At 50.8% G+C, this 42,184-nt stretch carries 41 protein-coding genes and 1 riboswitch; of the genes, 21 read left to right on the top strand and 20 right to left on the bottom strand.

The genetic code is table 11. The features are described 5' to 3' along the window. Window positions 1–35: 35 nt before the first annotated feature. Complete coding sequence (locus OCV81_RS12990; RefSeq protein ID WP_148330362.1) at window positions 36–548, bottom strand: competence protein CoiA family protein; 513 nt, start codon at window positions 546–548, stop codon at window positions 36–38. Beyond that, the gene (locus tag OCV81_RS12985; RefSeq protein ID WP_022353121.1) at window positions 541–957 is read right to left on the bottom strand and encodes a hypothetical protein; all 417 of its coding nucleotides are present in this window, start codon (window positions 955–957) and stop codon (window positions 541–543) included. The genes OCV81_RS12990 and OCV81_RS12985 overlap by 8 nt, the downstream gene beginning before the upstream one ends. 127 nt (window positions 958–1,084) lie before the next feature. Here OCV81_RS12985 and OCV81_RS12980 point away from each other — a divergent pair, with 127 nt between their 5' ends. The 3 genes from OCV81_RS12980 (at window position 1,085) to OCV81_RS12970 (ending at window position 2,343) form a co-directional block, all read left to right on the top strand. Next, window positions 1,085–1,696, top strand: coding sequence for a CocE/NonD family hydrolase (locus OCV81_RS12980; RefSeq protein ID WP_148330360.1), 612 nt, complete (start codon window positions 1,085–1,087; stop codon window positions 1,694–1,696). Continuing rightward, window positions 1,666–1,953 (top strand): hypothetical protein, encoded by a 288-nt coding sequence (locus OCV81_RS12975; RefSeq protein WP_148330358.1) that lies wholly within the window; start codon window positions 1,666–1,668, stop codon window positions 1,951–1,953. Before OCV81_RS12980 ends, OCV81_RS12975 begins: the two co-directional genes overlap by 31 nt. Window positions 1,954–2,103: 150 nt before the next feature. Next, window positions 2,104–2,343 (top strand): Fic family protein, encoded by a 240-nt coding sequence (locus tag OCV81_RS12970; RefSeq protein ID WP_148330356.1) that lies wholly within the window; start codon window positions 2,104–2,106, stop codon window positions 2,341–2,343. Between the two features lie 43 nt (window positions 2,344–2,386). Here the strand turns inward: OCV81_RS12970 and OCV81_RS12965 are convergent, their stop codons facing one another. Then, entirely contained in the window at window positions 2,387–3,475 is a 1,089-nt protein-coding gene (locus tag OCV81_RS12965) for a glycerate kinase family protein (protein WP_148330354.1), read from the bottom strand. A 259-nt stretch (window positions 3,476–3,734) separates the two neighbouring features. Here OCV81_RS12965 and OCV81_RS12960 point away from each other — a divergent pair, with 259 nt between their 5' ends. Continuing rightward, window positions 3,735–4,343, top strand: coding sequence for a hypothetical protein (locus OCV81_RS12960; protein ID WP_022353430.1), 609 nt, complete (start codon window positions 3,735–3,737; stop codon window positions 4,341–4,343). 86 nt (window positions 4,344–4,429) lie between these two features. Here OCV81_RS12960 and OCV81_RS12955 read toward each other — a convergent pair whose 3' ends face one another. Genes OCV81_RS12955 through OCV81_RS12945 form a run of 3 tightly spaced genes read right to left on the bottom strand, consistent with a single transcriptional unit; the run spans window position 4,430 to window position 5,781 of the window. Next, window positions 4,430–5,041 (bottom strand): YqiA/YcfP family alpha/beta fold hydrolase, encoded by a 612-nt coding sequence (locus OCV81_RS12955; RefSeq protein ID WP_148330352.1) that lies wholly within the window; start codon window positions 5,039–5,041, stop codon window positions 4,430–4,432. 1 nt (window position 5,042) lies between these two features. Then, entirely contained in the window at window positions 5,043–5,342 is a 300-nt protein-coding gene (locus tag OCV81_RS12950) for a glutaredoxin-related protein (protein WP_148330350.1), read from the bottom strand. A gap of 13 nt (window positions 5,343–5,355) precedes the next feature. Next, window positions 5,356–5,781: a DUF4186 domain-containing protein gene (locus OCV81_RS12945; RefSeq protein ID WP_148330348.1), complete on the bottom strand. Its 426-nt coding sequence runs from the start codon at window positions 5,779–5,781 to the stop codon at window positions 5,356–5,358. Between the two features lie 137 nt (window positions 5,782–5,918). On the opposite strand from OCV81_RS12945, the gene OCV81_RS12940 reads away from it, so the two are divergent. Both OCV81_RS12940 and OCV81_RS12935 read left to right on the top strand, forming a co-directional pair. Beyond that, the gene (locus OCV81_RS12940) at window positions 5,919–6,827 is read left to right on the top strand and encodes an AEC family transporter (RefSeq protein ID WP_148330346.1); all 909 of its coding nucleotides are present in this window, start codon (window positions 5,919–5,921) and stop codon (window positions 6,825–6,827) included. 93 nt (window positions 6,828–6,920) lie between these two features. After that, the gene (locus tag OCV81_RS12935) at window positions 6,921–10,574 is read left to right on the top strand and encodes an SIR2 family protein (protein WP_148330344.1); all 3,654 of its coding nucleotides are present in this window, start codon (window positions 6,921–6,923) and stop codon (window positions 10,572–10,574) included. Window positions 10,575–10,628: 54 nt separating this feature from the next. Here the strand turns inward: OCV81_RS12935 and OCV81_RS12930 are convergent, their stop codons facing one another. The 4 genes from OCV81_RS12930 to OCV81_RS12915 are packed head-to-tail and all read right to left on the bottom strand — an operon-like array spanning window position 10,629 to window position 13,170. Next, window positions 10,629–11,297: an AlkZ-related protein gene (locus OCV81_RS12930; protein WP_148330343.1), complete on the bottom strand. Its 669-nt coding sequence runs from the start codon at window positions 11,295–11,297 to the stop codon at window positions 10,629–10,631. 29 nt (window positions 11,298–11,326) lie between these two features. Then, entirely contained in the window at window positions 11,327–12,310 is a 984-nt protein-coding gene (locus tag OCV81_RS12925) for a DUF4407 domain-containing protein (RefSeq protein WP_148330342.1), read from the bottom strand. 4 nt (window positions 12,311–12,314) lie between these two features. Beyond that, window positions 12,315–12,896 carry a hypothetical protein gene (locus OCV81_RS12920; protein WP_148330341.1) on the bottom strand — a complete coding sequence of 194 codons (582 nt, stop codon included), beginning with the start codon at window positions 12,894–12,896 and terminating at the stop codon, window positions 12,315–12,317. A gap of 4 nt (window positions 12,897–12,900) precedes the next feature. Then, window positions 12,901–13,170, bottom strand: a complete 270-nt coding sequence (locus OCV81_RS12915; protein ID WP_148330340.1) for an HNH endonuclease — start codon at window positions 13,168–13,170, stop codon at window positions 12,901–12,903. Window positions 13,171–13,766: 596 nt separating this feature from the next. On the opposite strand from OCV81_RS12915, the gene OCV81_RS12910 reads away from it, so the two are divergent. The 4 genes from OCV81_RS12910 to OCV81_RS12895 all read left to right on the top strand — a co-directional run bounded on the left by OCV81_RS12910 (window position 13,767) and on the right by OCV81_RS12895 (window position 16,633). Next, the gene (locus tag OCV81_RS12910) at window positions 13,767–13,973 is read left to right on the top strand and encodes a hypothetical protein (protein WP_072542497.1); all 207 of its coding nucleotides are present in this window, start codon (window positions 13,767–13,769) and stop codon (window positions 13,971–13,973) included. A gap of 127 nt (window positions 13,974–14,100) precedes the next feature. Continuing rightward, window positions 14,101–14,601 (top strand): hypothetical protein, encoded by a 501-nt coding sequence (locus OCV81_RS12905; protein ID WP_148330339.1) that lies wholly within the window; start codon window positions 14,101–14,103, stop codon window positions 14,599–14,601. A gap of 10 nt (window positions 14,602–14,611) precedes the next feature. Next, a complete protein-coding gene (locus OCV81_RS12900) occupies window positions 14,612–15,892 on the top strand; it encodes a hypothetical protein (RefSeq protein WP_262640359.1) in 1,281 nt (426 codons plus the stop codon). Window positions 15,893–15,916: 24 nt separating this feature from the next. Next, complete coding sequence (locus OCV81_RS12895) at window positions 15,917–16,633, top strand: restriction endonuclease (protein WP_148330337.1); 717 nt, start codon at window positions 15,917–15,919, stop codon at window positions 16,631–16,633. Window positions 16,634–16,764: 131 nt separating this feature from the next. Here OCV81_RS12895 and OCV81_RS12890 read toward each other — a convergent pair whose 3' ends face one another. From OCV81_RS12890 to trxA, 3 genes are all read right to left on the bottom strand, one after another. Further along, window positions 16,765–17,655 carry an EamA family transporter gene (locus tag OCV81_RS12890; protein WP_148330336.1) on the bottom strand — a complete coding sequence of 297 codons (891 nt, stop codon included), beginning with the start codon at window positions 17,653–17,655 and terminating at the stop codon, window positions 16,765–16,767. A gap of 98 nt (window positions 17,656–17,753) precedes the next feature. Beyond that, complete coding sequence (locus OCV81_RS12885) at window positions 17,754–18,500, bottom strand: YczE/YyaS/YitT family protein (RefSeq protein WP_262640358.1); 747 nt, start codon at window positions 18,498–18,500, stop codon at window positions 17,754–17,756. 12 nt (window positions 18,501–18,512) lie between these two features. Continuing rightward, complete coding sequence (gene trxA / locus OCV81_RS12880; protein ID WP_148330335.1) at window positions 18,513–18,812, bottom strand: thioredoxin; 300 nt, start codon at window positions 18,810–18,812, stop codon at window positions 18,513–18,515. 178 nt (window positions 18,813–18,990) lie between these two features. Here trxA and OCV81_RS12875 point away from each other — a divergent pair, with 178 nt between their 5' ends. Then, a complete protein-coding gene (locus tag OCV81_RS12875) occupies window positions 18,991–20,637 on the top strand; it encodes a dipeptidyl-peptidase 3 family protein (protein WP_148330334.1) in 1,647 nt (548 codons plus the stop codon). A 135-nt stretch (window positions 20,638–20,772) separates the two neighbouring features. Here the strand turns inward: OCV81_RS12875 and OCV81_RS12870 are convergent, their stop codons facing one another. Both OCV81_RS12870 and OCV81_RS12865 read right to left on the bottom strand, forming a co-directional pair. Then, window positions 20,773–21,726: a bile acid:sodium symporter family protein gene (locus OCV81_RS12870; protein WP_148330333.1), complete on the bottom strand. Its 954-nt coding sequence runs from the start codon at window positions 21,724–21,726 to the stop codon at window positions 20,773–20,775. Continuing rightward, window positions 21,716–23,209: a PD-(D/E)XK nuclease family protein gene (locus OCV81_RS12865; RefSeq protein ID WP_148330332.1), complete on the bottom strand. Its 1,494-nt coding sequence runs from the start codon at window positions 23,207–23,209 to the stop codon at window positions 21,716–21,718. Before OCV81_RS12865 ends, OCV81_RS12870 begins: the two co-directional genes overlap by 11 nt. 36 nt (window positions 23,210–23,245) lie before the next feature. On the opposite strand from OCV81_RS12865, the gene OCV81_RS12860 reads away from it, so the two are divergent. Next, window positions 23,246–23,860 carry a flavodoxin family protein gene (locus OCV81_RS12860; RefSeq protein WP_148330331.1) on the top strand — a complete coding sequence of 205 codons (615 nt, stop codon included), beginning with the start codon at window positions 23,246–23,248 and terminating at the stop codon, window positions 23,858–23,860. Here the strand turns inward: OCV81_RS12860 and OCV81_RS12855 are convergent. Next, window positions 23,850–24,572 (bottom strand): precorrin-2 C(20)-methyltransferase, encoded by a 723-nt coding sequence (locus tag OCV81_RS12855; RefSeq protein WP_148330330.1) that lies wholly within the window; start codon window positions 24,570–24,572, stop codon window positions 23,850–23,852. The genes OCV81_RS12860 and OCV81_RS12855 overlap by 11 nt on opposite strands. Window positions 24,573–24,676: 104 nt before the next feature. Further along, a riboswitch (cobalamin riboswitch) is annotated at window positions 24,677–24,866 on the top strand. Between the two features lie 140 nt (window positions 24,867–25,006). Here OCV81_RS12855 and OCV81_RS12850 point away from each other — a divergent pair. From OCV81_RS12850 to cbiD, 6 genes are all read left to right on the top strand, one after another. Next, window positions 25,007–27,370: a TonB-dependent receptor gene (locus OCV81_RS12850; RefSeq protein WP_148330329.1), complete on the top strand. Its 2,364-nt coding sequence runs from the start codon at window positions 25,007–25,009 to the stop codon at window positions 27,368–27,370. 61 nt (window positions 27,371–27,431) lie between these two features. Further along, complete coding sequence (locus tag OCV81_RS12845) at window positions 27,432–28,703, top strand: hypothetical protein (RefSeq protein ID WP_148330328.1); 1,272 nt, start codon at window positions 27,432–27,434, stop codon at window positions 28,701–28,703. A 48-nt stretch (window positions 28,704–28,751) separates the two neighbouring features. After that, on the top strand, window positions 28,752–30,158 hold the full coding sequence (gene cobJ, locus OCV81_RS12840) for a precorrin-3B C(17)-methyltransferase (protein ID WP_148330327.1): 1,407 nt from the start codon (window positions 28,752–28,754) through the stop codon (window positions 30,156–30,158). Continuing rightward, a complete protein-coding gene (cbiE, locus tag OCV81_RS12835; RefSeq protein ID WP_148330326.1) occupies window positions 30,151–31,338 on the top strand; it encodes a precorrin-6y C5,15-methyltransferase (decarboxylating) subunit CbiE in 1,188 nt (395 codons plus the stop codon). Before cobJ ends, cbiE begins: the two co-directional genes overlap by 8 nt. Then, window positions 31,335–33,155, top strand: a complete 1,821-nt coding sequence (gene cobM, locus OCV81_RS12830) for a precorrin-4 C(11)-methyltransferase (RefSeq protein WP_148330325.1) — start codon at window positions 31,335–31,337, stop codon at window positions 33,153–33,155. Before cbiE ends, cobM begins: the two co-directional genes overlap by 4 nt. Continuing rightward, window positions 33,152–34,978, top strand: a complete 1,827-nt coding sequence (gene cbiD, locus OCV81_RS12825) for a cobalt-precorrin-5B (C(1))-methyltransferase CbiD (RefSeq protein WP_148330324.1) — start codon at window positions 33,152–33,154, stop codon at window positions 34,976–34,978. Before cobM ends, cbiD begins: the two co-directional genes overlap by 4 nt. On the opposite strand, the gene OCV81_RS12820 is transcribed toward cbiD, so the two are convergent. Genes OCV81_RS12820 through OCV81_RS12810 form a run of 3 tightly spaced genes read right to left on the bottom strand, consistent with a single transcriptional unit; the run spans window position 34,955 to window position 38,188 of the window. Next, window positions 34,955–35,974 (bottom strand): ABC transporter ATP-binding protein, encoded by a 1,020-nt coding sequence (locus OCV81_RS12820; protein ID WP_394802543.1) that lies wholly within the window; start codon window positions 35,972–35,974, stop codon window positions 34,955–34,957. The genes cbiD and OCV81_RS12820 overlap by 24 nt on opposite strands. Beyond that, entirely contained in the window at window positions 35,971–37,008 is a 1,038-nt protein-coding gene (locus OCV81_RS12815) for a FecCD family ABC transporter permease (protein ID WP_148330323.1), read from the bottom strand. The genes OCV81_RS12820 and OCV81_RS12815 overlap by 4 nt, the downstream gene beginning before the upstream one ends. Before the next feature lie 13 nt (window positions 37,009–37,021). Then, the gene (locus OCV81_RS12810; RefSeq protein ID WP_148330322.1) at window positions 37,022–38,188 is read right to left on the bottom strand and encodes an ABC transporter substrate-binding protein; all 1,167 of its coding nucleotides are present in this window, start codon (window positions 38,186–38,188) and stop codon (window positions 37,022–37,024) included. Between the two features lie 246 nt (window positions 38,189–38,434). Here OCV81_RS12810 and OCV81_RS12805 point away from each other — a divergent pair, with 246 nt between their 5' ends. From OCV81_RS12805 to OCV81_RS12795, 3 genes are read left to right on the top strand one after another with little or no spacing between them, the layout of a single operon-like run. Continuing rightward, a complete protein-coding gene (locus OCV81_RS12805) occupies window positions 38,435–39,367 on the top strand; it encodes a sirohydrochlorin cobaltochelatase (RefSeq protein WP_148330321.1) in 933 nt (310 codons plus the stop codon). Between the two features lie 17 nt (window positions 39,368–39,384). Next, complete coding sequence (locus OCV81_RS12800) at window positions 39,385–40,701, top strand: cobyrinate a,c-diamide synthase (RefSeq protein ID WP_148330320.1); 1,317 nt, start codon at window positions 39,385–39,387, stop codon at window positions 40,699–40,701. A gap of 10 nt (window positions 40,702–40,711) precedes the next feature. Next, the gene (locus tag OCV81_RS12795; protein WP_148330319.1) at window positions 40,712–41,293 is read left to right on the top strand and encodes a cob(I)yrinic acid a,c-diamide adenosyltransferase; all 582 of its coding nucleotides are present in this window, start codon (window positions 40,712–40,714) and stop codon (window positions 41,291–41,293) included. Between the two features lie 35 nt (window positions 41,294–41,328). Here OCV81_RS12795 and OCV81_RS12790 read toward each other — a convergent pair whose 3' ends face one another. After that, the gene (locus OCV81_RS12790) at window positions 41,329–41,889 is read right to left on the bottom strand and encodes an NAD(P)H-dependent oxidoreductase (RefSeq protein ID WP_022352683.1); all 561 of its coding nucleotides are present in this window, start codon (window positions 41,887–41,889) and stop codon (window positions 41,329–41,331) included. Between the last annotated feature and the right edge of the window lie 295 nt (window positions 41,890–42,184).

Genomic DNA, 42,184 nt, shown 5'->3' with positions numbered 1-42,184 from the left:
TATAAAATTGTGCTTTTAAAGGCTATTTTTATGCTTTATAGGCTACCGGAATGTGAACGGGTATGCTCCGGAATATGCAGGAGAGGTTTAATGGGCCTGGTACTGTTTTCTAAAAGTATATCGGCCTTGAAATTTCCTATTTGTTTCTCGATAGTGCATGTGTCGTAATATGATTTTAGATTTACAATTTTTTCTTGTTGCTCACAACAGGTCTTTGCTCCCTGGGAAAATTCACATGTCTTTACAGAGGAACATATAATGTTTTTATGGAGTTTGATGATAAAAGTATCACTGCGATCAAATATCTCCTTAATCTTGATTTTAGCCAGTTCGTGCAGATAGGTTTCATTTTTACATGAAATAGTATCATCACTGCTTTTATGGGCAAAGTGGTGTTGATTTTTATCTCCCAGTCTGGGAATAAGTTCTTTGCCACATGAGATACAATAATATTGGGTATTGTTTCTGAGCTGTTTGTTTACAGTGGAAATCTCAACTATATGGCGGTCGTTATCCCAAGCATATTTGTATTTGATGGGGTTATTCATTGATTTGATTTTTCTGCAATTTCTTATAATTTTTCTTCGTCATTATTCCTTTTCCTGCCTCTTCCTGTGAATCAGCCTCTTTATAGAAAATCCAGTGCTGTATCACATTGTCAGCATACACGGAAGTATATGCCTGTTGGAAGTTCCAGCCTTTTTCGGACATGTAGTTTGCCGCGTCGACCATACTGTTAAACTTGATTTCCTCGCCATTTTCATCTACCAGTTTTTGTTTGCTTTTTAATCCGGTCCAAGCAGAATAGACTGAACTTTCTCCGAAGTCAAAGACAATTTTTAATCCATTGGAAAGAACTTTTTCAGTTCCTTTAATCTCGCAGAAATATTTTCGTGCCTGAATTTGCATGGGAAGGAAACAGAGAATCCCGACGCAGAAAAGAATCAATCGTTTCATAGTTTTTGAGAATTAGCTTTCATTTTGTGAAGATACTCAGATTTCCCGAGAAAACAAAACTCCCCCAAAAGAGCCTTGTCCGATTTACACTTTTGTTATAACTTTACCTCTCGAAAACAGAATTACTATGACTGGAAAATGGATTTATGCAGGAGCCATCGCACTCATGGCCCTCTGTACGGAGCAGGCAGCCGCTCAGCAGGAAATAGTGCTGCACGATGTCAATGGAAAGGAAATGAAGGCCGCGCTTCGGAAAGCGTTGCCGGTGGAAGCGCCGCGGGTGCGTTATCCGGGATTCAAGCAGGAGACGCTGGTGCTGAAGAAAGGAAGCATACGGCGTGAGGGTACCCGCCCGCTGCCCTGCGACATTCTGATGGAGAGAGACGTACCCGTGAAGTTGCGCGACGGGGTGACCATTTATACCGATGTGTTCCGTCCCGTGTCGGGCGAGGCGTATCCGGCTATCCTGGCCTGGAGCCCTTACGGCAAAGAGGTGGGTGGACAGATGCTGGACGACGTGCCGATGCGTTCGGGTGTGGCCAAGTCGGCGACTTCGGGGCTGGAGAAGTTCGAGGGACCGGACCCGGCGTACTGGGTGGCGCACGGATATGCCGTGGTGAATCCGGACAAGCGCGGGGCGTATATGTCGGAGGGCAACCTGCTGTACTGGGGACACGAGGATGCCCTGGACGGATGTGACCTCATCGAGTGGATTGCCTCGCAGAAATCCTGCAACTGACGGTGGGAGCGTACGAACCGGAGAATGCGACGCTGCCTTTCGGATCGGCCAAGATTACGGTGCCGGTGGAGGGATTCACCTACATGCCGGGCGAACAGCCTGCGATAAAGACGCTGGGTGGCAACGCAACTGAATGTGCGGACCCGAAGGAGGTGGTGGTTTCACCGGCTACGCACAACGTGGGCCGTCACTGCATCTACACAGGCGGTCAGTATGACAGCTTCCTCTATGTGCCGGAGATTCCGGCAAAGAAGTGACCGGCGGGTTGCAAATGAATGGAAGTGCCAGGAAGGTGAAAAAAGCACTTTCCTGCCATTTGAAACAAATCTTCCAGCGAATGGAAGAACCCAGCCCAATCTGGCAGAAACGAGGGAGACAGGACAAGTTCAGGACAAGCTCAGGACAAGGTGCATACGGATAATCTGGAGATAGAGCGTCTGGTAGCAGTGATTGGGAAGGAACAGATGTCCGTAAAGATGATGATGGAGAAATTGCAGCTGAAGGGAAGGGATAATTTTCTCCGTCTGTACCTTTTCCCTGCTTTGGAAGAGGGATTTGTCACTTTGCTGTATCCCGACAAGCCACGTCATCCCCGTCAGAAGTATCTTTTGACGGTAAAGGGACTGGCTTTGCTCTCGGAGTTGTAATTTTATTCTGTGTAAATTTTGTCGTTTATTTTCCTATTGATCATTACTCAGTTGGGATATTTGCTTGGTTAAGTGGGAAGTTCCTTTCCACCCACCTTCCAATATTCTCCCGGGCGACTTCCGGACGGATGGCTTCTTCAAGAGGCATGCCGTCGGGCGTGAGGCTGTCCACGCGACTGAATCCGGCCTGGAGCAGCGGTTCGGCATCGAGGGCTTGTCCGGCCACCAGCCAGGTGGGGACGTGGTGAGTTTGTGCGCGGCGCATCACCCGTTCTGGCAACTTGCCCATGAGGGTCTGACGGTCGGCACGGCCTTCGCCGGTGAGGACCAGGTCGGTGTGGGGAAGGAGGGCATCGAAATCGCAGAGGTCGAGCAGGAGGTCGGCACCCGATTGCGTGGTGGCCTGAAGGTATTGCAGGAAAGCGTACCCCAGTCCCCCGGCGGCTCCGGCACCCGGCTGGGAGGAAGCGTCTCTGCCCATGCGACGGGCCGATTCTTCGGCAAACTGACGGGCGCGGCGGTCCAGCTCTTCCACCATTTCCGGCGTGGCTCCCTTCTGCGGGGCAAACACGTGAGCCGCTCCTTCCGCTCCGTAGAGCGGGTTGCGTACGTCACTGGCCAGGATGAAGCGGCATCCGGAGAGTGCCCCGTGCAGTACCTGTTCTATCGTTCCGCCCGGCGCCAGAGAGTCGGTCAGCCCTTGAAGCATCCCTCTTCCGGCATCGCTCGTGCCGCTTCCGCCCAGTCCGATGATAAAGCGACGGCATCCGTGGCGTGCGGCGTGAGCTACGAGTTCACCCACTCCGTAGGTAGTGGCCACCAGTGGGTTACGCTCTTCGGCGGTCATCCGGGTCAGTCCGCAGGCTTGTGCAGTTTCGATGACGGCGGTTCCGTCGGGCGCAAGGCCGTAGCGGGCGGTGACGGGGCGCATCAGCGGGTCGTGTACTTCTACTTCTTGTATTTGCCCGTGCAGGGCGGCGATAAAGGCTTGCAGCATGCCTTCGCCTCCGTCGGACATCGGGAGGGCACGTACTTCTGCACCGCGGGCAGTCAGGGCATGCGAGAAAGCGGCTTCCACCTCTTCCGAAGAGAGGCAGCCTTTGAAAGAGTCGAGGGCAAGTAAGATTTGCATAGGTTTGTAATTCAGTAGGACGATACTGACTGCAAAATTACGTTTCTTCTGCTTACTGCCCAAATAAATTGTCACCTAAGCCTGCATGGTAGGGCCTTGTCATGGATTTTCAGGATGGGAGAAGCGGAATATAAACGACGCTGAAATGATAATATATGTAAAAATTGAAAAGTAAAGTGGGCTGGAACGTTGTTTTTTGTCTTTTTATGTATATATTTGGGTGAAAGACATATTAATTTTTTTTAATCTATTTATTACTATGAATGCACAAAGAATTACACTCCAGGGAGTGTTGTCCGAAGGAATTGCTATCGGAATCAAAAATTTAGCTTCTTTATTGGTGGCCAGTGTCTTGTGGCTTGTGACCATTTGGATTCCGTATCTGAACGTGGGTACGACTATTGCCATGAGTACGATTCCCATTGAACTCAGCAAGGGAAAAGTCATTTCTCCTTTATTTATTTTCGATGCGAAGTACAGACGCTACATGGGGGAATATTTCACCCTGAAGGGAATGATGTGGATGGCCATTTTCCCGGCTTCGCTTTTCGTCATTATTCCGGGCATGATTATCTCATTGGGATGGTCGCTGGCTTTGTTTATCCTGCTTGACAAAGGGGTGGCTCCGGGAGAAGCGATGATTCGCAGCAACCGGGCTACATACGGTTATAAGTGGACTATCTTTGGGGTAGGATTTGTATTGAATGTCTTGTTCCTCATTCTGGCGTTGATTCTGTTCAAGATTCCGCATATCGGCATTCTGCTGGTTTTCATTCTGGTTGTCGTGCTGATGGTGGCCCGGTTGGGATGCAATGCTGTCATCTATCGCAACCTGGTGGAGGAAGAGGAGGAAGAATCCGTTGCATAAGTAGCTGAACTTCTTATCTTGATTTATATATCCGGAAGGAGGCGGGCGGAACATATTCGCACGTGCTTCTTCCGGTTTTTTTGTTTTCAGAGGTTGGACGGCGACTGGGCTTTCCATAGTTCCTCGATGAGCGGCACATAATACATCCGTACTTCTTCTGCCGTGGGCGTGTGCTGTCCGGGGAAGTGGAAGGCATGGGTGTAGTGCGTGAGGAAGAGCGGTTCGTAGTGCGCCAGGTGGTCGTTCTCCCCGAAAAGGCCCCAGATGCGTTCGCGGCCTTCCGGCGTGCAATGGTCCCACTGGTGGCGCTGTACCTCGGCAAACTCGTCTATCAGCGCCTGGTCGATGACAAAATGTGCACGGCCGTCTGCCCGCGGGGATTTATACGCGTGGGGACCGAGGCGTTCGGCCAGAAAACGGGTCATCTCGAAATACGGGTTGCCGAGCAGGGCCGGGAGACCGTTTTCGGAAGCCACGATTTGCGCCAGAAACGCCCCGTTGCTGTTGCCCACCAGCAGGTCGGGCTGCTCCTGTTCGCACAGCCGGCGGATAAAGGCGAGGGCCTCCTGCGGATGCAGCGGCAGGTCGGGTGTCAGGACGAGGGCCTTTTCCGCCATACATTCCTTCAGTGCCTGGGCGGGGATGCAAGCCCCCGAGGCAAAGAACCCGTGCAGAAAAATGAGTTTCAGTGCTTCCATCTCAACAACCGCTTCCATCCAGGTTACAAGTGGCGCCTTCTTCAATAGGGCGTGAATGCAGACCCGCATCTTCCGGGCAGAGGGTCACGGTGCCGTCTTCCAGCACGAAGCAGGGGATGCCCGCCGCACCGATGTGCTTGGCTTCGTCGAATGCGGGCGAGTGGTCGCGGAGCTTGAGGAAAGCCTTGAGGTTCTTCACGTGCTGCCCGATGTCGATGATTTCGTATCGGTCGTTGCCTTTCACTTGTGCTTCCACGTAGGTGCAGTCGGGACAGGTGTCCATTCCATAAATCTTGATCATGATGGTATCGTTTTTAGGTAAATTGTTCTATCCATTTCATCAGTACGGACACGGCATAGCGCTGCTCTTCGGGTGTGAGAGGGCGGCCTGCCGGAATATGATGCCACTTGGCGAAGCATCCCCGGCAACAGCAGCCCGTGGCATGCTGGGCGATGAAGACCGGATGCCCCCGCATGGGCGTCTGTTTTCCGTCGTTCGGGATGACAGCCGGAGCCAGCCGCTTGCGTACGAAATCGGCGGCATGTTGCCGGATGGTATCCATTCCTTTCTCGCGGATGTAGGCGATGTCGGCCGGTTTCAAGCGGAACCGGCTTCGGAACGGGGAGTGGGAAAGCCGTTCAAAAAGGTCGGTGAGGTCGTATTCCGGCGTCGGCTGCGCGGCGGCAGGTGCTTCCGGAGTTTTCCCCTCGTCAAACAAATCTGGAAAAAGACTGTTCATTTGTATGCTTGCTTTGAATTCGTGGGGTAAAGATACGCATTTTCCTGTTTCGTGTGATGAAAAACTTTTGTGCGGGTGAATACCCGATGTCGATAATCCGTATCTTTGCACCGTTTTTTAAGATAGAGCACAACACAATGGATGCAATCGTGACGCAGATGATTATCCTGTTCATCCTGGTAATCGTCGGTTATTATTTGAGCAAGAAGAAAATGATGGATGCGGATTTCGACCGCAAACTTTCGGGACTGGTCATCAACGTGACATGCCCCAGTCTGATACTTTCGTCGGTGATGGGCGACACGCTCCCGGACAAGGGACTGATTCTGCCGCTGCTCGTGGTGGGGTTCGCTACCTATGTGGTACTGATTGGACTGGCTTTCCTGCTTCCGCGCTACCTGCCCGTCAAGGTGGCCGACCGTGGCATCTACAGTTTCATGCTGGCTTTCGGCAACGTGGGCTTCATCGGCTATCCCATCGTGGCCTCCATCTTCGGCGCCAGTGCGGTGTTCTACGCCAGCATCCTCAACTTCCCCAGCACACTGCTGATTTTCGTGTTCGGCACCCTCTTCATCTCGGGCGGCGAGGGCAAGATGCGCTTCGACTGGCGCACGCTCTATTGTCCGGCGATGATTGCCTCGTACCTCTCCATCCTGATTGTGGTGACGGGATGGGTGCCTCCCCGCGTCATCAGTACCCCGTTCGTGCTGCTGGGTAATGTCACCGTACCTGCCGCCCTGCTCATCATCGGCTCCTCCATCGCCCAGGTGCCTATCCGCCGGATGTTCGGCAACACGGCCATCTACCTGATGGCGGCCCTGCGTCTGCTGCTCGTTCCCTTGCTGATTCTCTACCTTTCCCGCCTCTGTCAGGTGGACGAGACCATCGCCAATATCAACGTGGTGCTGGCCGCCATGCCCGTGGCTTCGTACGGCACCCTGTTCTGCATCCAGTACCAGAAGGGGGAGGTCATCATGGCCGAGGGCACCTTCCTCACCACCTTGCTCTCCGTGCTGAGTATCCCGCTGCTGACGATGTTCCTGTAAAGAGAAATTCTTTATATATACCGGATTTTATTAGCTAGTTGAATTTATTTCCTTACTTTTGTGTAATAATAAATTTTTAAACAGAATTCAACGATGCTAGATCACATTCACAGACATATTGAGGATGGAACTCTCTCCTTTATTATAGGGGCTGGTTTCAGTACAAATATTTCTACCAAATTCCCTTTGTGGGGAGATTTGCTCAAGCCCTTAGTCGGAGAGTTGTATCCTGCGTGTGCAGGCGGGAAGAAAGAATTGCAGGAACGGGAGGTTCAAAGAATTATTGCCGAAAAAGGGTATCTTGAAATCGCCTCGGAATACGTACGCCGCAAAGGCTACCATGAGGCGATGGATTTGTATATCGAGAAGCGGATGCCCTATCTTAAGTCATCCGGCAACGGAGAATATGGCCTGTTTCTGGGTGACAACCTGATTGACGACAAGCTTTATTTGGGATGCCATAAGAAGTTGCTGGGATTAGGGGTGAAACACATCTTTACGTTCAACTATGACAATGCATTGGATATCCTGGCAGGTGTGGATGTGGCGGAAGAATGGTCGCAGAAGCAAGAAAAGGCGGTGCAGGAAGTGAATCGATATAAATTCCTCCTGGAGCAATACAAGGGTTTGTATTGTGAATTTGAACGGAAACTGGAGGCGGGATGCACTACAGAATTGGCTTCCGTCTGTCGCTCGATAGAGTCGCTGATAGCGGATTGCGGGCTGGCATTGGTTCCGTTTAAAAAAGATGAGTGGGATGATGCCGGCAGGCTGTATCAGCAGAATCTAAAGGTGATTGAGCAGGAAATTGTCCGGCAAGAAAGTCTGGTTGGCTTTTATAAGGAGCGTCGTGCGGATACTTATCAGCTGATTACAGATTCTTACCAGATTTCATTGACGGAAGGCGGGAAGAATATTTATAAGCTGCATGGAAATCTGCGTACAGGCTCCCATGTGCCGTATGGGTTTGACGGGGATAGACACATGCAGTATGTCATTACGGCAGAAGATTATCGCGATTATCCGCGGAAACATGAGGCATTCGTCAACTTGATGAGAATCTCGTTGCTCAAAGGAGCCTTTTGCCTGATAGGTTTCTCGGGCGATGACCCTAACTTTATGGCATGGATAGACTGGGTGAAAGACATCCTGGACAAGGGGGCATTGCCTTCAGCCGGTCGTGCACGTTCCATTTATTTCATCCATTCCGGAGCTGCGCCGCTTGGCGAGGATAAGCAGTTGCTCCTTCAGAATCACTACATAGAGATTGTGAACTTGTTTGAGTTCTTCCCGGATGCCACGTCTGACCAGGAACGGGTGGATGCCTTCTTGGAATATATGAGTCGGGATAAAGAACGGTATGAACGATATGAGGAGAACTGGAAGTCAATGCCCGTAAAATTGGATGACATTCTTCGGGCAGACGATGATTTTGTGAAAAAAGTCGAGGAGACTTACAGGCTGTCGGCATACAATCGGATTCCTGAGCAACAGGGAATCAGTCATTATCACCGCCTTCATGTACTTTCGCATGTGGATGAATTATTGGAGGGGCAGATGGATTTGCCCTTGTGTGCAAAACTGATATATGCTGCGATAAGAGGGGAATCGATTCCCGTAGATTCCGTCTTGTCGATTAAGCAGACAGGCCTGATGGCAAGACAGGGAGCGGAACTGAAAGAACAGTATCATCTGCTGGCTTTACGGGCACGGTGTATGGGGGGCCGGTTATTGTATGACCTTCAGAATGAGGATACAACTTATGAAACCGTATTGAGCAACTTGTTTCATCTTTACTTCAGTAAAGTGAAAATCTTGATGGACGGATGGAACCCGGAGTCTGGACTGAATAAAATGCGTTATCATTTATTGCGTTCTGTATTAGGCCCAGAGACCGATGCCGATGCGATAACCCGACTGATAAGCCGGGAGAATTTCAAGTGCTTGCAGGATTATCGATTTGCGATTGATATTCTTCCCCTGATAAGAGGACGGGTTCAAGGGAAAAACGGGAATATGAGCTTCTACGGAGATTTGCAAGGGAAGATAGAGGCTTTGGAGCGACACAATCCGCGGCTGATCAAGGTGGGCACGCTGATAGAAAACCTTTTGAATGAGAGCCGGACTTATACGTCGGGTCAGCCGTATGGCAATTTGAGGCATACGGTATGTTTCGATTCCTACGATGTGGCGAAGATGAACTCGCTTAAGGTGCTCCATATCTTCTTGGAACTGGGTGTGCCAAGCGTATCAGGAAATGTACATTTGATGGAAAAGGAAAAATGGCAGATGATATGCGAAAACTTATATGAGGAATATCCCTATCCTTGTTTGTTCTTTTCTTTGTTGTATGGAAACTCAAGAGATTTCTTGCTGAAGGTTGCCCAGGATTATATCTATTCTTTTAAGTTGTATGTCCAGCTGCCGGAGTTGCTGCGCCTGATGCTGAGAGCGTTGCAAGATAAAGAATGCCCTGCTAATGTATGCAATGCCATCTATATTGTGGCTCCTGTATTTATGAAGGCGGTAGCAGCAAAAGAATGGGAAGATTTATTCGAACAAGTTTTTGTTCAGTTGAACCTAAAGGATATGGAGGCCGGAAACATGCAATTCAATGAGATGCAGAACCTCATTGTGACAGGAGCCGCACGGGTAAATAAAGAGGGTCTCAAGCATAAAATCCTGCTCTCTGTCTTGAAGCTTCGGAAGAAAATAAATGATTTTCATAATCGTATCCTGGTGGCGGTTAGCCAAAATCTTGAACTCAATAAAGAAGAGTGCAAGGAACTCGATCACTTGGTGCAAGTGGCAGATACTCCTGCCCATTTTTATGTGCTGATGAATATGGATAAATGGGTCGACCGGAGCAAGTTGATAAAAAAACTGTCGGCATTGCCCGATGAGATATACGAAGACGGTACCTTGTTGGAGGCGGCATGTCGTTATGTAGAGGATGACCCCGGACTGCAAGCCAAATTGAAGCATATCCTATTGCATTCACCACTTTTGTGGCGGACTGGCATTCATAGTGATTGTTCTATTTCTACTTATAAAGGTCACGCACTGGATGTTTATGCCGTTCAGAAGTACATATCTTTCAGTGATGAAGAGATTGTGCAGATCTATGAGAAACTGCAAAAGGCCTGCAAGGATATTGAGGCAGCTATGGGCAAATGGAGAGACACGGAAATGTGGGAGTTTATGGGCAACTGGACTTTCATCCTTACTCGCATGCAGTCTTTCATCTTGCAGAACCAGGAGGTGCTTCAAAGGGAGAGGAAAGATTATAACCTTACGAAACGTAATGTGCTCGGTGTGGTGAACAAGGAAAGAGGAGGAAACGACTTGCTGTCTCTCTTCGTGGACGACAAGAAGACTGGAAAGGCATTGGCCTGGTTGGAAAATGAAGTCATACAAGATGGAGTCTCATCCTATAAGCATGAATATTTGCTGCTTTTCAGTAAAGTATTGATGCGTGATTCCTTGTACCTGAACAGCTGTCTTATACACCTTAGATGGGCCTTGGAAGGATATAGAGAGGAGTTTGAGAAAAGACTCTTCAAGCCTCTACTAGGCAATATCCTTAACATCTACGAGCCTTATTTCGATGGAAAACAAGAAAAGAAATGGGACCTTCCCTATGCAGAAAAGAATATCGTGGAGCAGGAACTGATAAAATTATATGGTCTGTATCGTCTGTGGAATGGGAAATCTCCATTTTGGGAAAAGTATAACCCCAGATATTAGTAGGATGAATCCCTTTCAGGGAGGAGGCCTGCATTTTAAGTCCGCATTTGGGCCTTATTTCAGCAGTGCCTCCAACGTCTTTTCCGATTCCTGGGGCAGGACTTTCCGCAACTGTCCGAGCAGTCTTTCACGCGACTCCTGTGGGGTGCGGTCCGGGTGGCAGGCTTCCCGTCCGAAGAGAACTTCGGGCGTGGTGAGCAGCGACCATCCCCAGCCATATTCCCGTCCATGGCGGTCGCGTGGATAGACAAAATCCTCCGTCACGATGTAGCCGGCCATCTGCAGCCGCGTGATATAGGCATCGAAACGGCTCCGCATCTTCGGTCCCGTGAAACCGCAGGAAGTCCGCAGTTTCCGGGTAATCTGGTGTCCCTCAATTTTCAGTACGTCGAGAATCGTTTCTTCGATGCTCCCTTCTTCCGGATAGGGGAAGAGGCTCCGCCGGTAGTTGCAGAAATCGGGCCACCATTCGCGGCTGATGAACGCGGCTTTTCCCTTGAAAAACTTGCCGTAGGCGCAACCGCTTTCTTGCAGGATGGCGCCTTTCCATTCCCAGAGCGGCCATTCCCAACCGCCGTCGGGCAACTGGGTGTACTGGCAGTCTTCGTCGGTCACTTTCTCGGCCGACCAGCCCGCAATGCCCATGGAGAGCAGGGGTAGCATCCCCACCTGACGGATGTACTCAATCAGTTCGGGGCAGGAGTGTATGAGTTCTTGTGGCATGTGATGTTTTTCTTTAATCTTTCAAGGAGTCAGTTTTTATTTAACAATTTCTCTTCAGATTTACTCAGCATTTCTTTTTTGATGTTGAGCTGATGTTCTACGATAAGTTCATAGTCACATTTAGTGTCTCCTCCACGGCTTGTGACGACTAAGAGCTCCAAGGACATCAGAAACACGAATAATATAATATAGAAAATAAGGGCAATATTATCAGCTTTTAAAAGCGCCCATAAGGCAGTTAGTTCTTCCAGAAAGCCAGGTTCCTTTTGTCTGAATTCGTTTCTGACCTCTTTGTCTGTATTAAATTTCTTAGTCTGCAACGTTTCCAGTTGCGTTTGATAGCGTTTAATTTGCTCTTCATTGGCTTTAGCCTGCGCGCTTAATGGATTCTCCACGCTTCTTGAAGTTACGCTAGTCGTTTTGGCCATCTGTGGTGTTCCATCTTCGTTTTTTCCTATGACGACATCTTTTGTAGTGACATCCCGTGTGGCTATTACGGGTTGTTTGGCCAGTTTCTCATAGATGACGATGTTGGCTGCCCCTAAAGAATCTCTTAGATTGGTAAAATGTTTGATGTCGGCATCATACGTTTCCATCCGGTTTTTGATGGCTTGCTGTATCTTTATCTCACGGATATCGGTCATCTTTACCGCAATGTCGTTCCGGAAAATGATTTGATCGAATACGGTTGATCCTAACATAGCCATTACAATTGCCAGAATCGTACGGAAAAGTCCCATCCATCCCAATCGGCCAATCGTAAGAATGATAAAACGTTCTATGCAAAGAACAAGAATCATGAATATGAGTGCTATGGCTATCTTGCCTATCGTACTGCTTATCCCAATGTAATTGTCTGCAAAGCAAAATCCGATAGTGCCCCAAATTACCATCATGATGACTATTGCAGACATAAGTCTCTTAAAAGTCCTGAAACTGGCTTCTCCACATTCTTTTAATATATTGAAGTTCCATCCGATAAGGAAACATCCAGTCTTTGTTAATATCTGCATACTTTTAGTTTTGTTCTTGAGAATTATTTTCTATATCAAAAAATTTTATGGTTCTTGCTGCTACGCCTTTGAGAAACCCTCTTTCATAGGAGTCAATCATGGTCAGAAATTTCTTATCCCCCAGATTAATGCTACTTTCAATTTCTTTGATTTTGTCAATATGCTCTAGGAATGTCTGTCTTTTCGCTTTCAGTTGTGCGCTAGTATTTATCAATCCCTGTTGTTCAATATTGGAAATAGAGACCTCAATCTCGCGCAGTTTATTATTATACGCCAGTTTGACTTGCTCAATTCTAATTTTCAATTCGTTTAAAATAATTTCCTTTTTCGATTCCTTGTACGAATTATCCAAGTTAATCATTGCGTCATCATAACCTTCCTGCTCATAGTCCCGTCCGATGAATGTATAGATGGCGTCAATCGGCAATCCGGTTCCGAAAGCTATAGTCACAATGTTACTTTCTTTTGTAGGTTCAGAATCATCTACAAAGTCTTCGCGCTTGATTTCAGGACGCGCCACTCCCTCATTTGCAGCGGGAGTTTCTTCTGTTCTGTTAGAGCCAAATAATTTTCTTAAGAAATTCATAGTTTCATATAAATTTTACTGGAATATCATATAAATCATGTCCTTTCTTGTGACATGATTCGCATAAAGTGACAAGATATTTATCGTCATATTCCCATGGAAGGAATTTTTTACCGGAATTTTTATGTACGTGATACTGTTTGTGATGGACGACCAAATGCCAGTTTGAACCACAAATTTTACATTGATAATTATCTCGCTGGATAATTCTGGCCTTTTTTTCAAGCCATCGTTTATCAAAAAGCAATTTCCTATATGAGTCTTCTTTATCCATTTGACCTTCAACGTATTTGTCTTATATTGATAAAGCCTTTTCTGGATAATATCTGGAGGATTGATGAAAGATATACCTTGTTTTTATTCAACACTTCAGTATATTAGGCATTGCTAAGGATTGGCCTTACCTATTTTTGCGGACGCAAATTTAGTTGTTTTTTTGTAAATAATAAGAAATTGGTTTGTTTTTATGATGTTATATTTCTTTTTTCTGTAGCTGTAGTATGAAAACAATGAAAATATAAATTTTTCTTGATATACATTCTCACGAGTTATGGCTTCTTTGTCAGTGATGCGTAACGGGAGTGTTCTCCCTGTTGATGATGTTTTTCTCTTTCAGAAAGTCTCAGCAGATTGACAGGCAAACCTTCCATCGTTTTCTACGTTTCCCGAACCGGAACCGTAAGTTTTCCGGGCGAGAAACGTACGTCTTCCGAGGCGGAAGCATACGTTTCCCACAAGGGAAACATAGAAAAAGCAAGGACGAAGGGTGGTCAATGCAGGGATGTTTTAGGATTTTTACGAAGATACCTTCGGCCTGAATGAAGCAGAACCCGTATCTTTGTCTGTCAATGTATTAAACAGACAGTCCTTATGACTCCACCTCTTATAGAACAATCTACCCTGGAAGAGCGACGGGCATACGTGCTCGACGCCTGGAAGTGCTTGCACAACTGTGAGTTGTGCGGAAAATGCCACGTGTTGAAAGGTCAGGACGTGGAAATTCTCTATGCCGATTACATAGAGGGACGACGTAGTTACATGGAGGTGACCCTCGACATCCGGAACCGGAGTTACTGATTGGCTGTAAAGTAATTGTTAGAGAAATAAAATTATAAAATAGATAAATCAGTTGTATTAGTCTATGCAGGATATTACTAAAACATTTACGATCCAATGGGTTGGCCCTTTCAAGAATATACAGCAGATGAAGTCTTATCTTGAGGATAATTCTACTTGTGATAAATCATTGTTTAATTTTTATTATTTCTCAGGAAATAAAAAGGGTAAAGGACATTCAGCCTTAAAGATTTATGCATACTTTGGTATTCATAAGAAAACTGATGGAATAGAGAAACGTCTTAACAATTGTCATACGCATTATAAAGATTTTCATGAAAATGATAATATGAGAATATGGATTGGGGCTTTTGGTAATGAAAAAGATCAGAAAGAAGAGAATATAGAAGATGCTGAAACTCTATTTATCAGTACGTATGGTAAGAATATTTTTACTGAAAATGAGAAGAAAGTAAAGGCCATTATACGAGAATCGATTTGTATAATCAATCTTTTTTATAAAACAACAGAAGAGCCATGGATAAGAAAACCTGTAGATATACTTTTCATGGATGATGTGCTTATACATGAAACTGAAGAAAAAATTAAACGTACTCTTGTGGCCAAATTAAAATCTGTCAGATGGTAAAATAATAGATATGAATGTTTCTTTAAATAAAAGTAAATTAGGTGGTATTGGGGAGAATATGGTTCAAACCAAATTAATGCAGTTAGGGTTAAATGTGGTAAATGCAAATACTATTATAGCTAACTATGAAGCTGTGGATTTAATTTGTTCTCAGCCTGGGAATAAGAAAAACGTTTACATACAAGTAAAAACGTGCAGAGGCAATAACTTTCCTATTGGAATGACTTTGGCAAAATGTACTAAGGATTATCTAGAAAGGAAGGTTAAAGGTCCGTGGGTTTTTGTACATGTTGTCGGTGAAGGAATCAATATGGAATTTCAGTATTATATTCTGACTAGAGAAGAAATGATTGCTTTAGCGTCAGAAAGCAATTTTTGGTATATCAATCAATGGAAAAAGACATATCGATTAAAGCCTGTGAATCTCAACAGTGCTTGTGGTATTGATTTGAAATGGTTAAGAGCAGAAGGGGAAGATAACAATTATAAACATGAGGCTTTTATAAACCCGATAACAGCTAATACAGAAAATAAGTGGGAGAAAATATTGGATGAATTTGAGGCTGAGGATGGTATTAATGTAATACTCGGAACTTTCACAGGCGTAACTGATTTTCGAAAGGAAGAGAAAGAAAATGAGTTAGCTAGGCAATTCATGCTCCTTGCTAAAAAACTCTTGTATGGTGGATACTTTCTTGTAAATGAGAGAAGGCGTATTTATTTGGAAGATATTGAATTCTATTATCATGAAGAACAAACAGATGGTTTGAAAGATCCGGCAATGTATCATACTTCAGATCATGAAAAGCGTGATGATTTGCCTTATTTCATATTAGGATCTATGAACTGTCATGAATCGGGAATAGATATTACATTTGAAAGTCAAGTGAAAGAGTATAGAGCGTCATTCCTCATTAGAGGATATAGAGTTGAGTCGCTTACTAATGATATTTGGACTGAAACTAAAAAGTACGAGAAACGTGCTACTTACATTTATGAGGATTTGATGATGGGAATTTCATTGAATAGTAACTTGACTATTGGATGGATCAATGAAAAAATGCAAAGTGAAAATTATGAGATAGGGGTTGGATGCAGAATAAATGTTCCAGCTTTTATAAAAGACGAAAATGGTCGTTTTGTAAAGGACGGTAATGGAAACTATATGAAAGAGGAAATCGGGGAAGCGCAATATAATAACTTACCAGAGGGTCTGCAATCAGAGTATTTCTCATACTCAGGAAAACGATACAGAAAATGCAATAGGCCATGGCGTTTTTATAAAAAATAATTTATAAATAAAATCCTGAATAAAATGACACCAGAAGAATTTGAACGATATGTGGCATGTATATTTGAATCTAAAGGATATAAAACAGAAGTAACGAGATATTCTGGAGATTATGGTGTGGATGTTTTTGCTTTTAAAGGTAAAGAAAAAATAGCCATACAAGTAAAGAAATTTGGAAACTGTACACGAAAAGTTAATCGTAATGTTTTCTTGAAACTGTATGGCTCTCAACATTTTTTTGACTGTACTAAAGCTATTGTTGCTACAGACGGTAAAGTAATGGATGACGCGGTTGAGGTTGCCAAGAAACTGGGTATTGAGATCTTTTTTGTGGATACAAAAAATATAGAAAAATGTAAGCCTGATAATCAATCTACTGTCAATGATGCAATAACAGAAGACAATAGGCTATATCCTGATTTTTCGTTAATATGGGATAATTTTATCAGGCCATTGGAAGGAAAAACTCTTTTTAATTCAAGAGGACCAAACAGAATACTTGAAGTTAACAATACAGCATTAATACGTTCTTCCATAAATGACATATCAGGTGAAATTAATCGTGATTATTTTAAATTGGCTTATGAATATCTCACAAAAAAAGGTTCTGTAACTCGAGATTATATCAATCAGCAGATTGATAAGGGATGTTCTTCCATTATTTTTTTAGTTCTTGCGCAGCTCCCTTTTATAGAGGAATCGAAAAATCCGCAAACATTAAAAATGAAAAGTGAAAAGTGAATATATTTATAAGTAGATTTCAGATAATGTAAACTCACAAATGCTACTATAAAACTGAAGTAGAAGATTGGAATCTCATAAGAAGAGATTGTTGGTCTTCGTTTATGGAACTTCAGTTTTATAGGATATTTTCACCGCTTGGTCAAAGTAATCATGAACGTGACGGCCACGATGGCAACGGTGATACCCACTACGATGTTCGTGGTGAGCGGTTCGCCGAACACGAGTGTGCCGACCACGATGGCGGTGATGGGCTCGAACACCCCGAGGACGGAAGCCTTGGTGGCCCCGATGTTACGCGAGGCGATGGCCAGGGTGGCCGTAGAAACCACCGTAGGCAGGAAGGCAAGTCCTACCAGGTTGAGCCAGTCGTGTGCGTGGTTGAGGCCTGCGGTGAGAGCGGTATCGGAAATCAGAATCTTTCCCAGAAACACAACCGCTCCCACGGAGAGGGCATAGAAGGTGAGCAGAGAATTGGAGATGCTGGCGATGGCCTTGCTCCGGTTGATGATGACGATAAAGAGGGCGTAGACCAGGGCCGAACCGATGGAAAGGAGTACACCGATGGGGTTGAGCGCCTGTGTGCCGTCGCCCTGCGTCATGATGAGGACGCCCCCGAAGGTTGCCGCGATGGCCAGCCACACAGGCCAGGAAGGCACCACTTTCAGGAACACCATGATGATGGCCACCAGCACCGGGTAGAGGAACACCAGCGTCGTGGCCAGTCCGGAAGCGATGTATTCGTAGGCATCGAACAGGAAGAGGCTGCTCGATGTGTAGAGCAGTCCGAGGATGAGCAGGATACCCGCCTGTTGTCCGGAAACCCGGAAACTCTGCCGGCGGACCAACAGAAACAGGGCCAGAATCAGTACGGCAAAGAGATAGCGGAAGAAGAGGATGGATTCGGTGGCGGCACCGTGCTTCATCAGGGGAACCGCAAACAAGGGGTTCAGTCCATACGTGATGCCGGTGATGATTCCCGCCGGATAGCCGATGAGGGCGTTCTTGCTAAGTTTTTTCATGTGTTTGCAGAAGTAAATGTTTGTCGGGGTGCAAAATTAGTCATAAAATGGAAACGTGGGCTTCCCCGCGGGCACAATTCCGTGCGCCGGGGAAGGAACTATTTCCGGTAAATGTAGCGTGCCAGTCCGTAGATGTATCTCCGGAATCCCGGACGGTACCTGAGCAGGCGGTCGAACCAGTGCAGATGGTGGCTGGCGATGCGTACCACCCATCCCACGTAATACATGGCAAAGAGCGTGCCCACTCCGATGATGTGCCATTGCCACTTCCCGAAGAAGAGGTAGCTGAACACAACGCCGAGCAACACGAGCGAGATGTCGACCGCAATCTTGACTTTCGGGAATTCGATGCCCATTACCTTGCTGAGGGCCACGGGGAAACCTTCTCCGGGCATGGTCACACTTCCGCATCTCACTTCCAGCGAGATACCTGTCGCAAGGATGGTGCATCCGGCCAGCTGCGACACGGCTTTCTCCCACATCGCCACGGGTTGCAGCCAGGAGAGAAAGTAGAGGTTCAGGTCAATCAGCATGCCGAATACCAGTCCCACGAGCAGCTGGAAGAGCTGTACGGGGTCGAACTGCCGGCGAAGTACGCCCACCTGACCCACCACCAGCAGGGCATTCATGAGGAAGGTGTACAGTCCGATGCTCAGCGGCGGGGTGAGTCCCTCCGTTCCCGCATCGTGAAACACATAGGGCAATACGCTGATGACGCTGGCTCCCAGCATGCTTTTCACGCAGAGGGCGATGCCCAGTGTCATGATGCACAGTGCCATGAAGAGCAGTACGTGTTGCCAGACGAATGAGATGAGTCTTTCTTTTCTCGTCATTTTTCCGTTCATCGTCAGGACAGGTTATCGCAGGAAAGGGTCGAGGTGGCTCAGCAGTTCGGCTTTCGGCAGTGCCCCGCTCATCCGCCAGAGCACTTCTCCCTTGCGGAACAGCATGAGGGTGGGGACGGACTGAATCTGGTATTGCTGTGACAGGGCGGCGTGCGTGTCCACATCGATTTTGATGATACGGATACGGTCGCCCAGCACCTCTTTCACTTGTTGCAAGACGGGGTGCATCATCTTGCAGGGCTGGCACCAGGTGGCGAAGAAATCCACCAGCACGAGCTGGTCGCCAGCGATTACGTCGTAGAATGTTTCCATAAGTTTTGTTTTTATCGGTCTTATTTTTTCAACAATGAAGTCCCATTTTGGGCTTTTTGTAAATCGGATTCAAAGGTATAGCTTTCTGCGCAGCTTTCCTCGTGTATGGCATGAAAAAATGCCTGAGATATTGGGAACTTTTCGTATCTTCGCAAAGAAACAAAACAATCAATTGAGTATGAGGAAAAAGACAAATCTTTCGGCCACATTGTTGGGAGTGACCATGGTGGCTTCTACTCTGTTTTCGTGCGGCAGCCGTCAGCAGGAATCACCGATGAAAGCCAAGGTGGAGGAATATGCTTCCGTAGAATTGAAATCAGACCTTGTGAACAACCTGAGCGACAAGGAAAAAGAGCTGGTAAGGATATTTTTCCAGGTAGGGAACATCACCGACGACCTTTTCTGGAAGCAGACATTCGGCGACAAAAGTAAGCTCGATACCATTACCGACAGCTATGCGAAAGAGTTTGCCCTGATTCAATATGGGGCTTGGGACCGTCTGGACAACAACAAGCCTTTCCTGGCAGGCTATGGCGAGAAACCGGCTGTATGCAACTATTATCCGCTGGATATCACCGAAGCGGAGTTCAACGCGTGGGAAGATGAGAACAAAGATTCATGGTACACTGTCATCCGCCGTGGGGAAGACGGTGCTTTGAAGAGTGTGTGGTATCACGAGGCGTATGCTCCGGAAATAGAACGCATCTGTGCCTTGCTGGAGAAAGCGGTGGCACTGGCAGAAGACCCGGGCCTGAAAAACTACCTTGAAAAACGCATCGAAGCATTCAAGACGGATGATTATCTGGCAAGCGACCTGGCATGGATGGACATGAAGGACAGCAAGGTTGACTTCGTGACAGGACCGATTGAGACTTACGACGATAAGTTCCGTGAAACCAAGGCATCGTACGAGTCGTTCATTCTGCTGAAGGACGAAGCCCGGAGCAAGGACCTGGCCAAGTTCGTGGCCATGCTTCCGGACCTTCAGAAAGAATTGCCCTGTCCGCCGGAATATAAGACGTTTGTGCCGGGCACGTCGTCCGACCTGAATGTGTATGATGCAGTGTATTATGCCGGCGACTGCAATGCGGGAAGCAAGACGATTGCCATCAACCTGCCGAATGACGAGCGGGTGCATGCCCTGAAAGGCACACGCCGCCTGCAATTGCGGAACTCCATGAAGGCTAAGTTTGACAAGATTTTGCTGCCCATCGGACAGCTTGTCGTAACTCCGGAACAGCAGAAATACCTCAACTTCGATGCGTTTTTCTGGAACGTGACTTTCCATGAGGTGGCACACGGACTGGGAGTGAAGCAGACCATCCGCACCCATGAAAGCGTGGATGCGGTGATGGGTACGGAAAAGACTTCCTGGGAAGAAGCCAAGGCGGATATATTGGGCCTGTTCATGGTGACCAAGCTGATTGAAATGGGCGAAATCACGAACATTATCGCCGAAGATGCGATGGCCACTTATATTGCAGGTATCCTGCGTTCCGTCCGCTTTGGAGCGGCCTCTTCGCACGGGAAAGCCAATATGATGTGCTTCAACTACATGGAAAAGGCAGGGGCATTCTCACGCAACGACAAGGGGCAGTATGTCATTGATTTCGCAAAGGCCAAAGAAGCCATGAACGGCTGGGCTGCACTGATTCTTCAGACGCAGGGCGACGGCAATGTGGAATTTGCCAAGAAATACAGAGAAGAGAACGGTGGAATCACTCCAGCGCTTCAGGCCGACCTTGACCGGATTAACGGGGCAGGCATCCCTCGCGATATAACCTTTGTTCAAGGAGAAGAAGTGCTTCTGGGAAAAGCTCAGTAACCTCGGTTTTTGAGATACAGATAACTACGCACATGCGGTTCAAGGGCATCGCCTTTGAACCGCATGTTTTTTGTTGCAGCCATTTCAATGGGCACGTATCGCGTCCCAAGGGTATGCCGCTTGTTGCCGACTTGCTTATTTTATTTCTTTTTTATCCGCCTGCTTCCGGAAAATCTGTGCCGCAATGCTGCCCGAAAAGTTGTGCCACACCGAGAACATGGCTCCGGGAACGGCCGCAAGGGGAAACAGGGCGAAATGAGTCGTAGCCAGCGAAGTGGCCAGTCCGGAGTTCTGCATGCCCACCTCGATGGCGATGGCCGACCGTTTGGACGGTTCGCTTCCGGTCAGGGCCGCCAGTCCGTAGCCCAAGGCCAAGCCGAGGACGTTGTGCAGTATCACCGCCACGGCTACAATCAGGCTGCACGCCAGGATACTGGCCGCGTTGTGTGCCACGATGATGCCGATGATGAAGGCGATGGCCAGCGTGGAAATCATGGGCAGCAACGGAACGATTCGCCGGGTAGTCCGGTTGAAGTAATGGTTGGCGGCAAATCCCAGCACGATGGGTACAATCACCACCTGCACGATACTCAAAAACATGCCGGCGATGTCTACGTCGACTGATTCTCCGGCCAGCAGCCACACGAGGGCTGGCGTGAGCAGGGGAGCCAGCAGGGTGGAGACTCCGGTCATGGCCACACTCAGGGCCACGTCGCCTTTGGCCAGGTAGCAGATGACGTTGCTGGCCGTACCTCCCGGGCAGCATCCCACGAGGACCACGCCCAAGGCCAGTTCTTCCGGCAGGGCCAGCAGTCGGCAGAGCAGCCACGCCAGGGAAGGCATGATGAGGAACTGGGCCAGTTCGCCCACGAGAATATCTTTAGGGTGTTGCAACACAGGCTTGAAGTCGGACGGGCGGAGGGTCAGTCCCATGCCGAACATCACCACGCCCAGCATCGGCGTGATGGCCGACGTGCTTATCCAGTTGAACGAGGCGGGGAGGAAGAGTGCCACGGCGGTGACCAGCACCACGATGAGGGTGATGTGTGCCGCAATCCAGGCGGAGAGTTGGATGAGGTTATTTTTCATTGCTTTGTTTTTCTAGATATCCTAATTCAATGGCTGCGTTATAGAAATCGTTGCAGCGTTCGGCCCCATTGCAGGTAGAGTTCCAATAACAAGGGTCATTTTTCATTTTGATATAGTTATTCGTGTTTGTCTTTTCAAGAATTGCCTCTATCATGTGGCATTGCTTTGCGGTAAATCCTTTCTCTGAGTAAAAGCCCCAATAGGGTTGATGGTCTTCCATTCCTTTGCCTGACCAGCATCCAATTAAAACACCTCGTACGTTCAGAGTGAAATTATCCTGTTTTTCATGCTTTAATCCGTAACACTTCCATTCAGGCAGTAACTCGTGATACCATTCGTCAATCACATCGCCTGAGATAGATTCAAGAAGTTGTATGACTTCCTCTTCTAACTTCTTGATTTCATTTAGTTTGTCATTGATGAGATTCCAGTTGTCCAGATTGGACTTCTCGGTATCGAATAATTTTTCTCTTAAATATTTTTCCATTTCATGTTTTAATTTTTGGTTTTCTCTTGTGCCATATTGGAGATTAAGAAAATCTGCAAACTGAATAATAAATGACTTGAGTATAATTTCCTTAGGAGGCACCAATTTTAGACAGTCTTTGAGCAACCATTCTGAAAGTTCCTGCTGCAACACCAGAGTGTGGGGCTCATAGTCTTTCTTAAAAGTTTTGATGCAGGACTTACAAAATTCAGCATCCCACTGTTTTTCCCACTCGTCAGAGCGATAGTCACACCAACATAAATCATGGGCAGTTACACAGCGCTGTTCGTGCTTAGGCTTCCTATAATCACTGGGAAGTCGCCATACGGATTGGGGGAGGTTTTGAATGTAATCGTCCTCATGGGAGGTAGGCATCAATACAATGAATAGATTGTCTTTTCCATAAGGCCGGTTTATCAAATGATGAAGCTTGTAGATATACCGGGCTATTTGATTGGGTTGATAGTTTGCCCCTTTTACCTTGTTTTCAAAGATGAGGGCATACTTGTGGTCTTTCACGCAAACATCAATCCGGTCTTTCTCAACTGTAATGACGGGATGGTCCATCCACTGGATATTGAAGCCTATAGGTACAAGAAAATGCTCCATGAATGAATGGAGTAGTGGATATGTTCCCGCATCTTTAAATTTCAGGATTTCTGCCATTGCCCAACTGGTGGTTGGCTCGTCTGAATTGTATCTTTCAAAGACATTCGTTGCATACGGGGCTTTGTGTTCCGAGTGGTTCCGAATGTAGGAGAGTCCGTCGGAGATGGAAAGCAGGGACATATATTCCCTTACCTGTTCTTCTTCCAACTGATCTGAAAGTTGTAAAAGTTCATCAATATTCTGAGAGGATAATATAGGTTTGTCGTCCATGGCTGTGTGATAATGCGGTGCAAAGGTACGAAAACCCCAGCGAATCGCAAGCAAAAACAACGGCTTCGATAATTGAGGTAGAATTATCCGTAATTGAGACGCTTCAAAATCTTCCAAAACCGCTTATCTTTGTAGAAAAACAAATAGAGAGATATGAAAGTTTTATTAATTAACGGAAGTCCCCACAGAGAGGGAAATACATTTATCGCCTTGTCGGAAGTGGCGAAGGCGTTGGAAGCGAATGGTGTAGAAGCAGAAATCGTATCCATCGGAACCAAAGCGGTGCAGGGTTGCATTGCCTGTGGACGCTGTAGGGAACTGGGACGGTGCGTGTTCAAGGATGAGTTGTATCAGAGAATCCGGGAGAAACTGGAGACGGCGGACGGTCTTGTTGTCGGGTCACCGGTGTATTACGCAGGGCCCAACGGTTCGCTCTGTGCCTTGCTCGACCGTCTGTTCTATTCTGCCGGCGACTTGCTGGCCTACAAGCCTGCTGCCTCGGTGGCTGTATGCCGTCGCGGAGGAGCCAGTGCGACGTTCGACCGCCTGAACAAGTATTTCACCATCAACAACATGCCGGTGGTGTCGTCACAATACTGGAACAGCGTGCACGGCAGATTGCCGGGCGAAGCGAGTCAGGACATCGAGGGATTGCAGACCATGCGTACGCTGGGGCGCAACATGGCGTGGTTGCTGAAGAACTTGAAGCAGGGAGGAGAGCCTATCCCGCCCAGTGAGCCGTGGACACCGACTCATTTCATCCGTTAGAAGCGGGACTTATCACCATCAGCGAAAAGTAGGGAAACTTCTTTTCCTTGATAATCGCCGGGTCGGAGGTATAGAATTCGTTCGCCCGGCTGATATTTTCGAAGTAATGGAACGCTGCTTCGGGGTGGGAGTCGATGCACTGACGTACGGCTTCCGCGCAAAGAGGCAGTTTCATGATGACGAGGACATAGCCGGATTGGAGTTTCTCGGTCAGTTCTTCGGCGGAGATGAGGCCCGGAATGACCAGCAGCCTTTCTTCCTGTTTGGCCAGGTGGAGACCTGCCACGGGACCTGCGGCAATGAACGCCGGAATGCCTGCGATGCGTCTCACCGGCAAGCCTTTATTTCCCAATAGTTCATACAAGTACTGCACGGAAGCATAGAATCCGGCATCGCCTTCGGCGGCCACGGCTATTTTCTGCCCTTCACGGTAATCTTCCTCTATCTGTGCAGCCACTTCGTGATACACTTGCAGGGCCGCTTCTCTGTGCTTGTTCATCGGAAGGGTGAATGTCTTGATTTTCTCTTCCCCGATTCCCAGTGCCCGCAAGGTGTTTGCGGCGTAGGAGGAGGGGATGCCGGCGGCACTGCGGGTGCCCGGACAATAGATAGAGGAGGCTTCCTGTAGGGCCTTCAGTCCTTTCAGGGTGATGAGCTCCGGGTCGCCGGGGCCTAAGGATACAAACTGAATTGCGGGATATGAGGATTCCATATAGTCTAAAAGGGGATTGATTTTTTTTTTGCGGTCGCTAAGATACAATCTTTTTTGTGAAAATGAAAAATCAGCCGGGATGTAGCATATCAAAAAATATTTTCTACCTTTGTGGCGATATTGGTTCACTGCTGGATAAAGCGTGATGAAAAGGGAATCAGGTGAAAGTCCTGAACAGACCCGCTGCTGTAAGTTTCGCATGATTTTCAGGAAATCTGCATGCCACTGTCGGAAAGATGGGAAGGCTCCTGAAAAGAAACAAGTCAGAAGACCTGCCAGTGTCGTACATAGTTTTTTATGCTTTCGGGAAATAAGGTATGAAAACAACGAGCTGGACTTCTCTCTACCCGTTCTGGATATACGGAATCCTCTTCTCTTTGTATTTGTATGCGTCTCGCGGTCATAAGTGTGTGGTATGAAGATTTGAGGAACTTATGAAACACCTGACACTCATTTTTATTTTCGTTTTTGGCATTGTCGGCTTCTCGGAAGGGCTGGCACAGAGACTGGTCACTCTTTCGGGCCGCATCACGTCTGCCCACGGACAGCCTGTGGCGCAGGCTTCACTGGCGGTGGAGGGTACGGCCTACGGGACGTATTCGGACGAGAAGGGGGGCTACCGACTGGAGCTTCCGGAGGGGACGTATACCGTGGTGGCTTCTTTCATCGGTTATGAGAGCCAGAAGCAGACGGTCCGGTTGGTCGGGCACAAGCGAATCGACTTTGTCCTGAAGGAAGAGGCCGTGGCCTTGAATGAGGTGGAAGTCTATGCCAAGAGCCAATCGCAGAAATTGCGGGAAGGTACGTTCGCCGTCAGTGCGCTGGATGTGAAACCGATTGTGAGTTCGTTGAACAACCTGAACGAGCTGGTGGACCGGGCTTCGGGCATCAAGGTGCGGCAGGAGGGAGGCGTCGGGTCGGACTATGACCTGTCCATCAACGGGATGTCGGGCAATTCGGTCCGTTATTTCATCGACGGGGTGCCGCTGGAGACAAAGGGCTCCGGGGTGTCGCTGGCCAATCTGCCGGTCAATCTCATCGACCACATCGAGATGTACAAGGGGGTGGTTCCGGCTTATTTGGGGGCTGACGCGCTGGGCGGTGCCATCAACATCGTGACGAAGAAGGAGAAAAAGAATTACCTGGACCTATCGTACGGGATAGGTTCGTTCCATACGCACAAGGCGGACTTGAACGCGCAGGTGGTGTTTCCCAAGAGCGGGATTATCGTGCGCCCGACCGTCGGGGTCAACTATTCAAAGAACGACTATATGATGAAAGGGGTAGAGGTGTGGGAGGAAAGCGTGCGAAAGTATGTGCCGTCCAACCGCCGGCGTTTCCACGACGATTATTTCTCGCTGCTGGCCCAGGTGGAGGTCGGAGTGAGCGGGAAACGGTGGGCAGACGACTTCTTTGTGACGGCTTCGTATTCGAAGGTGGACAAGGAGCTGCAGACGGGTTCTATCCAGACCAAGGTCTACGGGATGGCCGAGCGGAACGGGTCGGCTTATAACGTGTCGGCACAGTACCGCAAGAAGGACTTTCTGTTGAAGGGGTTGCAGATGCACAGCATGCTTTCGCATACCTGGGACTATTCGCTGACGGTGGATACGGCCTACCGGGTGTACGACTGGAACGGGAATTATGTGGAGAGTTCCCGCAATGAGATTACGGGACGGGAACGGTCGTTGCGACATTACAAGCGCCCCACGACGATGTTCCGCTCCAACTGGGACTATCGCTTTCATCCGCAGCATGCCCTGAACCTGAACTACTTGTTCAACCGGACGGGAAACGACCGCTACGACGACGTGGATGACAGTTTTGTGCCGTCCAATGACGTGGTATGCAAACACATCCTCGGGCTTTCCTATCAGCAGCAACTGTGGCAGGACAAGATGGAGAACACGTTCTTTATCAAGGATTACATCAATCACCTGAATATCCGGCAGACGGACTTGTACTGGCAGACGGGCTCGGACAAGGTGAAGGGAGAAAGTACGGGAAATTACTTGGGATACGGGGCCGGCACGCGGGTGAAGTTCCGGGAGCCGGTCGCGCTGAAGGCTTCGTTTGAGCATAGCGTGCGTCTGCCTCTGGCCCGTGAACTGCTGGGCAACGGGTCTACGGTCTATGCCAATACGGCGTTGCATCCGGAAAGGAGCAACAACGTGAACCTGGGGCTCTTTGGTACGTGGCATCCCGGAGTGGGGCATGTGTTGTACTACGAAGTGAACGGCTTTATGCGGTTTGTGGACGATTATATTCAGGCCGTGGTGGCGGAGAAAGAGGGCATGATGCAGTATCAGAACGTGCCTGCGGTGTATATCAAGGGACTGGATGCGGAAGTGCGCTACAGCTGGAGGAACCACTTGCAGTGCATGGCCAATGTGAGCTGGCAGGACGCGCGCGACCAGCGTAAATACAAGGATGACGGCAAGCCTTCGGCCACGTACCTGAACCGGGTGCCCAACCGCCCGTGGTTGTTCGGGGCGGCAGAGGTCGACTATACGTTTCACGAGGTCGGCCTGAAGCACAGCAGCCTGCGACTGGAGGGTTCGTATCAGTGGGTACACTGGTATTTCCTGACCTGGGAGGCGTACGGCTCGAAGGAGAGCAAGGCGCAGATTCCGGCGCAGCATGTGGTCAATGCGGGGGTGACTTACTCGCTGGAAAACGGGAAGTACAACTTGTCGGTCAGCTGCGACAACCTCTTTGATAAGTTGGTGTACGACCATTACAAACTGCAGAAGCCGGGAAGGTCGTTCTTCCTGAAGTTCAGGGTGTTCCTGAACTGACATGTGAATCTGAGCTAGATATTAACAAACTATAGTAATATTAATCTTAAACATTATGTGTATGAAAACAACGAAATTTTCCTTCCTGAGATTCCTGAAAGCGGGTGTGTTTGCTGCGGCACTTTTTTCTTTTGCGGCATGTAGTAAGGATACTCCGTCCGAGAATACGGTGGACCCGGAACCTGCCGGGAAGTATCATTTTGATATCTTCATGACGGTAGGCAAACACGGCGGCATGGGAGGAGGCGATAATACGATTGTCAAAAGTGTGGAATCGCTGACAGCCGACCAGCCGATGATTGATATCAAGGGGTCGGGTGTGGAACTGAATCCGTATACCATCGAGCTGATTGCAAAAGGGAAATATTATTATCAGGTGCCGAGCAAACAGACACGCTTCACGAAATTCCGGATTCTGGACAACAAGATTGAAGTGGTGCAGGAACAGCCGTTTGTGGTGAATTCCTATACCGAACGGAAGTATACGCATGCGTGGCTGGACGACAAGACCTTGCTGATTATGGCGGCCAATGGGGATGCGGACAAGATTGTCTGGACCAAACTGAATGCAGAGGATATGCGCATCTTGTCGGAGGGCACGCTGGATCTTCCTTTGCCTGCCGGAGCAGCGGTGTTCACCACGACGGGTATTCTTACCTACAATGAGAAGGTGGGCAAGCTGTATTATTTCTATTATGGAAAGGATAAGGCCGGTCGGAAAGGGGTGGCTACTTCCAACTTCCTGACAGCCGTCATCAATCCTTCGGACATGAAGGTGGAAAGCAACAAGGTCAATGCGCTGGCCGGGGAAATGGCCGGCAGCTCCTACGGACAGCTGTTGCAGGACTGTGTGACTTACGACGAAGCCGGAAACCTCTACCTTGCCGCATTTACCAAGAAGGGCGATTTGGAAGAAGGTTGTCTGTTGCGTATCAACAAGGGAGAAACGGATTTCGACCCTTCTTACAACGGCTATCCGAATGCGGACGGAAAACTGTGTACGGTTCAGTACCTGGGCAACGGCAAGGCGCTGACTTATGCCAGAAGCCAGTCGGCCAATGCGGGACGAGACACGTACAGTCTGTACTATTCCATCGTGGACTTGAAAACGGGACAGAGAACCCGGCTGGCTTGCGACGGAAAGGAAATCGGTTTCAATAGTGGCCGTTTCTCCCAGCGCTCGGTCGTGGTAGACGGCAAGGCTTATATCGGGGTCAATACGGAGAAAAGTACCTGCATTTACATTTATGACGTCGCTACCGGAAAGGTAGAAAAAGGAGCGGATATCGCGCAGGGTTACTATTTCGACGTGTTGAGAGTAGTAGAGAATTGAGAAATCTTATAACTTTGCAACAATAAGCAAGCGATAGAAACAAGACGAATGGCGAATCACAAGATAATTGTAGCAGGCATTGGCCCGGGCTCTGCGGAGGACATCACTCCGGCGGTGGTCCGGGCCTTGGCTAGTGCGGATGTGGTAGTGGGATATCACTATTACTTCCAGTTTGTGCGTTCCTACTTGAAGGAGGGGGCGGAGTGTGTGGACACGGGGATGAAGCGGGAACGCGATCGGGCCCGTCAGGCTTTCGAACTGGCGGAACAGGGCAAGTGTGTCTGTGTCATCAGCTCGGGTGACTCCGGCATCTACGGGATGGCCCCGTTGATGTATGAGATGAAGCGGGAACGCGCCTGTGAGGTGACGCTGGAGGTGTTGCCGGGCATCAGTGCGTTTCAGAAGGCGGCTGCCAGACTGGGGGCGCCGGTGGGCCATGATTTCTGCGTGATTTCCTTGTCCGACCTGCTGACGCCGTGGGAGAAGATTGAGAAACGCATCCGTGCGGCGGCATCGGCCGATTTCGTGACGGCAGTCTACAATCCGAAGAGTGAGGGCCGTTACTGGCAGTTGTACCGCCTGAAGGAGATTTTCATGCAGGAGCGGGAAGCGACGACGCCGGTGGGCTATGTGCGTCAGGCCGGACGTGAGGAAGAGACCGTGAAGATAACGACTTTGGCCGACTTTGACCCGGAGGACGTGGACATGTTTACGGTGGTGCTCATCGGGAACTCCCAGTCGTACGCTTGGGAGGACCACTTGGTCACCCCACGGGGTTATTATCAGCCAGAGAAAACGGAGGCGGCAGGCATCGGGCAGGAGATTATGATTCACAGCTTCCAGACCATCTCCAGGGAACTGAAGAAACAGGACCTGCCGCTCGGACACAAGTGGGCGTTGCTGCATGCCATCCATACAACGGCCGATTTCGAGATGGAGCACTTGCTGTACAGCGACGAGCATGCGGTGGAAAAGCTGCATGAACTGCTGGTGACGGGCAAGGTTCGTACCATTATCACCGACGTGACCATGGCGGCTTCGGGCATCCGGAAACGGGCCCTGGAACGGCTGGGACTGGAGGTGAAGTGTTACCTGAACGATGAAAGGGTGGCTCGGATGGCCGCTGAAAAGCAAATCACCCGTACCCAGGCGGGCATACGTCTGGCGGTAGAGGAGCATCCGGATGCCTTGTTTGTCTTTGGAAACGCGCCCACGGCCTTGATGGAACTGTGTGCCCTGATGAGAAAGCAGAAGGCGCATCCCGGAGGCATCATCGCGGCTCCGGTGGGCTTTGTGCATGTGTGTGAAAGCAAGTACATGGTGAAGACCTTCCAGAACGTGCCCAAACTGATTGTGGAAGGACGGAAGGGAGGAAGTAATCTGGCAGCCACCTTGGTGAACGCCATCCTGACGCTGGACGATGCGGCCTTGTTAAAACCCGGACGCGATGTGTAGGCAGTCATTCCATATTATCGGCATCAGCGACAGCACCGAGATTTATTTTCCGCCTCGGGTGCAGGAAGTCATCTCCCGGGGGAAGGTGTTTTCAGGGGGCGTGCGCCATCACCAGCTGGTGGAGCGGTTCTTGCCCGAAGGAGCGGAGTGGATAGACATCACTGTGCCGTTGGACAAGGTGTTCGCGCAGTATGCCGCGCACCGGGAGATTGTGGTCTTTGCCTCCGGCGACCCGTTGTTCTTCGGCTTTGCCAATACCGTACAGCGCCTGTTGCCCGAGAGCAGTATCCACGTCTATCCCACGTTCAATTCCTTGCAGATGCTGGCCCATCGCCTGCTGTTGCCTTATCAGGAGATGCGGATGGTGTCGCTGACCGGGCGTCCGTGGAAGGCTTTCGATGCCGCGCTGATTCGCGGGGAGCGTATGCTCGGGGTACTGACCGACAGGGTGAAAACGCCGGCAGCCATTGCCGCCCGGATGCAGGAATACGGCTACGACAATTACCGGATGTATGTGGGAGAGGCTTTGGGTAATGCGGCGGAAGAACGGGTGCGGGAGCTGACGGTAGAAGAAGCTCGGCACACCACTTTCCAATCGCCCAACTGTCTGATTCTGGTACGCACGGCACTGCGCCGTCGTCCGCTGGGACTGAAGGAATCGGAGTTTGCGCTGTTGAACGGACGGGTGAACATGATTACGAAACGGCCGGTACGCCTGCAGACCTTGAGCATGCTGGATTTGCAGATGCGCACGGTCTTCTGGGACATCGGCAGTTGCACGGGTTCTGTGTCGATTGAAGCGAAGAGTCTCTATCCCGAACTTGAGGTGATTGCCTTTGAACGGCGTCCGGAAGGAGCGGAACTGTTGCGGGCGAACAGTGTCAAGTGGGGAACCCCCGGCATACGGTTTGTGGGCGGGGATTTCATGGAACAGCCTCTGACCGACCTCCCTCGTCCGGATGCGGTGTTTATAGGCGGGCATGGAGACCGGTTGCAGGAGTTGCTGAAGCGTGCAGATGAGGTCTTGCTTCCGGGGGGAGTAATCGTCTTCAACTCGGTGAGCGAGAACAGCTTGCAGCAGTTTTACGAGGGAGTGGCGCAGACCGGACGTCGGGTGACCGAACGCATCCGGCTTGTGGTGGATGCCCATAATCCAATTGAAATATTGAAAGCAGAATGAAAGAGAAAACAGCCATTATATTGATATCTTCCCAGGCATTGCCGATGGCGCAGCTGCTGGAGAAGGAATTGGGAGATTGTACCATTTTTTCACAAAAGGCACTCGACGGATGCACGCAGGTGACCTCGTACAGTGAGTTTGTGGCGGCTTCGTTTGCCGCATACGACCGTTTCCTGTTTATCGGGGCTATGGGCATCTGTGTGCGCTGCATCGCTCCCTGTGTGTCCGACAAATATGCCGATCCGGCTGTGGTGTGTATGGACAGTACCGGGCAGTTTGTCGTTCCGGTATTGTCCGGCCATGTGGGAGGGGCCAACGAGTGGGCCCGGCAGATAGCCTCCATCTTGGGGGCACAGGCGGTCGTCACTACCCAAAGCGACTGTAACGGGGTGTGGGCTTTGGATTTGCTGGCTGCCCGGTTCGGATGGCAGACCGCATGCTCGCACGAGGAGATGAACCGCGCGATTGCCCGTTTCGTGAATCAGGAAAGAGTGTCCTTGCTGTTGGACATCAAGGACGAGGGTACCGCCTGGCTGGAGCGTACCCTTCCGCCGTATGTCAAGGTGTATTATCATTATGCCGACATTCCTTTCGAGGAAACGGATCTGCTGATTGCCGTCACGCCCTACGAGTACGAGGCGCCGGTGCAGGCGTTGTATTATCGTCCGCAGGTGTTGCATCTGGGAGTGGGCTGCAAGAAACAGTGTGTACCCGACGGCATCGCCGAATACATCGAAAAGGTGATGCACTCGCACGGCCTGTCACCGTTGTCATTGGCTACGGTGGGTACGATTGAGCTGAAGAAAGACGAACCGCTGCTGAAGGCGTTGCAGGAGCGATGGAAACAGGCCAAGGTCTGCATCTATTCTGCGGAAGAGCTGAGCGGTCTGGAAATCCCTCATCCCTCGCAGAAGGTGTATGAAGTGACCGGGGTATATGGTGTGGCCGAGAGTGCGGCACTCAAAAGCGGCGGAGGCGGGAAATGGCTGCTGGAAAAACAGAAAGGAGAGCTAGTATCTGGCTCGCATTTCACCTTTGCGGTGGCACTAGCGGCGGATGCGGTGCGTGGTGGACACATCGAGATTGTGGGGGCCGGTCCCGGTGACCCGGAACTGATTTCGGTGCGTGGCAAACGGATGCTGGAAAAGGCCGACCTGGTGCTGTATGCGGGCAGTCTGGTGCCGCGCGAGCTGACTTATTACGCGAAGGAGGGGGCCGTGGTGCGCAGTTCAGCCCACATGGACCTGCAGGAGCAGTTTGCCTTGATGAAGGAATTCTACGACCGGGGACTGTTTGTGGTGCGTCTTCACACCGGCGACCCGTGTATCTACGGCGCCATTCAGGAACAGATGGCCTTTTTCGATGCTTACGGCATGAGCTACCACATCACGTCGGGAATCTCGTCCTTCCAGGCGGCGGCAGCGGCCCTGCGTTCGCAGTTCACTATCCCGGAGAAGGTGCAGAGCATCATCCTGACCCGGGGAGAGGGGCGTACCCCCATGCCGGAGAAAGAACAGTTGCATAAGCTGGCCCAGTCGCAAAGTACCATGTGCATCTACCTGAGTGCGTCCATCGTGGAGAAGGTGCAGGAAGAACTCTTGCAGGCCTATCCGCCGGAGACGCCTGTGGCCGCCTGCTACAAGCTGACGTGGAAGGAAGAGAAAATCTACCGGGGCGTACTGAAAGACCTGGCCCGTATTGTTCGTGACAATCACCTGACCCTGACCACGCTGCTGGTGGTAGGAGAAGCGATAGACAACCGTAAGGGGCTTTCTCGTTTGTATGCCTCCGACTTTACCCATTTGTTCCGGTCATGATACTCGTATTAGGGGGAACCACGGAAGGGCGGCTGGCCGTGAAAGTGCTGGATGAGTCGGGCAAGCCTTATTTTTACTCTACGCGCGGCGACTCGCAGCAGGTCAGTTGCCGCCACGGGGAGCGTGTCAGCGGGGGCATGGATGCGGAAAAGATGGAAGCGTTCTGCCGGGCGCACTCTGTCCGCCTGCTGGTGGATGCGGCCCACCCCTTTGCCGTCCGCTTGCACGAAACCGTGGAACAGGTCAGCCGACGGCTTCAGTTGCCCGTGGTGCGTTTCGAACGTATCTATCCGCCCCGCACCGACGATGTCATCTGGTGTGCGGATTATCAGGAGGCGGTCCGTCGGTTGAAGACGGACGGCATTACCCGCCTTCTGGCACTGACCGGCGTGCAGACTATCGGGAAACTGCGCGACTTCTGGGCGGACGATACCCTCCAGCCGACCTGCTGGTTCCGTATCCTGAATCGGGAGGAATCCGTCCCATTGGCCGTGCGGCAGGGTTTCGATGTGAATCGGCTGGTCTTTTATCGCGAAGACGCACCGGAAACGGAACTTCTGGAGCAGTTGAAGCCCCAGGCTATTCTGACCAAAGAGAGTGGCGAAAGTGGCGGTTTTGTCGAGAAGCTGGAAGCAGCCCGCCGTGGGGGAATTTCGGTCTATGCGGTCTGTCGTCCTTCCCTGCCAGCCGATTTCATTACGATGACCGGCATACACGGACTGCGGAAAGCCATCGAGCGCTTGCTGCCCGATTTCTATCCCTTGCGGAGCGGATACACCACCGGGGCCTGTGCCACGGCTGCGGCCAAGGCGGCCCTGATCCGGCTGCTGACGGGCGAATCGCTTTCGGAAGTGCGTTTTCGGATACCCGACGGAGAGGAACTGTCCTTGCCTCTTGCGTCCGTCTCTCAGGAAACAGACACATCGGCTACGGCTGCTGTGGTGAAAGATGCGGGCGATGACCCCGACGTGACCCACCGCAGCGTGATAGAGGCCAAGGTGGCGTTCTCGGCACAACCCGGCATCCGTTTCCTGCAAGGAAGAGGGGTGGGGAAAGTCACCCTTCCCGGCCTGGGATTGCCGGTGGGAGAGCCTGCCATCAATCCGGTTCCCCGGCAGATGATGGTGCGGGAACTGTCGGCCTTGTACGGCGGGGGACTGGAGGTGACGATTTCCGTGCCGGGGGGAGAGGAACTGGCCCTTCGTACGTTCAACCCCAAGCTGGGCATCGTAGGCGGGATTTCCATCATCGGGACTTCGGGCATCGTGCGGCCTTTTTCTTCCGAGGCTTTTGTGGAAGCCATCCGTCGGGAGGTGGAAGTCTGTCAGGCCATCGGAGCGGAACGGCTGGTGCTCAACTCCGGCGCCAAGAGCGAGAGATATGTGAAGCGTGAATACCCGGACTTGCCCCCGCAGGCCTTCGTACATTACGGGAACTACATTGGTGATACCCTGAAGATTGCAGACGACCTGCACATCTGGAAAGTAACGATGGGCATCATGCTGGGCAAAGCGGTGAAACTGGCCGAGGGCCACTTGAATACCTACAGTAAGCAGGTGGTGATGAACAAACAATTCTTACAGGAACTGGCCCGCGACTGCGGTTGCTCTCCGGAGGCACAGGTGGTGATTGCGAAAATAACGCTGGCCCGGGAACTGTGGAAAGGTCTCCCGGAAGCGGATGCAGCCCTTTTCTTTCCGGCTCTTCTGGGCTTGTGCCTGAAGCACTGTCTGGCCTTGCTCAGCCGGACGGAACTCACCCTGATGCTGATAGACGAGGAAGGGCACATTGCCTGCCGCTTAGTGGGGCAGGGCGTCCAATAACTGATGTACGGCTTGCAGCAGTTCTTCGATGGTGGCTGCCTGTACGGTCTGTCCGGAAGCAGGATGGAGGAAGAAAGCCTCGTCGGTGACCGCGATGTACCAGTCGGACCGATGCTGCCGGTTGCCTTCAATGCCGTGGCGGGCCAGTGCCTTCTGCACCATGGTGTACCGGTCTCCTTCCCCTGTGAGACGTACGGAAACCGTGGCCTGCCGGGCGATGCGGAACAGTCCGCTTTCCTTGTCAAACCGGATGCCTTTTCTCAGGAAGAAATGGCTGAGACTCCCATCCAGTGACAAATCTTCCGGGGTACCGGTCTTCACCCCGTTCTCCTTGTTCATCAACCACACTTTGTCGGCAATCTGGAGCGCCAGTTCCAGGTCGTGCGTAGACAGGAAGATGGTGCGGTTGCCCGTGTGCGACAACCGGAACAGCAGTTGCATGATTTCCACCTTGCTGGGAAAGTCCAGGAAAGCGGTCGGTTCGTCCAGAAAGATGATGTCCGTCTGCTGTGCCAGTGCTTTGGCAATCATGACCTTCTGCCGCTCGCCGTCGCTCAGCTGATGCACCATCTGGTAGCGCAGATGCCCGATGCCGACCAGTTGGATGGACTCTTCTATCACCTCCCTGTCGTGCTTGCCCAAGCGGCCCCAGAACCCGGTGTACGGGCTTCTTCCCATGCCGACCAGCTCTTCCACCGTCATGTTGCGCAGCTCGCATTTCTCGGTCAGCACCACCCCGATGAGCGTGGCCAGTTCCTTGTCGGAATACGTGGACAACGGTTTTCCTCTCAATAGGATTTCTCCTTCCAGCGGCGCCTGAAATCCGGACAAGGTGCGGAGCAAGGTCGATTTTCCGATGCCGTTCGCCCCCAACAGGCAGGTCAGTTCCCCGCTGTGGAGGCAGGCGTTGATGTCGGTAGCCACCACCTTCCGGTTGCCTTTCTCCTTGTAGCCGATGGTGAGGTGATTGATTTGTATGTGATTGTTTTCCATCATTCGTTTAGGTCATTGCGTCGTTTGTTGAACAATACCGAGATAACCACCGGCGCACCCACCAGTGCCGTCACGGAGTTGACCGGAAGTGCCCCTTCAAATCCCGGCATGCGTGCAATCAGGTTGCACACCAGGGCCATGGCTCCTCCCATCAGCAGGGAGGCCGGCATCAGGATGCGGTGGTCTGACGTGCGGAATAGGCTGCGGCAGAGGTGAGGAACCGCCAGTCCCAGGAAGATGATGGGACCGCAATAGGCCGTGACGATGGCCACCAGCACGCCCGAGCAGGTGATGACCTGCAGTCTGGCCCGCTTGATGTTCAGTCCCAGGTTGCGCGCGTAGGCATCTCCCAGCAACAGCAGGTTCAACGTTTTCACCAGCAGGAAAGAGACGGGCAGGAGCACCAGCATAATCGAGACAAACAGCGTCATCTGGTTGCCCGATACGCGGGCAAAGCTGCCTAGTCCCCAGATGACGTAGGCCCGGATATCCTCCTCCACACTGAAGTATTTCAGTACCCCGATTACCGCGTTGGCCACATAGCCCACCATCACCCCGATAATCAGCAGGGTCACGTTTCCCTTCACTTTCTGCGAAACGAAGATGATGAGTGCCATGACCGACAGCGAGCCGATGATGGCCGAAAGGGTCAAGGCGATTTCGCCCATGATGCCAATCTTGCTCAAAGCCACTCCGCCGAGGGTACCGGACAGCAGGACCACGAAGGCCACGCCCATGCTCGCGCCGGAGCTGATGCCCAGCACGGAAGGTCCGGCCAGCGGGTTGCGGAACACCGTCTGCATCTGGAGTCCGCTGACCGACAGTCCGGCTCCTGCCACGAGGGCCGTCAGCGCCTGTGGAATACGGGATTTCCAGATGATGTTGTACCAAATTTCGTTGTCGTGCGAATTCCCCCACAAAATCTGCCACACCTCCTTGAACGGAATCGATACAGACCCCAGGAGCAGGTTCAAGAGGAAGAAAACAAAAATCAGCAGGGCGATGAACACCATATAAAGTGCGACCGGACGTTTCATGCAAGAAAGGGGATTAGGGTTTTAAGCATTCATAATAACGGGGGGTATGGTCGGGCAACAGCTGCGGATGGAAGATGGCAATCAGGTCGGCCAGCACCACTTCCGGTTCCATCGGCATACTCTCGTAAAACGGTTTCTCGCTCATGTTGCAATAGATGACCTGCTTCTTCTTGAACGCCTGAAAATCGGCATAGCGGACGTCCTCGGCTTGCAGGGCCTCGTAAGAGAACTTCCCTTTGTAGCTGTTGACGATTCTCCAGTAGTCCGCATACGCCGCCTGACTGTAGACCGTTTCAAAGTCGAGCGACACCCCGCCCGAGTGCGTATCCTCCTTCAGGAAATAGTCGGCCCCCGCATCCTTGAACAGCTGGGCCAAGAAGCTCTTTCCCCCGACGGCATACCAGTTGCCGCCTCTCAGTTCGCCACTGAACACAACCGGCCGTTTCTTCACCTGCGCGGTAAGCTGCACCAATTCCTGGTAACGTTTCTCTATCTCCGCAAAAATCCGGTTGGCCTGTGCTTCCTTTCCAATCAGCAGCCCGACAAACTTGATCCATTCTGCCTGGCCCAGGGGAGTCATCTCCTTGTAGCCCAGGTGCGGGATGAGGGGAATGCCCACTTCCGTCAGGGCGTCATATCCTCCGCGCTTGAAGGGAGAAATCAGGATGATGTCGGGATGGATACCCATGATGACCTCGTTGTCGAAGTTGCCCTCGATGCCAATCTTGTGCGTCTTTCCTTCCTTCAGCCGCTTCTGCATGTCGGCATTGAAAAGATGGCGGGTACTGGTAATCCCGACCACGGCATCCAGGGCCGAGAGTTTGATAAAATTGGAAAGTTGCAGGGAAGTCATGCAGACCGTGCTCTTGACCGGCGTTTCGATGACGGTGTAGCCCTCAGGCGCATCGGTGACTTTGGTTCCTTTCGGCGCCAGGACAAAGTGATACGATTCTCCGCCTTCTTCCTTTTGCGGGTCTTTGATGTCCAGCAGGCAATAGCCCTTGTCCGTGTAAGTCACCTGAAATCCCTTCGCGTATCGAGGGACAATGCGGACGTTCGTATCGGCAGGGGTGACAGTGCCGTTTGCATTCGTTTTCTCCTCTGTATTCGAGCTTTTCTTCGCTCCGCAGCCAAACAAGAAGGGTATGGCCAGGCATACCCACCAAAATAGATGTTTCATGGTCTGTTATTCGTAGGTAATCACTTTCTGCTCTCCGAACCGTTCCGGAAGGATGCAAGAAGTGTTCGTATTTTCTGTCTCAATTGAAAAATAGCTTTGCAAAGTTAAAAGATATAATTAAAAACAGCCTCCCTGTCATTACTTTTTGTCATACTATAACAATCTATAGTATTGTCCGTTTCCGAGAAATGCGCAGATGGCATTATCTTTGTCACCGATTATGATTCACAAATTTGTCTGGTATTTATGAAAGCAAGAACTTTTCTCGTGGCTTGTTGCCTCGCTTTAGGTGGAATCTGCGTGCCGGTGCATGCACAGGAAGAAGGAATTTTCGTGTCGGAAGATGTGATGCAGCATCTTCAGGAAGGCGATAAAATCGCGTTGCTGATGGTCCATTTCGGTACCACGCACGACGACACCCGTGCCCTCACCATCGACGCCCTCAACCAGAAGGCCAAGGCCGAATTTCCCCAGCTGGAGTTCCGCGAAGCCTATACCTCGCGCATCATCATGCGCCGGCTGGCCAAGCGGGGTATGCGCAAACTGAATCCGGTGGAAGCCCTGGCCCAGCTGAAGGCGGACGGCTACACCCACGTCATTATCCAGTCGACCAACATCATCGACGGCATCGAGATGGAATCGCTCCGCAAGGACATCGACCTGATGCGCCCTCTGTTCAAGGAAATCCGTCTGGGCATGCCCCTGCTTTACACCCCGGAAGACTACAAGCAGGTGATTGACTGCCTGGTCGCAAAAAGCCGGGAGAAAACCTTCACCATCCTGGTGGGGCACGGCACCTACACCCCCGCCACTGCCCAGTATGCCATGCTGGACTACATGCTGCAGGCGGAAGGCCATACCGATTTTGCCGTCGGAACGGTAGAAGGCTATCCCACCTTCGACAATGCCATCGGCCGGCTGGAAGCGCAGAAAAAAATCAAGCAGGTACAGCTGATTCCCTTCATGTTTGTGGCCGGCGACCATGCCAAGAACGACATTGCGGACGACATGAAAGCCGCCCTGGAAAAGAAAGGCTACCAGGTGACCGCCCTGTTGGAAGGCCTGGGAGAACAACCCGCCATCCAGCAGCTTTACCTCGACCACATCCGCTTTATCCTTCAGCACAAGCAGGTGGACATCGTGCAGAAAAAGAAGGCTTATGCCCAAGAAAAAGACTGACTAAAAACGGAAAACTTATGTCGTTAGCCAAACCTCAATTCCTGATTGCCGCTGCCGCTTCCGGAAGCGGCAAGACCACCTTTACGATGGGCCTGCTGCGGGTACTCAAAAGGAGGGGCCTGATTGTGCAACCCTTCAAGTGCGGCCCCGATTACATCGACGGGAAGTTTCATGCCCTCGCCGCGGGACGGGAGTCTGTGAACCTAGACACCTGGATGGCCTCGGAGGCCCATGTGCGGGCAGTCTATTCCCGGTACGCCCGGGAGGCATCGGCCTGTGTGGTGGAAGGTGTCATGGGCCTGTTCGACGGATACGACCGAATGAAAGGGAGCAGTGCCGAGATTGCCTCCCTGCTGCATCTGCCCGTCATCGTGATTCTCAACGCACGTTCTTCGGCCTACACCGTCGCCGCAGTCTTGTATGGGCTGAAGCATTTCTGCCCCCAGGTGGAAGTGGCGGGAGTCATCTTCAACCAGGTAGGTTCTCCCTCGCACTATGCGTACCTGAAAGAGGCCTGTGCCGATGTGGGCGTAGCCGATTTGGGCTATCTGCCCAAGGTAAAGGATATCGAAGTCCCTTCCCGCCATTTGGGACTGACCATCGGTCGGGCTGCGGAAATCGATGCCCTGTCCGACAGAGTGGCCGATTTAATCGAGCAATACGTGGACGTGGACCGCTTGCTGGCGCTGACCACCCGTCCGCAGGAAGTGTTCGATGCGACTCCGGCCTCCGCGGTTGCCTCCGGCGAATCGGGGCGGAAACGCATCGCGGTGGCACAGGATGCCGCCTTCAACTTCCTCTATAAAGAGAACCTGGACGTCTTTTCCCAAAAGGCGGAAGTCGTGACCTTCAGTCCGCTGGCAGGCGATGCACTGCCACAGGCCGACTACGTGTACCTGCCGGGCGGTTATCCGGAGTTCTTCGCCGACGCCCTGAGCCGCAATGTACGGTTGGGTGCACAGCTGAGAGACTTCGCCGGGCAGGGCAGGCGACTGTTTGCCGAGTGTGGAGGAATGATGTATCTGTGCCGGCAACTGGTTTCGCAGGAGGGAGAGGTGTATCCGATGGCGGGCGTGCTGCCTTTGGATTGTACGCTGGAGAAAATGCGTCTGCACCTGGGCTATCGTACGGTCCGTTATCGGGGCATGCAGCTCAAGGGACATGAGTTCCACTATTCGTCGGTCGTCCAGCCCGATGCGCTGCCCTCCGAGGTTTGCCAGTACAATGTGAAAGGTGGGCCGGTAGACACCCCCTTGTACCGTTACAGGAACGTGATTGCCGGATACACGCACTGGTATTGGGGAGAGAACGACTTTTTTAACTTATGGGATTAAATTGAAGAGCATGAGAAAAATATATACCCGGACCGGAGACGACGGAACGACCGGCATCCATGGGGGTTCACGTGTGCCCAAAGACGACATCCGCATCGAAGCGAATGGCTGCCTGGACGAGCTGAACACCCTGCTCGGCATCATCCGGAGCCTGTTGCCGGAGACCGATGCGTGGCAGCAAAAACTCTGTTTCATCCAGCGCAACCTGATGGTCGTGATGAGTCATGTGGCAACCCCTTCCGCGCTGAGGGAACAGAATCCGAATGAACTGCCGCAGGACTTGGACAAGTTTTGCGAGGAGTGGATGGACGAGATGATGTCGCAGCTGGAAGAAAACGGCTATTTCATCCTGCCGGGCGGCACTCCGCTGTCTGCCCAGTTACAGTATGCGAGGGCCGTGACGCGCAGGGCAGAACGGCGGCTGTGGACCCTTCACCGCACGGACCCCGTCCCGCAGGCGATTCTCCGGTTCATCAACCGCCTGTCGGATTTGCTTTTCGTGATGGCCCGGTTTGAGATGCAGCGGCAGCAATGGCCCGAAGAGAAATGGATGAGTTTCGCCTACAAGCGGAAGAAGCGGAAAGAGGAATGAAGAAAACCAAAAAAGGAGGGAAGTCCCTCCTTTTTTTATTCCATGCCTTTCAGCTTCTCCACCAGCAACTGGGCGTGACGGATGGATTTCTCCTTCATCCGGGCCAGCTCCTTTTCGTCGTGGCGGCTCGCATACGAAAGTCCCCCGCTGAAAATATAGCCGCTCCACTCCAGCTGGCAGAGATGAGCCATCTGTCTGTAGGGCGTCAGGAAATCATCGATGGAATGCTGCTGCGGCCCTTCGGGGCTGTACATTTCCTCCGGTGCCCCCGCCGTGAACGACAGCACCAACTGTTTTCCTTTCAGCTTGTCGCCCGTTTTTCCGTGTGAGAATCCGTGGGTAAAAGTCTTTTCTATCCAGCGGTGCAGGAGAGAAGGGGCCGTGTACCAGAACAGCGGATACTGCAATACGATGATGTCGGCCCGGAGCAGCCGTTCCTGTTCTTTCTGCACGTCGATTTGAAAATCCGGATAGAGTTTGTCCAGGTAAGCAATCTCTGCTTCCGGCAACAGTTTATGCACTTCTTCCAATATCGTTTTGTTGGCAAACGAATCATTTAAGTCGGGATGTCCCGATACGATTAGAATCTTTTTCATGATGTCCAGTTTTATCAATCTATTTACTTTTGTGGTTTAAATCCCTAACCTTGCAAAGTTAAAAGTTTATCGTCAGGAAGACAAATTAATTTTAAAAGGACAATTTCATCTCGACACGTAGCTGCGGAGAGCTCGACACGAACGTGACGAGACCTCAGCACGAACGTGTCACGATCTCGTCACGTTCGTGTCGAGGTATTTAAGACTAGGAATAGCAGAGAAAACGCATCAATCTCCGATATTAAGGAAGTTAATTGTTTCCAGAATAAGTTTCTCCATGAAATTCTCATCCCAT

The sequence above is a fragment of the Phocaeicola fibrisolvens genome (assembly GCF_025567125.1).
In the GTDB taxonomy this organism is placed as follows: Bacteria; Bacteroidota; Bacteroidia; order Bacteroidales; family Bacteroidaceae; genus Phocaeicola; species Phocaeicola fibrisolvens.
This window is presented reverse-complemented; position numbering and strand designations above follow the sequence as displayed.

Bases quoted from the DNA above. Each gene is read 5' to 3' on its own strand.
- OCV81_RS12990 (WP_148330362.1), bottom strand. From the start codon at position 548: ATGAATAACCCCATCAAATACAAATATGCTTGGGATAACGACCGCCAT.
- OCV81_RS12985 (WP_022353121.1), bottom strand. From the start codon at position 957: ATGAAACGATTGATTCTTTTCTGCGTCGGGATTCTCTGTTTCCTTCCC.
- OCV81_RS12980 (WP_148330360.1), top strand. From the start codon at position 1,085: ATGACTGGAAAATGGATTTATGCAGGAGCCATCGCACTCATGGCCCTC.
- OCV81_RS12965 (WP_148330354.1), bottom strand. From the start codon at position 3,475: ATGCAAATCTTACTTGCCCTCGACTCTTTCAAAGGCTGCCTCTCTTCG.
- OCV81_RS12960 (WP_022353430.1), top strand. From the start codon at position 3,735: ATGAATGCACAAAGAATTACACTCCAGGGAGTGTTGTCCGAAGGAATT.
- OCV81_RS12955 (WP_148330352.1), bottom strand. From the start codon at position 5,041: ATGGAAGCACTGAAACTCATTTTTCTGCACGGGTTCTTTGCCTCGGGG.
- OCV81_RS12950 (WP_148330350.1), bottom strand. From the start codon at position 5,342: ATGATCAAGATTTATGGAATGGACACCTGTCCCGACTGCACCTACGTG.
- OCV81_RS12945 (WP_148330348.1), bottom strand. From the start codon at position 5,781: ATGAACAGTCTTTTTCCAGATTTGTTTGACGAGGGGAAAACTCCGGAA.
- OCV81_RS12940 (WP_148330346.1), top strand. From the start codon at position 5,919: ATGGATGCAATCGTGACGCAGATGATTATCCTGTTCATCCTGGTAATC.
- OCV81_RS12935 (WP_148330344.1), top strand. From the start codon at position 6,921: ATGCTAGATCACATTCACAGACATATTGAGGATGGAACTCTCTCCTTT.
- OCV81_RS12930 (WP_148330343.1), bottom strand. From the start codon at position 11,297: ATGCCACAAGAACTCATACACTCCTGCCCCGAACTGATTGAGTACATC.
- OCV81_RS12925 (WP_148330342.1), bottom strand. From the start codon at position 12,310: ATGCAGATATTAACAAAGACTGGATGTTTCCTTATCGGATGGAACTTC.
- OCV81_RS12920 (WP_148330341.1), bottom strand. From the start codon at position 12,896: ATGAATTTCTTAAGAAAATTATTTGGCTCTAACAGAACAGAAGAAACT.
- OCV81_RS12915 (WP_148330340.1), bottom strand. From the start codon at position 13,170: ATGGATAAAGAAGACTCATATAGGAAATTGCTTTTTGATAAACGATGG.
- OCV81_RS12910 (WP_072542497.1), top strand. From the start codon at position 13,767: ATGACTCCACCTCTTATAGAACAATCTACCCTGGAAGAGCGACGGGCA.
- OCV81_RS12905 (WP_148330339.1), top strand. From the start codon at position 14,101: ATGAAGTCTTATCTTGAGGATAATTCTACTTGTGATAAATCATTGTTT.
- OCV81_RS12900 (WP_262640359.1), top strand. From the start codon at position 14,612: ATGAATGTTTCTTTAAATAAAAGTAAATTAGGTGGTATTGGGGAGAAT.
- OCV81_RS12895 (WP_148330337.1), top strand. From the start codon at position 15,917: ATGACACCAGAAGAATTTGAACGATATGTGGCATGTATATTTGAATCT.
- OCV81_RS12890 (WP_148330336.1), bottom strand. From the start codon at position 17,655: ATGAAAAAACTTAGCAAGAACGCCCTCATCGGCTATCCGGCGGGAATC.
- OCV81_RS12885 (WP_262640358.1), bottom strand. From the start codon at position 18,500: ATGAACGGAAAAATGACGAGAAAAGAAAGACTCATCTCATTCGTCTGG.
- trxA (WP_148330335.1), bottom strand. From the start codon at position 18,812: ATGGAAACATTCTACGACGTAATCGCTGGCGACCAGCTCGTGCTGGTG.
- OCV81_RS12875 (WP_148330334.1), top strand. From the start codon at position 18,991: ATGAGGAAAAAGACAAATCTTTCGGCCACATTGTTGGGAGTGACCATG.
- OCV81_RS12870 (WP_148330333.1), bottom strand. From the start codon at position 21,726: ATGAAAAATAACCTCATCCAACTCTCCGCCTGGATTGCGGCACACATC.
- OCV81_RS12860 (WP_148330331.1), top strand. From the start codon at position 23,246: ATGAAAGTTTTATTAATTAACGGAAGTCCCCACAGAGAGGGAAATACA.
- OCV81_RS12855 (WP_148330330.1), bottom strand. From the start codon at position 24,572: ATGGAATCCTCATATCCCGCAATTCAGTTTGTATCCTTAGGCCCCGGC.
- OCV81_RS12850 (WP_148330329.1), top strand. From the start codon at position 25,007: ATGAAACACCTGACACTCATTTTTATTTTCGTTTTTGGCATTGTCGGC.
- OCV81_RS12845 (WP_148330328.1), top strand. From the start codon at position 27,432: ATGAAAACAACGAAATTTTCCTTCCTGAGATTCCTGAAAGCGGGTGTG.
- cobJ (WP_148330327.1), top strand. From the start codon at position 28,752: ATGGCGAATCACAAGATAATTGTAGCAGGCATTGGCCCGGGCTCTGCG.
- cbiE (WP_148330326.1), top strand. From the start codon at position 30,151: ATGTGTAGGCAGTCATTCCATATTATCGGCATCAGCGACAGCACCGAG.
- cobM (WP_148330325.1), top strand. From the start codon at position 31,335: ATGAAAGAGAAAACAGCCATTATATTGATATCTTCCCAGGCATTGCCG.
- cbiD (WP_148330324.1), top strand. From the start codon at position 33,152: ATGATACTCGTATTAGGGGGAACCACGGAAGGGCGGCTGGCCGTGAAA.
- OCV81_RS12820 (WP_394802543.1), bottom strand. From the start codon at position 35,974: ATGATGGAAAACAATCACATACAAATCAATCACCTCACCATCGGCTAC.
- OCV81_RS12815 (WP_148330323.1), bottom strand. From the start codon at position 37,008: ATGAAACGTCCGGTCGCACTTTATATGGTGTTCATCGCCCTGCTGATT.
- OCV81_RS12810 (WP_148330322.1), bottom strand. From the start codon at position 38,188: ATGAAACATCTATTTTGGTGGGTATGCCTGGCCATACCCTTCTTGTTT.
- OCV81_RS12805 (WP_148330321.1), top strand. From the start codon at position 38,435: ATGAAAGCAAGAACTTTTCTCGTGGCTTGTTGCCTCGCTTTAGGTGGA.
- OCV81_RS12800 (WP_148330320.1), top strand. From the start codon at position 39,385: ATGTCGTTAGCCAAACCTCAATTCCTGATTGCCGCTGCCGCTTCCGGA.
- OCV81_RS12795 (WP_148330319.1), top strand. From the start codon at position 40,712: ATGAGAAAAATATATACCCGGACCGGAGACGACGGAACGACCGGCATC.
- OCV81_RS12790 (WP_022352683.1), bottom strand. From the start codon at position 41,889: ATGAAAAAGATTCTAATCGTATCGGGACATCCCGACTTAAATGATTCG.